Consider the following 57,671-nt stretch of genomic DNA (forward strand, 5'->3'; position numbering starts at 1 on the left):
TCTCGGGCAGCATCAGGCTACTGATGTGGCATTACCCCTTGATTATCCAGACGGGCGCAGCATGCAGCGCCCCTACGTTTTGAGCCGGTGGGGTTGTCGGCAATGCTGCTGAATTTGTAGGATTCGGCCGTAGGGGCTCAGCATGCTGAGCCCGTTTAATAACATGCACGTTTTCTACTGCAAACTGCTCAACCATTCATTCAGCCGCTGTAGGATATAATCCGGCGCCAGCTTCTCCTGCTCCAAACGCGTTCCTGGGTAATTTCCCGCGATCAACGCCTCAAACAGCACTAGTTCATCCGCCGTCAGGTGCGTTGGCACTACGGTCATCGAAGAATCCTCATCAACCATCATCGCTGAATAACGCATCACGGTAGTATGATCCATCATCAGAGCCGTCAGTTGTGGCAATTTGCTGCGCGCATCGCTCAACACATGCAATCCCCACGAGTCGATATCGCCCCAGTAAGCGACCTGTTTATCGGCCAGCCAGGGAGCATCCAGCCAACTGACATTCTTCCCTCCGCCGGCTACCGCTATCGTATCTGCCAATAAGGGTAATCCCAATCCTGACTGCACATTCTCCACCACCAGAATATGTTTGGCCGGTAACGGTTGTTGTCGCAACTCATCCACCGTTAACTGCAACAACCCTAATCCCCCCAGCCTGGCCTGCGCGGCGGCGCATAGCGGGCGTACCGTTAACCAGCCTTTATGATTGCCTTTAACATCCAGCCAGTTAGCCAAACCACCTTGTGCTTCGATCGCTCCATCATGCAGGCAATCGAGCAGATCGCTAATCAAGCGAACATATTGCTCGACAAATTTGGTATCAACGCCTTGCAGCGGTAAAGCACGCAGATACTGGCCATTCCCCATGCCGGGTTTAAGCTGAGGAATTAACTGCTGTAACCGCTGAATATCTATTGGGGATAACGAGGCTAATAACTCCAGGTAATTCACCAATACCGGGTACAATTTGGCCTCTATCGCCAATAATGGCGCCATATTTCGTACCCAGCTATCGCTGCGGGCTTGCGCCTCTTTCCCCAGATAAGCCAACAAGCTGGTGATATCCTTAAGCACCAACGCCATCGGCACCCGCTGGCTCCCTAACGTTCGATAATTACGTTCTTCCCACTCAAGCCATTGCTGCTGCGGAAATTGCCGCCAGGCACCGACGTAGCGCTGAAAATGGGCCAGGTCAGCTAATATTGCCCGATTCGTCGGGGGTTTCAGCGAAACGCGTATGGGAAAAGGGCGTTCCCCTAAAAGACGGGCTTTCAAATTGCCCCGGTGAAGCCACTCACGCTTCGAGATCATGGCATAAGCCTGCTCAGGCAAACGCCCCCAATCATCCGCCATGTTGGCCAACCTCGGTCAATTCGATGCCCAGGTTTTGCGCACGGCGTTGGCGTGCCGTATCCAAGCGCCGATCGATTTCCGCCCAGGTGACTTCACACAGGCGGCTTTCATGGTTCTTGGCATCACGTTCGGCAATCAGTAAAGAGCGCGCAGATTCACGCGCCAGGTTGAGGTTCTTATAGGGCGTAATGATATTGACGTGAATGTGCAACTCACGGAAGACCTGCAATACCCGGCGGCTGACGGCCTCCGCCGTATTGGAAAAGGCCTCATCCAGAAACACCGTACAGTAAACCGGCCGATCCTGGCCTTCGGGCGTCAACACATAGGCCAGGCTGGCGGCGACAATAGTACCAGCGAAGGATTCTTTCTCTCCACCGGATTTACCGCCCGAAGATAGCAGGACGTCACGCACCTCATGATTGGCCATATCTCGCTCTTCGGCAAAGAATGACATTTGATAACGCGCATCCAGCAGACGCAGGCTTTCCTGCGTCCCAGAGGAAACCGGATTGCTGGCTTTCTCGAGGATCCCTACCACCAGCCTTAGCTGCTGATAGCGGGCCAGATGATCGTCACTGGTTGCCTGAGCGAAAACCTTATCCAACTGGCGATTAAAATCCTGCACATGAGGATACAGTTCGGTCTTGGTACCCAACTTCAAGTAGCTCCCGGCCCGGAACTCGGTGCGAGCCAGCACTTTATTGATCGTCGCAATTCGCTCCAGAATATCATCGCGTTCGGCATCAATGCGCTGACGAATACGCACCATTGACTGGGTGGCGTGCTTGTTTAGACGTGCTTTGAACTGCTCCACCAAGGCTGGCAGACCTTCACGCTCCAACTGTTCGAGGTGTTGTAAATACTCTGGCAGACTGTCGACACCGGCTCCCCAACTGCCTGCGATAATTTCCCACTTGGTACGGAAGGATGACATGCTGCCCACCGCTTCCCGCAGGGCAGTGTTCTTGCGATCGCTGGCTTTATCCTGAGCTGTCACCAACCGCTTGCGATGTGATTCAGCCAAAAACGCCAGTTGAGACAGCTCCGCGTCGTCCAAAGCCCCGACTCGTTGTTGCAGCAGAAGACGCACTTCGTCTTCCATCCCAGGCTCAGCCGCCTTGCTGGCTTTATCCTGCTCGCGCTGCGCGTTGGCTTTTTCATTATCCAACCCGCCTTGGCTGGCATTCTTGCGGTCTTTCTCTCCCCGCAAAGTGGCTAAACGCTGCTTGGCTTCCTCCCAACGTGCTTTACACTTCTGGAGATCGCTCCCCGAAGCTACCCACTCATTAAGCTGTTGCTCAATCCGGCCAACCTTGCCTTGCCACAACGGAGCATCGATATCTTCCCAACGATAGCGAGGCAATTTTTGCCACAACGCCTCCCGCTGGTTCACCTCATCCAGATCGATGCGCGCCGATTCCAGCGCCTTTTGCGTTTTGCTCAGCTCACTGCCTGATGACTTGATATCCTGCTCTAACAACGCAATACGCGTCTGGTTAGAAAACCCCAGTTGCCATGCCCGCCGATCGTCAACCTTATGCTGATCCTTTTTCTCAAAACGACCTTGGTCGCGATGAATCAACCCTTGCTGAGTCATGGAAAATGCGGTGGCATCCAGGGTTTCGACCGTATCAACACAGTGCAAATCAAAACGCGCCAGATGGTGTTGCAACCAACTGCGGTAAGGATGCTCGCGCCAGGTTAATTTATGCAGGTAGCCATCATGATGGAACGCTGGCTCGGCTGACGCTACGGCTTCCCGAACCACCTGCACTCGGACATGAAGCCCGGTATGACGCTGATTCAGCCAGCGGGTCACTAAATGAAAGCTCTTTTCCGGCACGGCTAACGTGGTGCGTATGCCGCCCAATGCCCGCTCGATAGCCCCTTGCCAATGTTGCTGATCCGGGTCAACATCCAACAGCTCCCCAATAAACAGACATTGTTCACGTGGCAACGCCAAGGCGGCCACCATTTCGTCACGCAAACGTTGGAAACGCAGATCGATATTCGAATCGGGCCGGGCGCGTATCCCTTCCAATTCCTGTTCAAGTTGGCGCAACTGCCCCTGCAAGTTTGCCAACTCGGCGCTCAGCGCGCCAAATCCATCTTGAGCTGCGCGCTTTTCATCGCTAATGGTTTGCAGCTTTTCTCGCGAAATCGCCTGATTATGCAGAAAGACACCTTCACGCAGGCTAGTCTCCAGCCCCAGCGCTTTAACCTCTTGCTGATACTCCGAGGCTTTAACTCCCACGCTTTCCAGTTGACGCTGAGCCTGCGCCAACTCTTGTTTGATGATTTCGATCCGGTCGCCACCGGCGTTAATATAATCCGTATGCGTTTTTTCAACCTGCTCTTGGGTTTCTTGCTCATCGCGATCCAACTGCCTGATTTCCAGCGCCAGCGCGTCCAGTTGGTTTTGTAACCCTTTGATCCGGCTATCCCACAGGCGAAAACCACATTCCCCCATGTAAACCGGTAAGGCATCAAGCTGGGCCGTCAGCCGTTTGATCTCCGCTTCACTGCTGCGCAAGCTACGATCTAAATCGGGGAATCTGATCAGGTGATCCCGCTGATTGCGAGCATCCAGCAAACGTTCATGGATCGCCACCAGATCGGCAAACTCATCCACCACTCGGCGGGCATCGTCTTTAACACCGCTAGCTTCCAACACCAGTTCACGGATCAATTCGGTTAAATCATCGATTTTCTTTAAACCCAGCGCCCGCGCCAGCAGTGCCGGAGCATTTTTATTCTCCATATGCAGGCAGCGTCGATAGGTTTCCTGATAATCGCTAAAATTATCGCCGCATGGCGTAATGGCGGGATCTTCTTTCAACCATTGGTTCAAGCCACGCACGTTACCCTCGCCAAAGCGATCTAACAGCTCTTTCAAGGCGACATCGCGCCGGGCCACCAGATAGATCCGGCTAATGTCCGCCAGCGCGTGGCTGTGTTTGGTGGTCCAGAATAGCGCTGCCAACACGATGCAAGAGCCATCGTCGGCACGGTATAACGCCCTTAATGCGGTAAGCACTGGCCCTTCACGCTTGCTTTTGACCCGCGTTTTGGCTCCGTCATGCTCCGAGCCGAAACTGCCGCGCATATAGGACACCAGCGAACGATCGGTGCGATCCCCCTGCGCCGCGGCAATATTAAACGAGGCTTTACCCGCGGGCAGCAGCAGCGCCATCAGGCCATCGATCAGCGTCGATTTACCTGACCCGTTATCCCCGGTCACCAGCGTGCCCAACGGATCGATGACGGCCGTATGCAGTTGATGAAATGAGCCCCAGTTATAGACGGATAACTCAGCCAGTCTGATTTGCCCACAATCAGCACCAGCCAGCATCAATTGTTCACTCTTCGCCATCATCTGCTTCCTCCTTGTTAGCCGGAGAGGTTCCCGCGTTCAGAGCCAGCCGCTCATACTCTTCGAGCATAGCCTCCAAAAATGCCGCATTGACCACATAACGAATGACCGGGGTAATTTCATAGCGCTCACTCTCACCACGGATCGCCGACAAAATATAGCGCTCGGCCATTTTATCTAACGCCGAATTCAGCTTTTTTCTATCCGCCTTGCTGTTATTGGTTAACGGCAGAAAGGGCGTCAGGTGGCTTTCGATACGCTCAATGTCAATGATCACACGCTGTTCGCCTGCGCGTTCCCGCTCCTGATAATGCTTGCGTAGTACCAACAGCAGTAAGGTGTCATACAAGGACAAGGTCCGGCGGTTAATCAGGGAAATGGTTTCCGTCTCTTCATCTTTCTCCAGATCTTGCTGCAGGACAAAAGCCACTCCGCCCGGTTCATCCAGCAATAAACGTAGATACATATTGGCCAGGTGATTACCGATGACGGCCTGATGGCGACATAAGGCTTCAAACAGCTTGGGCTTTTGCGCGGCCAGTACGACGCCAACACGCAGCAGGCTAACGAGAGTACGCCGGATCTCCGGGGCTAACACCTCGGTATCAACTTCCGTTATCTCTGGTTCAGCGGTAGCAAGCTCTGTTGCCACCAAATCCAGCTCCAAATCCAGCCGCTCTAGCGGCTGTTTTGCCACTTGTTCAGGTTCGGGAGTTCGTTCCCGTTGCTCCTTGCTAAGCTGGCTTAAACGCCGCATGCGATCCAGTAAATCGCCTGATGACACTTTCTCTTCGCTCACAGCGCCAGCTCCCCCAAGTTCGCGGGAAACATGGCCGCACTCAGCAGATAGCCGGGTATCACCGCATTCAGTTGCACACCTTGTTTATCCGTCACCATTATGGTTTCCTTTTCATCCAGCTCTGTCGCTTTCACCGCTTTGGCAACGCGCAACCAGGCAACCAACTCTTCCAGCCCCATCTCTAACGGCTGCTGCTGTGCCAATGCGGCAAGGGTCATAGGGCCACCACGTTGCAATAGTTCCAGCAGGCACTGCGCCACTTCGAGCATTCTTACCGTGTCCAGATAGTCCAGCATATCGTCGCTGGGAATGCTGCCGTTAGTTTGAACTTCTACGCCAGAGGTATCCAACTGCTCATCGGGAGACTTCAGCAGCAGCGCATCTGGCGAGTAAAAGCGAATATGCCCAGTGGGTAGACGTACCGAGGTGCTGATTTTCAAGCTGTTCTGGTCTTCCTTGAAGCGGATCGCCAACCGCTCCAGCCGCCCCAACAGACGATCCACCGCGCGCTGTTCAGACAATGTCCCGCTTTCGATATAAGCACGCAAGCTCTCTTCGGTCTTACGGCGGATCAGAAATACCCGTTCACTTTCACGGCTCAGTTCACGCATCAGTTGCCCAAGAAACTGCTTCTGCTGGGTCGTTAATGATTCTGCGACCGGGAGATTCAGGATCACCTGTAACTGCTCACGAAATTCCGTCGTACGGTTTTGATCGCACAATAATTGGAAAAACCCCTCGAAGGCACTGCCAGCATCGGTCTCAGTCAACAATTGTTCTTTTTCCAGCACCGCCAATAGCACTTCCCCTCGGCTTGCTCCCTGTTCGATCATCTGGATACGAATATCTTTATCCATGGTGCGGATTTCGTCTTCGACACGGCGAAAATCCCCCGTCAGCACCGAAGCCAACTGATAGATTTCCCGTAAGCGCTCTCGTTGCTGAGAAGGCGACAACTCAACGATCACTCCGGCCTTAACCGCGTCGATTTCACGTTGAATTTCACGCCTTTTCTGCTCAAGCACCGCCAAACGGCGATCGGGATTAGGGGAAATAGAAATGACAAAATCACGTACCGCATCTTGTACGATGCGTAAATGTGAGGCCGTGGTGGTGGCATTGTGCTGGTCTAAGGAGAGGCTAAAGCGTAAGGCTGTCTCACAGGCATCGGTTTTGGTCAGTTGTCCGTCCAACTCACGTAACCACCCTGCCTGGATCCATTGGTTCAGATAGCTGGTCGCTGGGCTTTCGGTGATCCAAATGCCCTGGAGGCGGCACTGTTCAAGGATGCTTTCCAACAGAATGCGGGCTCGCCCATAGGGCACTTCATTTTCTTCACTGAACAGATCGGCGACGAAAGCCAATATCAGCGGGGCGTTATCTGCGCGCAATAACTTCCAGGCAATATTTTCCTGATAGATACGCCGGAATCTGGCTTGGAACTCATAGAAACTAATGATAAACCTCTCTTTCCTTATAAGAAATCCTGAGGGATTACATTAGTTTATTTTACTTATGTTATTTCTTTGTTCAATATTTAATCCCGCACTTAGCGGGAAAAAGGCCGTATCCCGCCACCAAATTCCGGCTGAGCGCTGACGTACAGCAGCACACCGGCAAACAGCAGAATCAAACCTCCGGCTAACGCCAACGTACCCCAAGCAACCGCACTCCAGGCTGCCGGTGCGCGCTGACGGCTGAGGCGTATCGCCAACTTACGGCTGTAATGCACCAACAGCGCCAATCCGGAAATCGTGATCGAGGTACCCAGTGCCATGGCCAGTGCCGACAACACGCCCCAGGTAAAAACGCCGATCACCTTGGAAAACAGCAATACCAGGATCGCCCCGGAGCAAGGCCGTAGCCCCATTGCCAGCACAATAGCCGTTTTGGTGCGCCAATCATTGCCAGCTTGCAGTTCCTCATCGCTCGGCAAATGCCGGTGGCCACAACCACAATTCGCGCTATGCACATGATCGGCTGGCAAAGGCTGCAAGCTGTTGATGCGCAGCACAGGCCGAGGACGCATGGCTTTCACCGCCATAAACAAGCGCTTTAATGCCCGCCAACTGAGCAAGACGCCGAGCAGGATCACCAGAATAAAACTGCCCTTCTCCAGCCAGAAACTACTTTGATGCAACTGGCGGGAAGAGAGCTGCAGCACCACCAGCACTAGCGTGACCAGGGAAATCGCGACCAATCCCTGTACCACGGAGGCAGCAAACGTCAGCTTCAGGCTGCTTTTCAACCGTGCCGGGTGGGTAGCCAGATAGGTGGCGATCACCACTTTACCGTGGCCCGGACCCAGGGCATGCAATACGCCATAGCCTAGACTGAACAGCATCAGCGCCACTCCCGCTTGCTGGGGATCCGCTTTTACCTGTTGCAGCAACGCCGCCATTTCCTGATGTAGCCCTTTCTGCCACACCACGCTTTGCATCAACAACTGCGGCCAGTAATGCCAAACCCACTGAGCCACCGCCGCCAGCAGAATGAAGAACAGCAACAACGGCCACAGGCTGAAGGCCCAATGACGCTGAGGTTTGCTGGCCTGGCTGAGATTCACTGACATGTCAACGTCACCCGCTGGGCAAACTGTTGCCCTAACGCCATATCTTCGCCGGGCGAGTCATTCTTATCGAGAGACAGTGCGTAGGCTTGCAACGACTCATTCGGCTTTGGTGTCATCAGGCTGAATTTGCACTGCTTGGCCATTTCTGGCGGCAAGTGCAGCGCCTTTTGATCCTGATAGGTCATGTCCACAAAATAGGTGGGATCGTAGGTGGCAATCTCAAACGGCTTCCCCACCAGCGGCTGTGGCTCCGCCAGCGGCAACACAAACTCCAGCACGGCTTTATGGCCCTGCCGGGATAGATGGTATTCGGTTGGCAAGTTGAGGTATTTCACCGGTTTGCCTGCGCGGTAAATATCGGTGAAATAGTGCTGCCCGAGGACGTTAGCCATCACTTCCGCCGCCAGTTTTTTCCAGACTTCTGAATCGCTGTTGGCATTTTCTGCGTCATACAGCAGATCCGCCGAGGTGATCTCATCCATTACCCAAACCATTTTTAAACCGGTCAGCTTCTGATCCTTAGCCACAAAGGTGGTGTTCATATCGATAAAACTGTGTGGGTGGGCCAGTGCCCCCATGCTGATCATCATTACCAAGCAGGCCACCAGGGCGCGGAGTTTCATCATCCAAGCATACTTTTTATTGTTATAATATAACATCAACAAAACCTCAACCGGCGTGAACAAGCCGAATAACTGTGACGAAAGTAGTAAGCCGAAGTAAAAGCAGGGGCAACAGCCACGCCCCGCAGAGCCTTTTGCTATGCTTAAACATAATTTAAACACGACCTGCCAGAAGGTGATATGAGCCTGGAGACTTCTTCTGCGCCTGAGTTCTCCGGTCAACAACGGCGCTGTCATTTACTGCTGATGCTGTATGCGCCAGTGCCCTCGGTACAACTGGAGACAATCGGCCAAATCAACGGCGTAGACCTGCTCATTACCCGGCAAGATATAGCCGAGGTTGCTAGCGAGATCCAGCATTTCCATCATCTGGAAATCAGCGGCGACCCCGACGAAGGCTACCAGATCCAGGGCAGCGCGCTGGATCTTCGCTTGTGTCTGCTCCAATGGCTACGGCGAGCCTTGCGTTGCAGCCCTGAGTTTGTCGAACAACACTTTGGCCCTCAGTTTCAGCGGGCGATGCAGCTTCAGCACCAACAGCTTCCGGCGCTGGAATTGTGCATCAACCAATGTGAACAGCGCCTTAACCGCCGTTTTGAGCAGCGTGACCGACTGTTTTTGCAACACTATCTTTGTTATTGCGTCTGGGCTAGCCAGCATCAGCGCCATCCTCAATTTGATCGCCGCCAGCATGAGTGGCTGCAAAGCAAGCCAGAGCACCTGGCGGCAGCGGAACTGCATCAAGCGCTGAATCAGCTATTTGGCCAGCTCGGTGATAGTAGAGAATGCGACTTCCTGGCGTTGATGTTTACCCTGCTGAAAAGTCACAGCTACCAGAGCAGTGATTCGCCAGAGGACCAACGCTTGATGGCGGCCATCGGGCAGGTGGTGGAACGCTTCCAGCAGATCTCCGGCATGCATTTCAGCAGCCAGGAGGGATTAATCAGCCAGCTGTTTGCCCATTTGGCCCCTGCCGTGGAACGCTGCCGGTTTGCTATCGGCATCGACAATACGCTACTGGAAGAGGTGGTCCGTAAATATCCCCGTCTGATGCGCACCACGCAGGAGGCATTAGCACCGTTTGAACAAGAATATGAGATTCAATTTTCGCGGGAAGAAGCAGGGCTAGTGGCGATCAGCTTTGGTGCCTGGTTGATGCAGGGCAACGCGCTGCAGGAAAAGCAGATACTGTTGCTGACGCTGGATAACCCGCAGTTGGAAGAAGAAGTGGAATATCAGATCCGCGAACTGACGCTATTGCCGTTAAATATCAAATATCAGCCGTTGCACGATTATCTGCTCGCAGGCGCGCCGCAAGGGATTACGCTGGTGATCAGCCCCTATGCCACACCGAGCCAGGAGCAACCACCCACACTGATTATTACCGAATTGCCGCTGGAGCGTCAGCAGCGCAAGGCGATCCGTGCGCTGCTGGAAAGCCATTAGCGGCTGCTGCTAACCGCCACCGCCGGTGGGCGAATAAACAGCGCTGGCACCACCACCGCGACCATCACCCAGAACACTCCGCCCTGATAATGCTCGAACAGGAAGCCGGCCACCACGGTCATCACGGCAATGCCGCCGCCCATCGCCAGCGCCGAATAAACTGCCTGCAGACGGATGACTTCTGCCCCCTGACGCGCCGCAATAAAGCGCATTGCCGCCAGATGGCAGACCGTGAAGGTACCACAGTGCAGCACCTGCACCAGCAACAGCCAGCCGATTTCCGTCGTGCTTGCCATCAACCCCCAACGCAAAAGACCGCATACTGCGGAAAGTAACAGCAGATTACGCGCGTTCCAGCGGCGGAACAGGAAATTGCTGCTGGCAAAGATAACCACTTCGGCGACCACGCCCAAAGACCACAGGTAGCCGATAGTCGCCGCAGAATAACCCGCCTCTTCCCAATAGATAGAGGCAAAGCTGTAATAACCGGCATGTGCCCCTTGCAACAGCGTCACGCACAGCAGAAAACGCCAGACTGGCCCTTCGCTGAGCAGTTCACGCCAGGAGCGGCTAGGTTCATTCTGCGCCCGAGCCTCACCTTGTGGCAGCACGCTCGGTTTCAGCAACATGCCCACCAGCATCGCCAGGATGCTGACCAGCAGGCTGATCAAAATCGCATTATGGCCCCAAACGGACACCAGCTTGCCGGTTAACGCCGAGCCGATCACAAAGGCCAGCGATCCCCACAGCCGCACCCGGCCATAGTCCAGAGTGATCTGCCGTTGCCAGGTGGCAGCCAACGCATCGGTCAGGGGAACCAGCGGGGAGAAGAACAGGTTAAAACCGGCGATCACCAATATCAGCCAGGCCCAGCCATTACCGAAGCAGAAGCCGACGGCAAACGCCAGAGAGAGCAATGCCAACAGGCGCAACGCGGTGATTAAATAAGAGGGATCTTTAACACGTGGAGCAATCAGCAGGCTACCCAGGAAGCGCGCTACCAAGCCAGCGCCGAGCAAGATACCGATGGTTTCAGGCGGTATACCTTCACCTTTTAACCAAACGCTCCAAAACGGTAGATAGATGCCATAGGAAAAGAAGTACGTGAAATAACTGAGAGCGAGCCAACGCGTTGATTGCAGAACCATGTTCCCTCCAGGATGAGGGCAATACTTTGACAGAGCTCACACCTTGCAGCAATCTTCATTCATGCCCAAAGGGCTAGAGTGCAAAGTAGTTCACAGTTTAGCTGCAACAAAACCAAAAAAAACCCGCCGAGGCGGGTTTATCTGCAAACCAATCGAAGTACTTAGGCGTAAACCGGGAAGCGAGCGCAGATATCCAGCACTTTCTTCTTGGTACGTTCGATAGTGGCTTCGTCGTTCAGGTTGTCCAGCACGTCACAAATCCAGCCAGCCAGTTCACGCACTTCGGCTTCTTTAAAGCCACGGCGAGTCACCGCTGGGGTACCCAGACGGATGCCAGAAGTCACAAACGGGCTCTTAGGATCGTTTGGCACGCTGTTCTTGTTAACGGTGATGTTAGCGCGGCCCAACGCGGCATCGGCTTCTTTACCGGTCAGGTTCTTATCGACCAGATCCAGCAGGAACAGGTGGTTGTAGGTGCCGCCAGAAACCACTTTGTAACCGCGATCCAGGAACACTTTCACCATCGCTTTGGCGTTATCGGCCACTTGCTGCTGGTAAACCTTGAACTCAGGCTCCATCGCTTCTTTCAACGCTACCGCTTTACCCGCGATCACGTGCATCAGCGGGCCGCCCTGGCCGCCAGGGAAGACGGCAGAGTTCAGCTTCTTGTACAGATCTTCATCACCACCTTTGGCCAGGATCAGGCCGCCACGCGGCCCCGCCAGCGTTTTGTGGGTGGTGGTGGTCACGACGTGGGCATGAGGAACCGGGTTCGGGTAAACGCCAGCGGCAATCAGGCCAGCCACGTGTGCCATATCCACGAACAGGTAAGCACCGATGCTGTCAGCGATTTCACGCATTTTTGCCCAATCAACCACACCGGAGAAGGCCGAGAAGCCGCCGATGATCATTTTTGGTTTGTGGGTCTGCGCCTGTTTGGCCAGATCGTTATAGTCAATCTGCCCCGTTTCGTCGATGCCGTAAGGCACCACGTTATACAGCTTACCGGACAGGTTCACTGGTGAACCGTGCGTCAGGTGGCCGCCGTGTGCCAGATTCATCCCCAGGATGGTGTCGCCCGGCTGCAGCAGTGCGGTATAAACGGCAAAGTTAGCCTGGGAACCTGAGTGTGGCTGCACGTTGGCATAGTCGGCACCGAACAGCTCTTTGGCGCGATCGATCGCCAGTTGCTCAACGATATCAACGTATTCGCAACCGCCGTAGTAACGCTTGCCCGGATAGCCTTCTGCGTATTTGTTGGTCAGTTGGGAACCCTGGGCCTGCATCACACGCGGGCTGGTGTAGTTCTCAGACGCAATCAGCTCAATGTGCTCTTCCTGACGCACCACTTCCTGCTCCATTGCATGCCACAGTTCGGCATCATAATCAGCAATGTTCATTTCACGCTTTAACATCCGGCATCTCCTGACTGAAATCAGCTAGCTTTCCCCTATGGATTTCAAGCTGCAGCTAGGCGACAAGCTATCTCATCCCCAGGAGCTTACTTTTCGTAAGTGACTGGGGTGTGATAGTGCAGGTAACAACGCTGCAGCTTGAAAGACGACGGGGATAATTTTACCCATATGGGTTCTGGGCCACAGTGTAAACCGTTTCGGCCTATCGAAGATAGGTCTTGACAGAGGTTTTTACGCAAACGATTGGCATCAGGTGGCGTAAGGCTTTGAACCCTTAAAGGACGCATTTTGGCAACGGAGTTTTACTCATCAACAAAATGCGCTTTTTTCATGTTCTGTGAAGGCGATCGACGGTTAACACCCCCGCAACCACAACAAGGATATTTACAAGCGCGGGATAAATTTATAAGATGCATTTAAAATGCATCTATTAGATCATCATAAAAGCATCCCCAAGGAGCCTCACCATGCTGGATAGTCAAACCATCGCCACCGTTAAATCTACCATCCCCCTGTTAGCCGAAACCGGCCCCAAACTGACCGCCCACTTCTACGATCGCATGTTTGCTCATAACCCTGAATTGAAAGATATTTTCAATATGAGCAACCAGCGTAACGGCGATCAGCGCCAGGCGTTGTTCGATGCTATCTGCGCTTACGCCAGCAATCTGGAAAACCTGGCCGCCCTGCTGCCTGCGGTAGAACGCATTGCCCAGAAGCACGCCAGCTTCAATATCCAGCCCGATCAGTATCAGATTGTCGGCCACCACCTGTTAGCCACGTTGGACGAAATGTTAAGCCCTGGCCAGGAAGTGCTTGATGCCTGGGGAAAAGCCTACGGGGTGCTGGCCAACGTGTTTATTCAGCGTGAAGGCCAGATTTATCAGGAAACGGAAAAGAGTGACGGCGGCTGGCGTGATTTGCGAGCCTTCCGCATCGTGAAAAAACAGCCGCAGAGCGAGGTCATATCCAGCTTTGTACTGGCACCGGTAGACGGCGGCCGCGTGGCCGATTACCAGCCAGGTCAGTATCTGGCGGTTTATATTAACGATGGTAGCCTGCAACATCAGGAGATCCGCCAGTATTCACTCACCACCGCATCGAACGGGGAATATTACCGTATCGCGGTCAAACGTGAGGAACAGGGGGCCGTTTCCAACTTCCTGCATCAACAGGCCAAAGAAGGCGATATCATTCATCTCGCGGCACCACACGGCGATTTCTTCCTGCAGGTAGAACCTACTACGCCGGTGGCATTAATCTCGGCAGGTGTTGGCCAAACACCAATGCTGGGGATGCTTAACACCCTGCACGACAATCAGCATCCGGCCAACATCCACTGGCTGCATGCAGCAGAAAACGGCTCGGTGCATGCTTTTGCCGACGAAGTGGCGGAGATTGCCGGGCGCATGCCTAATCTGAGCCGTCATGTCTGGTACCGTGAACCTAATGCCGATGATGTGCAGGGCCGCGATTATCACAGCCAGGGCCTGATGGATCTGAGCGTATTGCGTGGCGAGTTGAGCGATCCGCAGATGCATTACTACTTCTGTGGCCCAGTGCCGTTTATGCAGTACGTGGGTAAGCAGTTGCTTGAGATGGGCGTGGAGGCCGAACGTATCCACTACGAATGCTTCGGCCCGCACAAGGTGCTGTAAGGCTTCAGGTAACGGGCGCAGCACGCTGCGCCCCTAGATCCTGTTATTTAGTCCGCTTCCACGCATCCCGTACCTGCTCCGCCGTCACCGGCGCAGCCTGGTTCCCCCAGCTCCCGCGCAGATAGCTCATCAGATCGGCAGCCTTCTGATCGTTGAGCACCCAGCCATAACCCGGCATAACGATCGCCGTGGCATGTTGGGTGACCGGCGTATGCGCGCCCTCCAGCACCACGCGCAAGGCGGTCAGCGGATTATCCGCCGTCACCGACAGATTGCCCGCCAGAGCAGGTATGACGTTGTCGCTCCCCTCCCCCTTATTGCCATGGCAAGTTGAACAGTACATCGCATAGATCTGCCCGCCTGAAGCCATGCTTGCGCTTGATGCCGCCGTAGTTGCTACAGGTTTCGGTGCCTCTATCTCCAGGCTGTGTACATACTGCGCGATAGCCTTTAAGTCGTCATCACTGAGGTATTGCGTGCTGTGCGCCACCACGTCGCTCATCGGCCCGGCCACGGCCGCATGTTGGCTACGGCCGCTTTTCAGCAGCGCAACCACATCATCCGGCTTCAACCCACGCAGGCTCGGTGCATACCAACCATCCAACTCTGCACCGCTCAGGAACTCAGGGGATTGGTTATCCAACCCTTTTTCCTGCATCGCCCAGCCGCGCGGAGTATGGCAACTGCCACAGTGGCCCAACCCCTGAACCAGATAGGCGCCGCGGTTCCACTGGGCGCTTTGCTTACTGTCTGGCTGATAGGTTTGGTCTTCATGGAACAGCGTATTCCATACCGCTAACGGCCAACGCATGGACAACGGCCAGCTGATATCGCTTTCCCGGTTGGCAGTGTCTTGCGCCGGGACTTCGTGCATCAGGTAGTCATACAGAGCGCGCATGTCCTGCTCGCTCATTTTGGCGTAGGAGGTATAAGGCATGGCGGGATACAGACGATGCCCATCTTTGGCCACGCCCTGCCGCATGGCACGGTCGAACTCTTCAAAGCTGTAGCTGCCAATACCTTGCTGCTTATCCGGCGTGATGTTGGTGGCATAGATATCCCCTACCGGCGTGGGGAACTTCATACCACCCGCCAGTTCCTTACCACCCGGAGCCGTATGGCAAGCCGTACAGTCCCCTGCCTTGGCCACGTATTCACCGGCGGACATGGCGTGAGCCGAGCCACCAGCCAGTAACAGCATCAGATACAACGGACGTAATGTCATACCCCCTCCTTGGCAGCCACTTTGCCGTAAGCCAGTTCATTCACTGCTCGCCAAGCCTGATCGATCGCCGAGTTGGCATAGGGGCTCCAGTCGGAATCGGAATTGGCAATGACGATCTTGCCGATCGGCTGCCGCGCGGTTTCGATGATCTTTTTAGCCTCATCTTCATCATCGAACATGCCGTTGAGGAAATAGGAGTAACCGTGCGACCAGCGGTTGACGGTGATCGCCTGAATATCCCGCTGATGATCAAATCCGGCATCACCTAACATGCCCTGCAACTGTTCACGGATCATCTGCTCGTGTACCTCAAACGGTGTTCCTAGCAACAGCGCTCTTCCTTTGCGCGACTGTTCACGCGGGCTAAGGCCGCTGCCGGGCAATGTTGGCACATACACCATATGCAGCCCGATAGGCTGATTTGGATCGCGTGGGTGCTGATATCCCCCCATGCTTACCGGGTAGTCCAGTTTCACCCGGCTATAAGGCGCAGTCGGGGCATAGACTTCGTGCACCCCCAGCTTGATAAACGGCTGCCAGTTGCGTATCACCACCTTACTGTACACCAACGGCGATTTGACGTTCTGCTTCAGGGCCTCTTGCTGCTCGTGAGGCATTTCCGGGATCAGATAAGGGATCATCATGTTGTAACCGGCCATCACCACCTGCCCGGCACGCACTTTGACCATCTTCTCGCCGTTGATATAGGCCAACTCGGCCTTATCACCCACGTTGGCCACGTGCAGCCCGGTGCTGTTCAAGCGTAGTTTTACCGGAGACTCGGGGCGATCCAACTGGCTGTAATCAAACTTTGCCAGGATGACGTCGTTCATATCTTTGCCACCCGGTGCCACCGCCGGGATCAAATGGCGCACCATCAGGCGAGCCAGCGTGGCATTGCCATCCGGGAAGTGGAACACATAGGGATCGTCGAGATCGGCCTGCGATTCCTCATCCAGCGGCGGCAGGTTCATGCCGCTCAGGCCCGGCAGATCACAGATTCGGGCATCGCTGCATGAGGTCGCATCAATGCCGACGGCCTGAAAATCGTTGGTGGTTTGCTGGAAATAGCGGATCGCCATTTCGCTCAGCCCCACTTTCTCGCGCAGGAACTGGCTATAGCTGTGCTTGTCCAACCAGGCCATCTTCTCTTCCTGGCTCAGGCCCGGCAGGTAGTCTTTTTCGACGGTGTGCAACGCAATCAAGGCCTGACGATCGGCCTGCGGCAACGGGAAGTCGTTGATAAAATCTTCATAAGAGCGACCATTGAGGCGGTCACGCGGAATATCATCCGCCACCACTCGGCCCGGATCGCCACTCACCACCTTATCAACGCCAAAGTTCTGGCGATCGAAATAGACGCCACGGCTAAGATTCAGATCCGGGTAGAAAGTAGTGTCGAAGGCCTTTTCCATACCGTCCAGGCTAACGCCCAGGTTTTTCAATAGCCCCATGGCGACCGGGCTGAAGTTGGAACGCGGCGATTGTAACGATTCGCTGCCCCCGTAGCCGAGGAGGGTGCCGTTCTCGCTGCTGAATTCGTTACGCTTGGCATGGCCGCCAAAGTCATCATGGTTATCAATCAGCAAGATACGTTGCTGTTTGCCCTTCATCTGCTGCCAGAAACAGGCCGCCGCCAAGCCACTGATGCCAGCGCCAACGATCACCAGATCGAATTCTTCCTCGATCGGCAGGCTGCCAAAATCAAAGGTTTTGCCATCACGCCCCAGTTGGTGGGCATGCTCGAATGAGCCTGGGTGATTGCCACGCAGGCCAGTTAACGCGGGTGGGTAATACAGGGTTTGATGGGCGGCTTGCGGCGATGCGCGCAGGATCTGCATCGGCGTTAGCCCTGCGGCGATGGTGATCGCCACCCCATTAAGAAAATCGCGACGGGTGATAGCCATAAAAGCGTCCTTTTATTCTTTATTATTATCAGGCCAGCCGAAGCCAGCCTGAGAGCCGCGTTATTGTGCGTATAAATCCTGCCAGATCAAGCAGATTAGTGTTTGAACATGACGTGGCGAATGGTGGTGTAATCCTCCAGTCCGTACATCGACATGTCTTTGCCATAACCAGACAGCTTCTGCCCGCCGTGCGGCATTTCGCTCACCAGCATAAAGTGGGTGTTCACCCAGGTGCAGCCATACTGCAAACGCGCGCTAAAGCGATGGGCACGCCCTACATCACGCGTCCACAAAGAGGAAGCCAAACCGTAATTGGAGGCGTTGGCCCAGGCCAGCACCTGCGCCTCGTCGTCGAATTCCGTCACCGTCACTACCGGGCCAAACACTTCACGCTGGACGATCTCATCTTCCTGGCGCGCACCTGCCAACAGCGTTGGTTGGAAGTAGAAGCCAGGGCCAGAGACTTTTTCGCCCCCGGTGACCACCTGGATATGAGGCAGTGCTTTGGCCCGCTCAACAAAGCCAATCACCCGCTCCAGATGCTGGGAAGTGATCAACGGCCCTAATTCGGTACTGCTGTCTTCCGGTGGCCCGATCTTCAAGCTGGCCACCGCTTCACCCAGCGCTTTCACCAGTTGTGGGTAAATGCCTTTTTGCGCATAGATCCGGCAGGCGGCGGTGCAATCCTGCCCGGCATTGTAAAAACCGAAGGTGCGGATGCCGTCAACAACCTGCTGAATATCGGCATCATCGAAGACGATCACCGGCGCTTTGCCCCCCAGCTCCATATGCGTACGTTTAATGCTTGGCGCGGTATGGGCAATGATATGTTCGCCAGTAGCAATAGAGCCGGTAAGAGACACCATCCGCACCTTGTCGTGGCCGGTCAGCACATCGCCCACGCTGGCACCCCGGCCAAACAGCACGTTGAGCACGCCCGGCGGGAACACGCCAGCGGCCAGTTCGGCCAGCTTGAAGGTGGTTAGCGGCGTCTGTTCAGAAGGTTTGATCACCACGCAGTTCCCCGCCGCCAACGCGGGTGCCAACTTCCAGGCGGCCATCATCAGCGGGTAGTTCCAGGGAGCAATCGAAGCCACCACGCCCAGCGGATCGCGGCGGATCATCGAGGTATGGCCGGCCAGATATTCACCGGCAGCCATGCCACTCAGGCAACGGCTGGCACCGGCGAAGAAGCGGAACACATCGGCTACCGCTGGCAGTTCGTCATTCAGCGCGCAGTGATAAGGCTTGCCACAGTTGAGGGACTCCAGTTTGGCGAAGGCTTCAGCATGCTGGTCAATCACGTCCGCCAGCGCCAGTAAGTGTTCGGCGCGCTCTTTCGGGGTGGTTTGCCCCCACTGTTCAAACGCCGCATCGGCGGCCTGCACGGCCTCTTCAACCTGCTGTGCGCTGGCCTCGGCCACGTGCACAATCACTTCTCCCGTCGCCGGGTTGTAGACCGGCAACTTTTCGCCCTGGCCGGTAACCAGTTGACCATTAATCAGCAGTTGGCTTTGCATAAGGTTATCCTTTGAAAATATTGGCATCAGCTATTTAGGGATTGAGGCATTACTTTCCGCTACCGGCGACGCTCTCTCCGCCTTTGGTCAGGTAGTACGCGCCCAGGATCGGGAACATCGTCAATACCATCACCGACAGCGCGACCACGTTGGTGATCGGCACATCACGTGGGCGGCCCAACTGGTTCAGCAACCACAGCGGCAGCGTACGTTCGTGCCCGGCGGTGAAGGTGGTCACGATGATTTCGTCGAATGACAGGGCAAACGCCAGCATGCCCCCCGCCAACAGTGCCGAGCCCAGATTCGGCAAGATCACGTAACGGAAGGTCTGCCAGCCATCAGCCCCCAAATCCATCGAGGCTTCGATCAGGCTGTGTGAGGTACGGCGAAAGCGAGCGATCACGTTGTTGAACACGATCACCACGCAGAAGGTGGCATGGCCGATGACGATCGTCATGATCCCCGGTTCGATATTCAGCGCCTTGAAGGCCGCCAGCAATGCCAGACCGGTGACAATCCCCGGCAAGGCAATAGGTAACAGCAGCAGCAAAGAAATGCTGTCCTTGCCGAAGAAATCCCGGCGATACAGCGCCGCGGCGGCCAGAGTGCCAAGCACCAGCGCAATCGCCGTGGCCAGGCAGGCGATCTGCACCGAAAGCAGTACCGCATCAATAATGTCCTGCCGCCCCGCCGCCACGCTGAACCAATGCAGGGTAAAACCCCGCGGTGGGAAGCTGAACGCCGCGTCTTCGGTGTTGAAGGCGTACATGGCGATAATCACTATCGGGAAGTGCAGGAAGATCAGGCCACCCCAGGCGGCCAGTTTCAGCCCTAACGGCGCGCGTTCAGAGTGCATCGAAGGCCCCCAGGCGTTTCACAATCGAGAGATAAATGGCGATCAGGACGATCGGCACCAGCGTAAAGGCGGCCGCCATCGGCATATTGCCGATCGCCCCCTGTTGGGCATACACCATGCTGCCGATAAAATAGCCCGGCGGCCCCACCAACTGTGGCACGATAAAGTCGCCCAGCGTCAGTGAAAAGGTGAAGATGGAACCGGCTGCGATACCCGGTACCGCCAGCGGCAGGATCACATAGCGGAACGTTTGGGACGGGCGCGCGCCCAGATCCGCAGAAGCGTGCAGCAAAGAAGGTGGCAAGCGCTCTAACGCCGCCTGGATCGGTAAGATCATGAACGGCAGCCAAATATAGACAAACACCAGGAAGCGCCCAAGACCGGAAGTGGATAGCGTATTCCCCCCAACGCCGGGAATGCTCAGAATGCTCGCCAATACCGGCTCCAGCCCCATATGTTGCAGGAACCACTGCGCCACGCCGTCCTTCGCTAGCAACAGCGTCCAGGCATAGGCTTTAACGATGTAGCTGGCCCACATCGGCATCATCACGGCGATATAAAAGAACGCCTTCACCTTGCCGCTGGTATATCGGGCCATGTAATAGGCGATCGGGAACGCCAATACCGCACTGGCCAGCGAAACTACTACCGCCATGGTCAGTGTACGGACGATGATGTCGTAATTGGCCGGGTTAAACAGCGCGCTAAGGTTGGCGAAGGTCAGATCCGGCGTCACCGTCATGGTGAAATCGTCGAAGGTGTAAAAACCCTGCCACAGCAGGGTCAGCAGCGAGCCAAGATACACAGCCCCAAACCACAGCAGCGGTGGCACCAGCAACAACAGCAGATACAGCGTTGGCTTGCGGTACAGGTAGGTTGAAATCGCGCGAATTTTACCGCCGGGCGCTGCCGGCTGCTCGATGCTCATGTCCATCTCACCTCTCCTCCAGCAGCGGTACCATTGCCTCTCTGGCCCAACAGGCGGTGACCGGCTGACCGATCAGACGCTGCTGTGCCACGGCCTGCCACTGTGGGTTAGCCTGGCTGACCAGCAGTTTCTCACCGCTGCTCAGGGCGATTTCATAGCGTGTCGCCGCTCCTTGGTAATGGATATCCTGCAAGGTACCCTGAACCTGAACTTCCCCCTGCGCTGCCCCGCGTTGATCCAACAGGCGGATATGCTCTGGGCGGATCGAGAAGGTGGCCGATTGCCCCAGCAACCGCTCCGCCAGTGCGCTGCGTACCACGTTGGACGTGCCGACAAACTCGGCAACAAACGGCGTTCTTGGCCGCATATACAGTTCGCGAGGCGCATCTACCTGCTCAATGCGGCCATTGTTAAATACCGCCACCCGATCGGACATCGACAGGGCTTCGCTTTGATCGTGCGTGACGAAGATAAAGGTGATGCCGAGTTGGCGTTGCAGCTTCTTCAACTCCCCCTGCATCTGCTCGCGCAGTTTCAGATCCAACGCCCCGAGCGGCTCGTCCAGCAGTAGGACGCGTGGACGATTAACCAATGCACGGGCCAGAGCTACGCGCTGACGCTGGCCACCGGAAAGGTGCGCCGGTTTACGCTCGGCGGCGAACCCCAACGCCACGCTTTCCAACGCCTGATTCGCCCGCGCCAGCCGCTCACGCTTGGCAACGCCTTTCACCATCAAGCCGTAGGCCACGTTCTCCAGCACCGACATGTGCGGGAACAGCGCATAGTCCTGGAACACGGTATTCACATCGCGCTGATAAGGCGGCAAGTTGCTCGCCTCTTGCCCATGAATGCGGATGGAGCCCGAACTCAGTTGCTCAAAACCGGCGATCAACCGCAGGCAGGTGGTTTTACCCGAGCCAGAAGGCCCAAGCATGGAGAAAAACTCGCCGTCCTGTATTTCAACAGAAACCCGATCTACGGCGCGAACATCGCCGAAAATGCGCGAGACATCGATAAACTGCACAGCAATGGTCATGATGTACGCTCCAAAATGTTGCCCCTCACCCCAACCCTCTCCCAAAGGGAGAGGGAGCTGTTAGTCCCTGCTCTTTTGGAAGTAAAAAGGTCATCTCAGCAAACTCGATCGGTCCCCCACAGGGGAGACGTCTGGCGCTCGCAGGTGAGAACAGTGATAGTTATCTACCGCCCATAATGGCGATGTAATCCTGGGTCCAACGGCTATAAGGGACGAACTTGCCGCCCTCAGCCTGTGGCGTTTTCCAGAAGGCAATCTTGTCGAACTGGTTGAAGCCGTTGGTTTCACACCCTTTGTCACCGAGCAGGGTGCTGGCTTTGCAACCTACTGGAACTGCTGGTAACGAACCAAACCAGGCCGCGACGTCACCCTGTACCTTCGGTTCCAGCGACCAGTTCATCCACTGGTAGGCGCAGCTTGGATGCTTAGCCTCGGCGTGCAACATGGTGGTATCCGCCCAGCCGGTAACCCCTTCTTTCGGGAATACGGTAGCGATAGGCTGACCTTCGCCTTTCAGGGCGTTGGCCTGGTATGGCCAGGCGCTGGAGGCCACCACGCCTTCGTTTTTGAAATCGCTCATCTGTACCGAGGTGTCATGCCAGTAACGGTGGATCAACGCGTGCTGGCTACGCAGCAGTTTCAGTGCCGCCTGATACTGCTCTTCGTTCAGTTGGTAAGGGTCAGTGATGCCAAGCTGGGGTTGAGTGGCTTTCAGGAACAGTGCCGCATCGGCGATGTAGATTGGGCCGTCGTAAGCCTGCACCCGACCCTGATTGGTCTTGCCATCCGGCAGGCTTTGTTGTTGGAACACCACGGCCCAGCTGTCTGGCGGCGTCGGGAAGGTTTTGGTGTTATACATCAGCAGGTTTGGCCCCCACTGATACGGCGTACCGTAGGTTTTGCCCGCCACGTTGTACCAAGGGCCGTTCAACAGGCGTGGGTCGATATTCTTCCAGTTAGGGATCAGCGCGGTATTGATTGGCTGCACGCGTTTGCCGAAGATCAGGCGCAACGAGGCATCGCCGGAAGCGGTCACCAGATCGTAACCGCCTTTCGCCATCAGGCTGACCATTTCATCCGAGGTCGCAGCGGTTTTCACATTCACCGCACAGCCGGTCTGTTTCTCAAACTGGGTCACCCAGTCGTAATTCTTGTCGGACTGACCACGTTCGATGTAACCGGGCCAGGCGATGATGTCCAACCGCCCTTCCCCTTTGCCCAACTGCTGCGGCGCATCGGCGGCCTGAGCCATACCGCAAAGGATCGTCATACAGAGCGCGGTGACTGTGGTGATTGCGTGTGTTTTTCCCATCGTAATTACCTCGGTGTTGCGTATGTTTAAAGTGCGGCAAGGAACGGTTGCCGCCGATTTTTTATCGGCCGAGTGGCTAGAAGGAAGCCTTGAACTTCGCCATCACGTGCCGGACAACGCTGTAATCCTGTAATGAATCGCTGGAGAGATCTTTGCCGTAGCCGGAGCGCTTTAAACCACCGTGGGGCATTTCGCTCGCCAGCGTAAAGTGGGTATTGATCCAGGTGCTGCCATATTGCAGATGCGCCGCGATGTGCAGCGCGCGGTCGATATTCTGTGTCCACACCGAGGAGGCCAGGCCGTATTCGGAGTCATTGGCCCAGGTCACCGCCTGCTCCAGGGTGTCGAAACGCGTCACGCTGACCACCGGGCCAAACACTTCACGCTGGACGATTTCATCGGTTTGCAGGCAACCAGCCAATAGCGTGGGCTGGTAGTAAAAACCGGGGCCGGAGTGCGCCGCCGCGCCAGTGATCAATTCGATATGTGGTTGGCTGAGAGCCCGTTCGACAAAGCTGGCCACCCGGTCACGCTGGCGGCTGCTGATCAGCGGGCCGATTTCATTATCTTCGTCGCGCTTGCGGGCAAAACGCAGGCTGGCGACAGCTTCCCCCAAGGCTTCCACCAGCTTCGGATAGATGCCGGCCTGGGCGTAAATGCGGCAGGCCGCGGTGCAATCCTGCCCGGCATTGTAGTAACCGAAGGTGCGGATACTGCTGACGACCTCATCCAGATCGGCATCGTCACAGACGATCACCGGGGCTTTTCCGCCCAGTTCCAGATGGGTGCGCTTAACGCTTTTGACCGCCGCCTGCAAGATTTTTTGCCCGGTAACGATATCGCCGGTAACCGAAACCAAGCGAACCTGCGGATGACCAACCAGATGGCTGCCTACGCCTTCGCCACCGCCGTAGACAATGTTCAACACGCCTGGCGGCAGGATTTCCTGCAACGCAGGCACCAAGGCCAGAATGGTCAATGGGGTATGTTCGGAGGGTTTGAATACTACGGTGTTGCCCGCAGCCAGCGCCGGAGCAATCTTCCAGGCCGCCATCATCAACGGATAGTTCCATGGCGCGATGGAGGCTACCACGCCGATCGGGTCACGCCGGATCATTGAGGTGTGGCCCTCAACATATTCACCAGCCAACTGGCCTTGCTGGGTGCGCACGGCCCCGGCGAAGAAGCGGAATACGTCAATGGCAGCGGGGAGATCGTCGTTCAGTGCCTGATGGAAAGGTTTACCGCAGTTCAGCGCTTCAAGGCGCGCCAGATGTTCTGCCTGCCGTTCGATGGCATCGGCAATACGCAGCAGGATTGTTGCTCGGAAAGCGGGAGTGGTACGTGACCAGTGGGAAAATGCCTGCTGCGCGGCGGCAACTGCTTGCCCCACCTGGGTTGGCGTTGCCTCGGCAATGGAAACCAGGGTTTCACCGTTGGCAGGATTAACAATGGTCTCCTGATGGCCTTCACCCTCGACCGACTCGCCGTTAATGAATTGCCGACAGGACAAACCTGAAACCAACTGTAGCTCTGCCATTGCGCCGCCTCATGTGACAAAAACGTTAACTAAATGTGATAAGTTAGTTTTAATCAGACTAAGCGAGCGCACTGCGGACAACAAATTCTAAATACTGAAGGCAGCGTTCGATTAAATCGAAGGCTTGAGGCCGGTCATGTTGGTTTTGCTGTTCTCACGTGCAATGGTGAGGAATGGCGTCACCAATTCAGGCCGTGCGCTGCCACGCCGCCAGGCCAGGCCGATATCCAGCGGTTCCAGCAAATCCACCAGTTTGCGCGCTTCAATCATATTGCCCTCCAATGACCAGGCGCGGTAAGCCATATCCGGCAGGATGGCAATGCCCATGCCCGCTGCCACCAGGCTGCGCACCGCTTCGGTGGAGGCGGTTTTCATGGCGATCTCCGGCTTCAGGCCCGCTCGCCCCCAGATGCGCCGGGCATGAACGTCCATTTCATCAACGTTGAGTTGGATCAGCGGCTGTTTGGCCACGTCTGCCAAACCGATGCTTTCGTGCTCCAGCAGCGGGTGCAGCGGCGGCAGCCACAGGCGATACGGGGAGTGCATCAGCACTTCGGTCTGTAAGGCATCGCGGTCTTCAATGTTCGACAGGATCAGCACCCCGATATCAATTTCACCGCTCACCAGCAAATGCTCGATATAGGGCCGTTCGTCCTCAACCACCTGGATGGTTACATTGGGATAGGCAGACTTGAAGCGCTTGAGCAGCTCCACCAGGAAATACCCCGCCACCAGGCTGGTGACGCCGATGGTCAATTTGCCACTCAGGCTTTCGGTGCCCAGTTGCAGGCTGCGCTTGGCATTATCCACCGTTGCCAGGATCAGGTACGACTGGCGCAGGAACTGGTGCCCCTGGTGGGTCAGGTTCATTCCCTTGGCGTGGCGCTCGAACAACCGGACGCCAATGTCGGTTTCCAACTGCTGGATCGCCAGCGTGAGCGAAGACTGTGACACAAACACCGCCTGCGCCGCCGCCGAGATCGACCCGGTTTCGGCCACGGCAATAAAATGGCGGATTTGGCGTAACGTCATCATGGTAGCAACCTCAAACAAAACAGTTGGTTTGAGTGTAGATGCTCACCGGCAAGCCATCAGGAAATGTGTGAAAAACGCGATATCGTTCGCTTTTTTAGAACGCAAAGAGGGAGGGAGTGCACAAAAACCGCCAGACGTAACCAAATGGGCGCAGCATGCAGCGCCCCTACGCTTTGAGCCTGGGCATGACAATGTTGCCGAATGGGGGGAGTCGCAAGATGCACAAAAACCACCAGACGCAACCAAACGGACGTAGCATGGTGAGCCTGGGGATGGGAATGTTGTTGGATAGGAGTCGCAAGTGTTTGACCGTAGGGGCGCCGCATGCTGCGCCCGTTCCACAGTCTGCGATTAAATCGCTTCTTCGTCCTGCTCGCCGGTACGGATACGCACCACACGGGCCACGTCGAAGACAAAGATTTTACCGTCGCCGATTTTACCGGTCTGCGCCGTCTGCATGATGGTTTCCACACAGGTGTCCACGATATCGTCAGCCACTACGATCTCGATTTTAACCTTTGGCAGGAAGTCGACCATATACTCGGCACCACGGTACAGTTCGGTATGGCCCTTCTGGCGACCAAAGCCTTTCACTTCTGTCACCGTCATGCCGGTGATGCCTACTTCGGCCAGTGCTTCACGCACGTCATCCAGTTTGAAGGGCTTGATAATCGCGTCAATTTTTTTCATTTTTATTCCTTAATTACCAATTTTTACGGCCAAAGCCGGAGGTGATCGGGTAGCGGCGGTCTTTGCCAAAGTTACGAGCGGTAATGCGCGGCCCGACGGCGGCCTGACGGCGTTTATACTCGTTGATATCCACCAGGCGGATCACCTTGCGCACCACGGCTTCTTCAAAGCCCTCAGCAACCAGATCGGCAACCGATTTATCGCGCTCGACATAACCTTCCAGAATAGCATCCAGAATGTCATACGGTGGCAGGCTGTCCTGATCGAGCTGATCCGGCGCCAGTTCAGCAGACGGTGGACGATCGATCACCCGCTGAGGGATCACGTAGGAGACAGTATTACGGTATTCGGAAAGCTTGAACACCAGGGTTTTCGGCACATCTTTCAATACGTCGAAGCCACCGGCCATATCACCATACAGCGTGCAATACCCGACAGCCACCTCGCTTTTGTTACCCGTGGTTAACACGATGCTACCGCGTTTGTTAGACAAGGCCATCAGCACCACGCCACGGCAGCGGGCCTGCAGGTTTTCTTCAGTGGTATCCCGTGCGGTATCAGCAAACATCGGGGCGAGCTGGCCCATAAAGGCGTCGAACATCGGTTCAATCGAGACGATGTCAAATTCGATGCCGAGGATTTCGGCCTCTTCCTTGGCATCGGCGATGCTGATATCTGCCGTATAGCGGAACGGCATCATCAAGGCCTGAACCTTGTCTTTGCCCAACGCATCCACGGCGATCGCCAGGGTCAGTGCCGAGTCGATCCCGCCAGACAAGCCCAGCACAGCGCCTTTGAAACCGTTCTTGGTCACATAGTCGCGTACGGCCAGCACCAGCGCTTCATACACCTGCGCCAGCTGTGGCAACTCTGCTGCCGGAGCCGTCATCGGCACCACTTCCAGGCCTTTGAACTCAAGCAGAGTCACCTGCTCGGCGAAAGCCGCCAGACGATGAGTCATTTTGCCAGTGGCATCAAAGACTTTTGAACAGCCGTCGAAAATCAGTTCATCCTGCCCGCCGATCTGATTCAGATAGACCAACGGTAGACCGGTACGCTGGCAGTGGCCCGCCATCAGGGTTTTGCGGATATACGGCTTTTCACGGTTATACGGGGAAGCGTTGATCGACAGCAGGATCTCTGCCCCCGCCGCTTTCGCCGCATCGACCGGTTCCGGGAACCACAGGTCTTCGCAGATCAGCAGCCCCAGGCGGTAGCCCTTCAGCTCCACCACGCAGTTTTTATCGCCCGCATGGAAATAGCGCTTCTCATCGAATACGCCGTAGTTAGGCAGCTGTTGCTTGAAGTAACGAGCCTGCAAAGCCCCCTCAGAGAACAATGACAGCGCGTTATACAGTTTGCCGTCTTCACGCCACGGGTGGCCAACCAGGATTGCCACATCGGCGGAGGCCTGCTGCAAGCGGCTTAGCTGAGTATCGCAACGCTGGTAGAAATCATCACGGTACAGCAGGTCTTCCGGCGGATAGCCGGACAGCGCCAGTTCAGTGAACATGACCAGATCGGCTCCCGCCTTCTGCTGCTCCTGCACGGTTTGCAACATGCGCTCGCTGTTGCCTTCAATATCGCCCACCAGCAAATTCAGCTGGGCCAACGCAATGGAAAGTGATCTGCTCATATCTCTATGGTCTGCCATGCCACAACAAAGAAACCGGAGTGTAAATCATTCCGGCTACTTTGTTGAGAACCTGCGCATGCAGGTTCAGAAAAGAAAACATCATTCTTTGAAATCGTTGGCATCCAGTTCATGGCGCGACAACAATTTATAGAACTCAGTACGGTTACGGCCCGCCATGCGCGCGGCCTGGGTGACGTTACCCTTGGTGATCTGCAACAGTTTACGTAGATAGTGTAATTCAAACTGGTTGCGCGCCTCGACAAAGGTTGGCAGCGCCGTGTTTTCCCCTTCCAGCGCCTGCTCAACCAGCGCTTCACTGATCACCGGCGCCGTGGTCAATGCCACACACTGCTCGATCACGTTCACCAACTGGCGCACGTTGCCGGGCCAGCTGGCGGTCATCAGGCGTTTCATGGCATCGGAGGAGAAGCTGCGTACAAAAGGTTTGTGGCGCAGCGCCGAAGCACGTAGCAGATGGTTGGCCAGCAGCGGGATATCTTCGGCTCGCTCGTTGAGCGCCGGTATTTTCAGGTTAACCACGTTCAGACGGTAATAGAGATCTTCACGGAACTCGTTTTTTACCATCGCTTTCGGCAGATCGCGGTGGGTGGCGGAAATGATGCGTACGTCAATATCCAGATCGCGGTTGCTGCCCAGTGGGCGCACCTTGCGTTCCTGCAACACGCGTAGCAATTTTACCTGCAGCGAGAGCGGCATATCGCCAATCTCATCCAGGAACAGCGTGCCCCCCTCTGCCGCCTGGAACAAGCCTTCACGGCTGCTGACGGCACCGGTGAACGCCCCTTTGGCATGGCCAAACAGCTCCGACTCCAGCAGTTGCTCCGGCAACGCACCGCAGTTGATGGCGATAAAGGCTTTTTTGGCCCGTGGGCTGGCCGCATGGATGGCCTGTGCCAGCACCTCTTTGCCGGTGCCGCTCTGGCCATTGATCAGCACGCTGACGTCCGACTGGGCGACCATCTTGGCCTGTTCAAGCAACCGCAGCATAATCGGGCTACGGGTGACAAAATCCTCACGCCAGCTGTCATCACCGGCAGGGATCGACGACAGCGACAACGCTTCATCGATCGCCTTATACAACGCATCACGATCGACCGGCTTGGTCAGGAAGCTGAACACCCCTTGTTGGGTCGCCGCCACCGCGTCTGGGATAGAACCGTGGGCAGTCAGAATGATCACCGGCATCCCCGGCTGGTATTTCTGGATTTCGGCAAACAGCGCCATACCGTCCATTTCATCCATCCGCAGATCGCTGATCACCAGGTCGATCTTTTCGCGGGCCAGCAGGCGCAAAGCCTCTTGACCGCTTTCCGCCGTGGTAACGTGAAAACCTTCGCTGGTCAGGCGCATTCCCAACAGTTTAAGCAGGCTGGGATCGTCGTCAACCAACAAAAGATTGGCCGGTTTGCGAGCTGTCATTGCGCTGGGGACTCCTTGTTAGCCGCGGGCGGCGTGTAGGTCTCTTCCGGCTCTACCGGCAAGGCGGTTCCGGTTTCAGTCACCGGGGCTGGCTCTGCGGACTCGGCCGCTTTGGCGGGCGCTGCGGGCTTGCCTGCGGCATCTGCTTTAGGCTGCGCCACGCTGCTTTCCGGGATTTCTCCCTGCAGTTGCTTGCGTGACGAGAGCTGGCGTTCGATATCGGTCAGGTTCTCCAGTTTGCGGGATGTCTCCTGCAACTGGCTCTGCAGATGGATCTGGTTCTGGCGCAGCGAATCGATCTGGCTGTCTGAGCTTTCCTGCAGGTGCTGGTAACGCGCCCGCTCGTCAAACAGGCTCACTTGCAACGCCTGCTGCTGACGCCACAGTTGCAGCAATGGGCGCAGCGAGTTAGGGAATTCGAGGCGATAGCTGTTCAGACGATCGATGATCTGGCGGCGCTCGTTCGAGCTCGGCTCAGCGCTGCCCAGCAAAATGCTTTGCTTGAACACGTTCTGCCAATTGTTGCCCGGCAGGGTTTTCGCTAACGCTCTGGCCTGCGTGGAGCCGATACGATCGGCGCAGTCTATCGCCCGCAGCCAAAAGAGTGAGTTTTCCAAGGCTTCTTTTTCGTCAAGCTGCCATAACGTATCGCAAGACGCAATGCGGTAATCCACCACCTTGGTATCCGGGATCGCTTCCTGTTGCTGCTGGGCCGGGCCGCTACTGACGGCACGATCGACACAGCCGATCAGCAGAAACGGGGCAAAAAGGATCGTGCCCAAAAAAGAAAGCGAATGTTTGCCGAGCGGTGCGCGTAGAGAAACACGCGGTGAACCTTCGGTCTGCGATTGATAAGCGCGATTAGACCCTGTGTACATTATTTATTCATTCTCGGCGGTTAATGGCAATTCAATACGGAAGCAGACGTCGGCATCGGCGAGATCCACCAATGTCAATTCGCCACGCATGCGGCGAATACAGTCCTGTGCAATGCTCAGCCCCAGTCCGCTTCCTTTAACGGCCCCTTTTCTCTGGTGACTCCCCTGGAAAAAAGGCTCAAAAATCATGGTTCTTTCCGCTTGCGGGATCGCGCTGCCGGTATTGGCAACGTCAATCTGTACCCGCTGGCCGACCTGGCGGCTGCGGATCCAAATGTTACCGGATTCCTTGCCGTAGTGCACCGCATTGGAGTAGAGATTATCCAGTACGCGCATTAATAGCGTAGGCTCTGCCCAGCAGATTTCCGCCTCAAGTTTGACTTCCGTGCGGATCATCTTGGCACGTGCCGGCAAACTGTGGGCGGCGACCACCATGTCCACCAGTTCTTCCAGCTCGACGTTTTCATGTTCCGACGGGCCATCGGCCAGTTTGCGGTTGTAATCCAGCAGTTGCTCAATCAGCAATTGCAGATGGCGGCTGCTCTGGTCGAGGATCGCCACCACCTCTTTCTGATCGGAGGTGAGCGGGCCTGCCACACCATCGGCCAACAGCTCGGTGCCTTCACGCATGCTGGCCAGCGGCGTTTTCAGCTCATGGGAGATATGGCGCAGGAACTCATGGCGCTGCGATTCCAGCCAGGCCAGGCGCTCGCTCAACCAAACAATGCGCTGAGCCAAAGAACGCAGTTCACGCGGGCCTTTAAAGGATGCCGTCATGCCGATGGGCCGCCCTTCCCCCAGGCGGTTAATCATACGCTCAACGGCCTTGACGGGCCCGATAATCATGCGGGTAAACAGCACCACCAACAGCACGCTGACCAGGAACAGCAACAGCGCCTGCCAGCCAAAGTATTGGCCACGCTCGGCGATCGCCTGCTGCAGTTGCTGCCCACGGGAAAAGATCACGGTACGGGTGGCCTGGACCATTTCGGCGTTGGAATGTGAAAAAGACTCTAACAGCAGTGAAGCGTCCTTGTCCGGCCCGCTGCTCTGGCACTTGATGGTAGAAAGCTGAGTCAGCAGTTTACGTAGTGTCTGGTAGTAACGTTCGTCCGGCAGGATCGGGGCGTGGGCATCCAGCATTTGTGAATACTGTTTACGCTGGTTCTGGTACAGCCGCTCCAGGGTCGGATCGACCAGTACGCAATACTGGCGATAGCTGCGCTCCATTTCCAGCGCCACGCTGGTCATTGCCTCACTACGGCGGGCATCCACCAACGTCGTACGGTTGATATCCGCCGCCTGCGCGCTGAGATGATCCAGGCTTTGGTAGGCCTGATAAGCCAATACCAGCAGCGGTAACAGCACCAGCAGGAACGCCATTACGACCAATTGGCGCAACGAGCGTGGAAATAGACGCCATCTTTTCAAAGAAATCATCTCATTATCTCTAGTCTGCCCAGATGCTAACCGACAATCCGGGGAGAGAAAAGCCCGGCAGCGGATTAATGGCGTTCAGATAAGCAAAAACGCGTTATCCCAAAAGAGGAAACTGATGTGGTTTGAGAACGTATCGAGGGAAATTACGGAGGCAATGCGGTTTGGATGTTGACGCTGGGGCATGATGCCCCATCGCAAGGAATATGTGGATGCCCTTACTCCTCGTCCCCAGGTGATGTAGCACTAGGCTGGCATCTGATCAGGACGAATAGCATCCAAAAAGTATCCGGGATTGATGAACATATCATCACAGTTGGATACTAGGCGGTGCCTCACTCCACGTGTCGTCCGATGCTTGATAAAGTCGCTTGCGCGTCTGTTATCGGTTTGGTTGGACGATAGGCACCATTTCTTAGGCATCATTCGGAGGCTTATGAGGCGCTGTTCCGTACTAGACGGGGCCAATCATAAAAAGTTGAATGAGCAACTGATAGTTATAATGCACCTTCCGTGCCAACTTTATAAAAACATTCACATGACATTGTTTATTAACGACAATTTATTTTAAGGTCACTTCCAGCGCTCTACCTGGGTAGTCGAGCTTGAGTATTAATCCGACATACCGTCGCCAAAACACGACAACTAAATCCAATCGCTTTAACCCTGATTAAAATCAATGAGTTAAATGTCTCTTTTTAGAGACAGGCAATATGGCCTTTGTCTCAAAAAACCGACATACGGGCTAACCACTTAAAAAATAAAGAAATAAAAAAGGCGCCAACGCGGCGCCTCAGTAAACTTTCACGCAAACCTCAGGTTAAATCACCCCAGTTGCTTGCGGGCGTTGCGGAACATACGCATCCAAGGGCTGTCTTCACCCCACTCCTCTGGATGCCAGGAGTTGCTGACAGTGCGGAACACGCGTTCCGGATGCGGCATCATTACGGTGGCGCGGCCATTGCTGCTGGTCACTGCGGTAATGCCATTCGGTGAACCGTTCGGGTTGGCAGGGTAAGCTTCGGTCACTTGACCATGGTTGTCGACAAAGCGTAACGCAACCAGGCCGTGATGTTCCAATGCCGCCAGATGCGCCGCATCGCGCACTTCTACATGGCCTTCACCATGAGAAACGGCAATCGGCATGCGCGAGCCTGTCATACCTTGCATAAACAGCGACGGGCTACTGGCCACTTCCACCAGGCTGAAGCGCGCTTCGAAACGATCCGACAGGTTGCGCACAAAGCGCGGCCAATGTTCAGCCCCCGGGATCAGTTCACGCAGGTTGGACATCATCTGGCAACCGTTACAAACGCCCAGCGCCAAGGTCTGCGGGCGATGGAAGAAATCGGCAAACTCATCGCGTACGCGCTCGTTGAACAGTATCGATTTCGCCCAGCCTTCTCCAGCCCCCAACACGTCACCATAAGAGAAGCCGCCGCAGGCAACCAGCGTGTGGAACTCTTGCAAATCGCGGCGGCCAGCCAGCAGATCGCTCATGTGAACATCAACCGCATCGAAACCGGCACGGTGGAACGCCGCCGCCATCTCAACGTGGGAGTTAACCCCTTGCTCACGCAATACCGCAACCTTAGGGCGAGCGCCCTTGGCGATATAAGGTGCCGCGATGTCGTCATCGGTTGCGAAGGTCAGCTTGACGTTCAGGCCCGGATCGCGTTCGTCCTGCTTGGCCTGATGCTCCTGATCGGCACATTCCGGATTATCACGCAGGCGCTGCATCTGCCAGGTGGTTTCAGCCCACCAGGTACGCAGGGTGCTGCGGCTTTCGCTGTACACCGGTTTGCCAGCGCTGGTGATAACGAAACGATCGCCACTCAGCGCCTGGCCAAGGTGATGCACGTTATCCGTCAGACCGTGTTGGGCAAATACTTGCTGTACGGCTGCCAACTGCGCAGCAGGCACCTGGATCACTGCACCCAGCTCTTCGTTGAACAAGGCAGCCAAGGCGTCGGAACCCAGCGCCTGAATATCGACTTCCACGCCGCAATGCCCGGCAAACGCCATCTCGGCCAAGGTGACCAACAGGCCGCCATCGGAGCGGTCGTGATAGGCCAACAGCGCACGATCCGCCACCAGCTGCTGCATCGCGTTGAAGAAACCGGCCAATTGCTCCACGTTGCGAACATCGGCTGGCTTATCGCCCAGTTGGCGATAAACCTGCGCCAACGCCGTTGCCCCCAGGGCATTGTGGCCATTACCCAGGTCGATCAGTAACAGCGCGCTATCACCCTTGTCGGTACGCAGTTGCGGCGTCACGGTGTGGCGCACATCTTCCACGCGAGCAAATGCGGTGATCACCAGCGACAGCGGTGACGTCATTTCCCGCTGTTCATTGCCTTCCTGCCAGCGGGTTTTCATCGACATCGAGTCTTTACCCACCGGAATGGTGATACCCAGCGCTGGGCAAAGTTCTTCACCCACCGCCTTTACCGCTTCATACAGACCGGCATCTTCGCCAGGGTGGCCCGCTGCGGCCATCCAGTTGGCGGAAAGTTTCACCCGCTTGAGCGAACCGATTTCCACCGCGGCCAGGTTGGTCAGCGCTTCCCCTACCGCCAGGCGGCCAGAGGCGGCAAAATCCAGCAATGCGACGGGAGCACGCTCACCGATCGACATCGCTTCCCCGTAATAGCTGTCCAGGCTGGCCGTGGTTACCGCACAGTCGGCTACCGGGATCTGCCATGGGCCGACCATCTGGTCACGCGCAACCATGCCGGTGACAGTACGGTCACCAATGGTGATCAGGAAGGTTTTCTCCGCGACGGCTGGCAAATGCAGCACGCGCTTGACCGCATCGGCAATGGTGATGCCAGCACGCTGCAACGCTTCTCCGCTCGCCTGTTGACGTTTCACGTCGCGGGTCATTTTTGGCGTTTTGCCCAGCAGTACATCCAACGGCATGTCGATCGGCTGATTGTCAAAGTGGCGATCGTTGAGCGTCAGATGGCGTTCTTCCGTCGCCTCGCCAATCACCGCGAAAGGCGCGCGCTCACGGCGGCAGATCTCCTCAAAGGTCGCCATCTGCTCAGGCGCTACCGCCATCACATAACGCTCTTGGGATTCGTTACACCACACTTCCAGCGGGCTCATGCCCGGTTCGTCGTTGAGAATGTCACGCAATTCGAAACGACCACCGCGGCCACCATCGCTAACCAGTTCCGGCATCGCGTTCGACAGGCCACCAGCACCCACATCGTGAATAAACAGGATCGGGTTGCTATCGCCCATCTGCCAGCAGCGGTCAATCACCTCTTGGCAACGGCGTTCCATTTCCGGGTTATCACGCTGTACCGAAGCAAAATCCAGATCGGCATCAGACTGGCCAGAGGCCATCGACGAAGCCGCTCCACCGCCCAAACCGATATTCATCGCCGGGCCACCCAGCACCACCAGTTTGGCACCAACAGTGATCTCACCTTTTTGCACATGATCGGCGCGGATGTTGCCCAGGCCGCCTGCCAGCATGATCGGTTTATGGTAGCCACGCAGCTCAACGCCGTTGTGGCTATTGACGCGCTCTTCATAAGTACGGAAGTAACCGACCAGCGCCGGGCGTCCAAACTCGTTATTGAATGCCGCGCCGCCCAATGGGCCTTCGGTCATGATATCCAGCGCGGTGACGATGCGATCCGGTTTGCCGAAATCCTGTTCCCAAGGCTGTTCGAACCCCGGAATACGCAGGTTGGAAACCGAGAACCCTACCAGGCCAGCTTTCGGCTTCGCGCCACGGCCGGTTGCGCCTTCGTCGCGGATCTCACCGCCAGAACCGGTCGCAGCGCCTGGCCAAGGCGAGATCGCCGTTGGGTGGTTGTGGGTTTCCACCTTCATCAGGATGTGTGCTTCTTCCTGATGATAGTCATACAGGCCGCTTTGCGGCGCGGCAAAGAAGCGCCCCACCTGGGAGCCTTCCATCACCGCCGCGTTGTCTTTATAGGCAGAAAGCACGTAGTCCGGCGTCTGCTCAAAGGTATTTTTGATCATTTTGAACAGCGACTTCGGTTGCTGTTCGCCGTCGATGATCCAGTCGGCGTTGAAAATCTTATGGCGGCAATGTTCGGAGTTGGCCTGTGCGAACATGTACAGCTCAATATCCGTTGGGTTGCGCCCCAACTCGGTAAAGGCGGCCAGCAGGTAGTCGATCTCGTCCTGCGCCAGTGCCAACCCTAACTTGGTGTTGGCCTGTTCCAGCGCGCTGCGACCTTGCGCCAGGATATCCACCGTCTGATACGGTGCGGGCTGATGATGAGAGAACAGTGTTTCCGCCTGTTGCAGCTCGCTGAATACCGTTTCCATCATGCGATCGTGCAGCAAGGTGGCAAGCTGTTGCCACTGGGCATCGGTCAAGGTCGGTGCTGTGACATAAAATGCCAGGCCGCGCTCAAGACGAACCACCTGCGTCAGGCAACAGTTATGGGCGATATCGGTGGCTTTGGAAGACCACGGCGAAATGGTGCCCGGGCGCGGCGTCACCAACAGCAGGCGACCTTGCGGAGCATGTTCAGCGAGAGAAGGGCCGTACTTGAGCAACCGCTGCAGCTTGGCCTGCTCTTCGGCGCTTAGCGGTGCGCTGACATCGGCAAAGTGAACGTACTCGGCATAGATATCACCGATCGGCAGTTGAGCATCCTGGCAGCGGGACAGTAGTTTGGTAATACGAAAAGCCGACAAAGCGGGCGAACCACGCAGTATTTCCATAATCAAAGTTCTCTCGTCTTCGAAGCAACTGGGTTCAGCACTTCATTGGGCGCAACAGGGGGAAAACGCGCGCCATTATAGATAATCCGCGCCGCCGACGAAACCGTTTGCGTAGCTATTATTGATAAAAGCTATTCTCGCTGCCGAATTCTCATAACCTATCAATAAAGTTGCGCGCTGGCGTAATGTTGCGCAAAATGCCCCGGCACTGGTGATTTAACCATGAAAAAATCCTGATTACGGTCAACATAAAGTGTGCATCTATTTGAGATAACTATTTGAAACGCCTAAAAATAAATTACATTCTAATCGGTGTTGTGGCCCTGCTGCTGGCGCTTGCCCTGTGGCCCAATATCGCCTGGCGTGGTGGACAGGGAGGCCAACTCGAGGCGATCAAAGCGCGGGGGGAACTGCGCGTCAGCACGTTAAACTCACCGTTAACCTATTTCACTACCCCGCAGGGGCCGAGTGGCCTTGACTATGAGCTGGCCAAAAGCTTTGCCAACTACCTGGGAGTCAAGCTGGTGGTGATCCCACACCAAAACATCAATGACCTGTTTGACGATCTTGATGATGACAATGCCGATATTCTCGCCGCCGGGCTGATCTACAACCGGGATCGCCTCAGCCGCTCCAGTACCGGCCCAGCGTATTATTCCGTTTCCCAGCAATTGGTTTACCGGCTGGGAACCACGCGGCCAAAAACCTTTGCCGATATCAAAGGCAAGCTGGCGGTGGCCTCCGGTTCGGCGCACGTCAGCACGCTAAAGCAGCTCAAACAAAGCAAATACCCTGACCTCAGTTGGGAAGCGTCAAGCGATATGACCTCGAAAGAGCTGCTGGAACAGGTGGCCGATGGCAAGCTGGATTACACCATCGGCGACTCCGTGACCATTGCCCTGCTGCAGCGCATCCATCCACAGCTGGCCGTCGCTTTTGACATTACCGATGAAGAACCAGTGACCTGGTATCTGAAGCGCAGCGATGACGATAGCCTGTACGCCGCGCTGCTGGATTTTTATAGCCAAAGGGTAGAAGACGGCACGCTGGCCCGCTTGGAAGAGAAGTATCTGGGGCACGTGGGCAGTTTTGACTACGTCGATACCAAAACCTTCCTGTCGGCCATCGACTCGGTATTGCCCACTTTCCGCTCGCTGTTTGAAAAGTATGCCAGCGAAATTGACTGGAAGCTGTTGGCCGCCATCGCCTACCAGGAATCACACTGGAATCCGCAGGCGACCTCCCCCACCGGTGTCCGTGGGCTGATGATGCTGACCAGAGCCACCGCCGAAGGCCTGGGCGTCACCGACAGGCTCGATCCGGAACAGAGTATCCAAGGCGGGGCACTCTATCTGCAGCGTCTGATGGAGAAAGTGCCCGATACGGTGCCGGAAGATGAACGGATCTGGTTCGCACTGGCCGCCTATAACATGGGATGGGGCCATATGCTGGACGCACGTAAACTCACCAAAAGCCAGCAAGGCAACCCCGACAGTTGGGTCGATGTGAAACAGCGCCTGCCGATGCTGAGCCAGAAGCGCTACTATCCGTCACTCACCTATGGCTATGCCCGTGGCCGCGAAGCCTATAACTACGTGGAAAACATCCGCCGTTATCAGGTCAGCCTGGTGGGATATCTGTTGGAAAAAGAGAAGAAGGCAGTAGAAGCGATGAAACAGGCCGAACTGGCCAAGGGCTATCCGGCCGTGGAAGCCAAACTGGCGCTCGCCCTGTAGTTATTCTCAAGATAAGTAGTTATTGCGGGTCTTTTCCGGCTCGCTGCGCCAGTTTCAGCGCTTTTTTCTGCTCGCGGCGCATGCGGAAAAAGTTGCTGAGGGTGGCGGCGCACTCTTCTGCCAGCACGCCCGATACGATTTCTACCTGATGATTCATGCCCGGATGGCGCAGAATATCCACCAGTGAACCCACTGCTCCGGTTTTTTCATCGGCCGCACCGTATACCAAACGACGGATGCGGCTGTGCACCATAGCCCCGGCGCACATCACGCAAGGCTCCAGCGTGACATACAGCGTGGCATTCAGCAGGCGGTAATTCTGCAAAACCGCTCCCCCCTGCCGCAGCGCCATGATTTCAGCATGAGCGGTGGGATCGTGGCGGCCGATCGGCCGGTTCCAACCTTCGCCAATCACCTGATTGTCCTGCACCAGCAGCGCCCCAACCGGCACCTCACCTTCTTCCAGCGCACGTTGAGCCAGGCTTAACGCCTGACGCATCCAATACTCATCACTATATTCATTCACTACATCAATCCTCGTGCGCATCGCGGCGGGCATTATACACACTAGTCCCTTTTGCCGCAGCCACTCGGCCTTGTTGATGCAAATAAGCTTGAAAAACCCTAAACCCGCCACGTTTGTCGATCGCTTAAAACACCACCAACAAATCAATAACATCATATTTAATGATGATTAAATTTTGTTCATTTCTTAAAATTTCAGATAAAAGTTATAAACTGGTGGAAAATCAATCTGTAAAATTAAGCAAATTTTTTCTAACTAAATTGTGATAGATCATATTCTCTTAAGCATTAGCGCGATAATGTTTACCTCACGCAAAAAGCCTTTATAAGGAGTAGGTTATGGCTGCCTCAACATTCTTTATCCCTTCCGTCAACATGATTGGTTCCGGCTGTCTGGAAGACGCGGCAAAAACCATGAAAGAGCATGGTCTGCATAACGCACTGATCGTGACCGACAAGGTTTTGAACGGCATTGGCGTCGTAGCTCAGGTGCAAGCCCTGTTAGCGGCACAGAACATTGAAAGCTGCGTCTATGACGGCACACATCCCAACCCGACCACGGAAAACGTAAAACAGGGCCTGGCACTGTTGCGCGAACATCACTGTGACTGTGTCGTTTCTCTGGGTGGCGGTTCGCCGCATGACTGTGCGAAAGGGATTGCCCTGGTCGCCGCTAACGGCGGGGAAATCAAAGACTATGAAGGGGTTGATCGCTCAGCTAAGCCGCAGTTGCCGGTCGTTGCGATCAACACCACTGCGGGTACCGCTTCCGAGATGACACGTTTTTGTATCATCACCGACGAAGCGCGCCACATCAAAATGGCGATTGTCGACAAGCACGTCACTCCGATCCTGTCGGTCAACGATCCTCACCTGATGGCTGGCATGCCGAAAGGCCTGACCGCCGCCACCGGTATGGATGCTCTGACCCACGCTATCGAAGCTTACGTCTCCAGCGCCGCCAACCCAATCACCGATGCCTGCGCGCTGAAAGCCGCCACCATGATTGCCGAGTCTTTACGTGATGCGGTCAACGACGGGCAAAACATGCAGGCGCGCGAGAACATGGCCTATGCCCAGTTCCTGGCCGGTATGGCATTTAATAACGCCTCATTGGGTTATGTGCACGCTATGGCGCACCAGTTGGGTGGCTTCTACAACCTGCCACATGGCGTGTGTAACGCCGTGCTGCTGCCGCACGTGCAAGAGTTCAATACTCAGGTTGCCGCAGGGCGTCTTAAAGACATTGCCGCCGCTATGGGCGTAAATGTTGCAGGCCTTAGCGATGAGCAAGGGGCTGCCGCTTGTATCGCCGCCATTCGCCAACTGGCGAAAGATGTGGGAATTCCTGCTGGCTTACGCGATCTGCAGGTCAAAGAAGAAGACTTTGCTACGTTAGCCACTAACGCCCTGAACGATGCCTGTGGATTCACCAATCCAATCCAGGCAAGCCACGAACAGATTATGGCAATCTTTAAAGCAGCCATGTAACCGCTGCCAGGCTCCCTCGTTTTACTGGGGGAGCCTTATTTAATCCAACTGCTGTAACTCGCCTTCTTTACCCACCCGCCAACGGTGTTCGCAAAAATAGAGCAAAGGGTTATCCTGCTTGCTGTCGCTGTAGCCACTGAACAATTTCAATGGCGCTCCCAGACGCTGCTCCAGTTGCACCACCTTTTGTACTCCCAGGCAGCGCATGGGCAACACCCAGCCCCCGTAGCGACGCACAATGCTGCTCCCCACCAGCCGTACCCGTGGCAGGAACGCAGAATCCCGATAAACCTGCTCCACCAGCCGTTCCGGCGAGCCGGTGATCAACCACACTTGAGCATCCTGGGCATCCAGGTACTGACGCAAACGCATCTGTACGACCGGAAAAGCGGTGACCTTACGGCGAAAATAGTCGACGAATTTCGCCTCCAGCGCTTTCAGCCTAGCCTCTGAGCGGCCAAAGGTCATTGCCCACAATAGCAGGCTCATGGGCCAGCGAGTTGCCCGCCCACCGATCAACAAACCCAATCCGATAATGGGCAACAGCGGCACCACCAGCACCAGGTTCAACGGCAGATGCCGTAGCAAAAAGCGCAGGAAACTGCCAAACATGTCTTCCTGATGCAAGGTGCCATCCAGATCGAAAAATACCACGCGCTGGGCCTGTGCAACCGGTTTGTCAGTCAAACGTTACTCCTCAGGATCGTTGACCCCATTATGCAGGTGAAAATACAACCGGCTATTATCGTAATCACTAGACCGACCAGATACAACCGACATTGGTCAACGCCAAAGGCGCGTTAACCCATCAATACCACCCTATAGCCATAGTGTTGCTGCAAGCGCTTTAGCGACCTGCTCACAAAAATGATTGCTGCCCGTTTTACCACCGGCATGGCAGAATGCTGGCTGGCTCAAAGGAAAAAACCATGAGTACCCTTCTTCGCATTCGTCAGATTTACCCAACGCTGGCACAAAACGATCGCAAACTGGCGGACTTTCTGTTGGATAACGCCGAACAGGCCCGCCACCTCAGCTCACAAAAGCTGGCCCAGTTGGCCGGTGTCAGCCAATCAAGCGTGGTCAAGTTCGCCCAGAAACTGGGCTACAAGGGATTTCCGGCGCTGAAACTGGCATTGGGTGAGGTGCTGGCTCAACCGCAGGTCGCACCGGTGGTGACGGTCCATAACCACATCCTCAGCAGCGATCCACTCAAAACCGTCGGTGAGAAATTGCTGCTGGAAAAGCAGGCCGCATTACGAGCTACTCTGGATATCAACAGTGAACAGCGGCTGCTTACCGCCCTGGAGATGGTGCGTGCGGCGCGGCGGGTGATCTTGGTCGGCATCGGGGCTTCCGGGCTGGTGGCCAAAGACCTGTCGTTCAAGCTGCTAAAGATTGGCGTGATGGCGGTAGCAGAAGCGGATATGTACGTTCAACTGGCGACGATAAAGGCGCTGAGCAGGGAGGATCTGCTGCTGGCGATCTCGTTTAGCGGCGAACGGCGTGAAATCAACCTGGCCGCCGAAGAAGCGCGTATTGCCGGAGCCAAAGTGTTGGCACTGACCAGCTTCTCGCCTAATGGCCTACAGCAGCGGGCCGATCACTGCCTTTATACCATTGCGCAAGAGCCCAATATCCGCAGCGCGGCGATATCTTCCAGCACCGCGCAGTTCGCCCTGACCGACCTGCTGTTTATGGCGCTGCTCCAACACGAGCTCGATCATACCCACGATCGCATCCACCACAGCGAACAATTAGTGAAAAAACGGGTGTAAGGCGTATAATCTGCGCTCCGCGAAATACCCCTGTAAATAATGAGAGAGTTGCCATGGCCCTGCTAATCACACGCAAATGTATCAACTGCGATATGTGCGAGCCGGAATGCCCGAACCAGGCGATTTCGATGGGGGATGAGATTTATCAGATCGATGCTAACCGCTGCACCGAATGCGTGGGGCATTACGAGACCCCAACCTGCCAGCAGGTGTGCCCGATCGATAACACCATCATTACCGATCCGCAGCACGTAGAGAACCAGGAACAGCTGTGGGATAAGTTTGTCGTGCTGCACCATGCCGATAGCTTGTGAGTCAATCGCCCCTCACCCTAACCCTCTCCCAAAAGGAGAGGGGACCGATCGAGTTCGCTAATTTTTCTGCGTAATACCCCACCATTCTTCCTTCTCGCACCCATTTCCCGAAGGTGCACAGCCAACCAAGCGCTCCGGCCAGCCCCTTCTCCCTGTGGGAGAAGGTTGGGATGAGGGGACTAGATTGACTCCGGCACCTGGCAACCACTCTGGGCAATTACCCCTCGATGATCACCGTAGCACAGGCATAGCGGCGTTCATCCGCCAGAGAAACGTGGATCGATTTCACCCCCATCTCCTGCGCCAGCTCGGCAGCACGTTCATGCAGCCGGATATTGGGTTTACCCAGGCCATCATTGAACACTTCGAACTGATTGAACGCCAGGCCGTTGCGGATGCCGGTGCCGAACGCCTTGGCGGCGGCCTCTTTGACCGCAAAACGTTTCGCCAGGAAGCGTACCGGCTGCTGATGCTGCTGATACACCTCCCATTCGGCCGGGCTTAGCACCCGGCGAGCCAGGCGATCGCCGCTGCGTTCGACCACCGCTTCGATACGCGCCATCTCCACGATGTCGGTTCCCAAGCCCAGTACCGCCATTAGCGACGCGCTTCCCGCATCAGCAGTTTCATGTCCGCCACCGCGGCAGGTAAACCACTCATCACCGCCTGGCCAATGATGGCATGGCCGATATTCAGCTCATACATCTCTGGCAGCGCGGCGATCGGCTGCACGTTATGATAGGTCAAACCGTGGCCCGCATTCACCTTCAGGCCTTTGCTGGCCGCGTAGGTGGCCGCTTTGGCAATGCGCTTTAGCTCGGCTTGAATGGCCAGATCGCCCTGCGCTTCGGCATAGGCACCGGTATGGATCTCGATATAAGGTGCGCCTACGGCCACCGCCGCGTCGATCTGACGGTGATCGGCATCGATAAACAACGAAACCAAAATGCCAGCCTGTGCCAGGCGTTCAACCGCCACGGCCATTTTGTCCTGCTGACCGGCCACGTCCAGCCCGCCTTCGGTGGTTACTTCCTGACGTTTTTCCGGCACCAGACAACAAAACTGAGGTTTCAGCTCAATGGCGATATCGAGCATTTCATCGGTGACGGCCATTTCCAGATTCATACGGGTCTGGATGGTTTGACGCAGGATACGCACGTCGCGGTCGGTGATATGACGGCGATCTTCACGCAGGTGAACGGTGATGCCATCGGCCCCCGCCTGCTCGGCAATAAATGCCGCCTGCACCGGATCCGGGTAGTTGGTGCCGCGCGCGTTACGTAACGTGGCAATATGATCGATATTGACGCCCAGCAGTAAATCAGCCATGACAACCCTCTACTAAGTCATTTTCAGTAGCAGCAGTTTACACGGGCGAGCAAAACGGCAAAAGCAGAAACCGCTTAGGCTTCGTCGACGGGGGTATCGGGTTGTTTGCGCACGAACTGGCGAAACAGTTCACGGCTCTTCAGCGGCTTACCGCCGAGATAGGGTTTCAGCGCCATGCGGGTAAAGCGCTTGGCTGCACGCAGGGTTTCTGCATCGGGGAACTGGCGTTCATCCAGGGCGCGGAGTTCACGGCCGGTAAAACTGTAATGATCCACCACCAGGCTGGCAATAAAGCCTTTTTCTTCGCGATAGCGATAGGTCATGCCGTCATCCACCGGCTCGCCGCTGCCAGCACAATGGAGGAAATCCAGCCCGTAACCCAGGTGCCCCAACAGCGCCAACTCGAACTGCCGCAGGGCATGCTCCGGGGAGCTATCTTCCGCCGCCAGGGCCTGTAAGCATTGCAGATAATCGAAGAACAATACCGAATAGTTGCCTTCCTGCTCCAGCACCCGTGACAACAGTTCATTCACGTAAAGGCCGCTGTAAAGCATCATGCCGCTGAGGGGTAAACCAAGGGAGACAGCTTCGGCACCGCGCAGCGTTTTGACTTCGCCACGACCGCCCCAGCGTACTAACAGAGGAGTAAAGGGTTGCAAGCAACCCTTTAGATTGGAACGGCGACTGCGTGCGCCTTTTGCCAGCAAGCGCACCCGCCCATGACCTTCCGTGAACAGGTCCAGCATCAGGCTGGTTTCACTAAAGGGTCGCCCATGCAGGACGAAAGCGCGCTCCCAGCCATCCATAGGAGGTATTACTTCAGATCGTCGGTATAACCCAGGCTACGCAGCGCACGTTCGTCGTCCGCCCAGCCCGATTTCACTTTCACCCACAGTTCCAGATGCACTTTGGCTTCAAACATCTGTTCCATGTCCTGACGGGCTTCAATCCCGATAGTCTTGATCTTCGAACCTTTGTTGCCGATAACCATCTTCTTCTGGCCTTCACGCTCAACCAGGATCAGACCGTGCACGTCGTAACCACCGCGCGCATTCGGTACAAACTGTTCGATCTCGACCGTCACCGAGTAAGGCAGCTCTTCACCCAGGAAACGCATCAGCTTTTCACGGATGATTTCCGACGCCATAAAGCGCTGGGAACGGTCAGTGATGTAATCGTCCGGGAAGTGGTGTTCCGCTTCCGGTAACACTTTGCGTGCGATAGCCGCGATAGTGTCCACGTTCATGCCTTTTTCGGCAGAGATCGGCACCACATCGAGGAAGTTCATCTGCTGGCTGAGGAACGCAATGTGCGGCAACAGCTTGGATTTGTCGGTAACGTTGTCGACCTTGTTGATCGCCAGCAGCACCGGGCTTTTCAGTCCGCGCAGCTTGTTGACCACCATTTCATCATCGGCAGTCCAGTTCGTGCCTTCTACGACGAAGATCACCAGCTCGACGTCGCCGATTGAGCTGCTGGCCGCGCGGTTCATCAAACGGTTGATGGCGCGCTTTTCTTCGATATGCAGACCCGGGGTGTCGACGTAAATGGCCTGATAAGGGCCATCGGTATCGATACCCATAATACGGTGACGGGTCGTCTGTGGTTTACGCGAGGTGATGGAGACTTTTTGCCCCAGCAGTTGGTTCAGCAACGTGGATTTTCCCACGTTGGGACGACCTACGATCGCAATAAAACCGCAGTATTGTTTTTCTTCGCTCATTCAAGCTCCAGCTTTTTCAGCGCTTGTTCCGCTGCCGCCTGCTCGGCTTTACGGCGGCTTGAGCCGGTGCCCACGACGGGCTCGCTCAAACCACTCACCTGACAGTGGATAGTAAACTCCTGATCGTGCGCCTCACCGCGAACCTGCACCACCAGATATGTTGGCAACGGCAGATGACGACCTTGTAAAAACTCCTGCAAGCGGGTTTTCGGGTCTTTCTGCTTATCACCGGGGCTGATTTCGTCCAACCGGCTACGATACCAGTCCAAAATCAGTCGCTCAACGTTTTGAATATCGCTATCCAGGAACACACCGCCAATCAGTGCCTCCACCGTATCCGCCAGGATCGACTCGCGGCGGAATCCACCACTTTTCAGCTCACCCGGCCCAAGGCGCAAACACTCGCCCAGATCGAATTCGCGCGCCATCTCCGCCAACGTATTGCCCCGCACCAGCGTGGCACGCATGCGGCTCATGTCTCCTTCGTCTACGCGAGGAAAACGCTGGTAGAGCGCATTGGCGATGACAAAACTAAGGATCGAATCACCCAGAAACTCAAGACGTTCATTGTGTTTACTGCTGGCGCTACGGTGAGTTAACGCTTGCAGTAAGAGCTCCTGCTGTTGAAAAGTGTAGCCCAGCTTCCGCTGTAGCCTGTTTATTACGATGGGGTTCATGAGTTACCAATAGATCAAGAATGCGTCAAAAACTTGCAGCATACGGAACAGGCCTGCTTTGCCAAAAGCCAATCCAAAGCTGTTTCGTTTGCAGTGGCGCCCAAAAGGGGCCAACTTTTATCGCTCGAGGGGCTATTCTACAACGAGTGGAAATATATTGCTGCGATTATATAGACCCATTGCCTGTCAAACTGCAGCCTAATTGGCTGCAGTTTGCAAAACGCTATTAGTGAATACCACCGATACGGCTCAATCTGACGCCCGTTGGCCATTCACCTTCCTGCTTTTCAAAACTCATCCAGATCGCGGTGGCTTTACCTACCAGATTCTTCTCAGGTACGAATCCCCAATAACGGCTGTCTGCACTATTATCGCGGTTATCGCCCATCATGAAGTAATGGCCGGCTGGCACTACCCACTCGCCCAACTGCTGGCCTGTTTGCTGATAGTAAGCACCGACCTGATCCTGTGCACCGGGCACGGTCAGAATGCGGTGAGTCACGTTGCCCAGAGTTTCCTTGCGTTCGCCAAGGCGAATACCGCCCTGTGGCACGTTATCCGTCAGTGGGATCTGGAAGAAACCATTGCTGGTTTCGCCCATGCCGCTGCGGGTAAACATCTGCACAAAATCGCTCGGTTGCATATCGCTGTAGGTGACCGCCAATGCGGTATCACACGCCTGGCCACTATTACAGGACTCTTGCACCGTCACGCGCTTATTCACCGGATCATAGGTCACGCGATCGCCAGGTACGCCAATCACGCGTTTGATATAATCCAGTTTGGTGTCGCGTGGATATTTAAATACCGCAATATCGCCGCGCTTGGGATGACCGGTTTCAATTAGCGTGGTCTGGGTGATCGGATCCTTTACGCCGTAGGCAAATTTTTCCACCAGAATGAAATCACCAATCAACAGCGTCGGCATCATTGAACCTGAAGGGATCTGGAACGGTTCGTAAATAAACGAACGCACCACAAATACCAACAGCAATACCGGGAACACCGAAGCCCCGGTTTCAACCCAACCCGGCTGCCTGGCCACTTTCGCCAAGGCCGCTTCGTCGATCGTTCCAGCCGCCTGTGCATTGACCGCCGCGATTTTCGCCCGGCGTGCCGGCGCCCATTTAAAGCGCTCAAAGCACCAGATGATCCCGGTCACCAAAGTGGCTAACGCCAGGATCAAGGCAAACATATTCGCCATGCAAACTCCCTAGTTACGCGAGCTTTCGCTCTTACTTACCGTCTTTACCCACGTGCAGAATGGCCAGGAACGCTTCCTGCGGCAACTCAACGTTACCCACCTGCTTCATGCGTTTTTTACCGTCTTTCTGCTTCTGCAGCAGCTTCTTCTTACGGCTGACGTCGCCGCCGTAGCACTTGGCCAACACGTTTTTACGCAGCTGTTTCACCGTAGAACGAGCGATGATATGCGTGCCGATCGCCGCCTGGATCGCAATATCAAATTGCTGGCGTGGGATCAGCTCTTTCATTTTCTCAACCAGTTCACGGCCACGATACTGCGCGTTATCACGGTGAGTGATCAGCGCCAGCGCATCTACCCGTTCGTTGTTGATCAACACGTCAACGCGCACCATGTCCGAGGTCTGGAAACGTTTGAAGTTATAGTCCAGTGACGCGTAACCGCGCGAGGTGGATTTCAAGCGGTCAAAGAAGTCTAGCACCACTTCGGCCATTGGGATTTCGTAGGTCAGCGCCACCTGGTTACCGTGGTAAACCATGTTGGTCTGTACGCCACGCTTCTCAATACACAGCGTGATCACGTTGCCCAGATATTCCTGCGGCATCAGCATGTGACACTCAGCAATCGGCTCACGCAGTTCAGCGATGTTATTCAACGGCGGCAGCTTGGAAGGGCTGTCGACGTAGATGGTTTCATTGCCGGTGGTTTCGACCTCATACACTACCGTAGGTGCCGTAGTGATCAGTTCCAGATCGTATTCACGCTCCAGACGCTCCTGAATGATCTCCATGTGCAGCAGACCCAGGAAGCCACAGCGGAAGCCAAAGCCCAACGCGGTAGAGCTCTCTGGTTCATAGAACAGGGAGGCGTCGTTCAGGCTCAGCTTGCCCAGCGCATCACGGAAGGCTTCATAATCGTCGGAACTGATCGGGAACAGGCCGGCATACACCTGTGGCTTCACTTTTTTAAAGCCTGGCAGCATTTTGTCTGCTGGCTGGCGAGCCAGCGTCAAGGTATCGCCCACTGGCGCGCCGAGGATATCTTTAATGGCGCAGACCAACCAGCCCACTTCGCCACAGTTCAGCACGTCGCGATCAACACGTTTCGGGGTGAAAATCCCCAAACGGTCAGCGTTATAAGTTTGGCCAGTACTCATGACCTTAACTTTATCGCCCTTGCGCAGGGTGCCGTTTTTCACGCGGATCAGGGAGACAACGCCAAGGTAGTTATCAAACCAGGAATCGATGATCAGCGCCTGCAGCGGAGCATCCGCATCACCTTCTGGTGGCGGGATATCACGCACCAGACGCTCCAGCACTTCAGGCACGCCAACGCCGGTTTTTGCCGAGCAGCGCACCGCGTCAGTCGCATCAATGCCCACGATATCTTCGATTTCCTGTGCGGCGCGATCCGGATCGGCGGCAGGCAGGTCAATCTTGTTCAACACCGGCACCACTTCCAGATCCATGTCCAGTGCGGTATAGCAGTTAGCCAAGGTCTGGGCTTCTACGCCCTGCCCGGCATCCACCACCAGCAATGCACCTTCACAGGCGGCCAGTGAGCGTGAAACCTCATAGGAGAAGTCAACGTGCCCAGGGGTGTCGATAAAGTTAAGGTGGTAAACCTGCCCATCCTTGGCTTTATAGTCGAGCGTTACGCTCTGCGCTTTGATGGTAATACCACGCTCACGTTCCAGATCCATAGAATCCAGTACCTGTGCGGCCATTTCACGTTCGGTCAGGCCGCCGCAGATTTGGATAATACGGTCAGACAGCGTCGACTTACCGTGGTCAATATGGGCAATGATAGAAAAATTTCTTATGTGTTTCATTTAATTAGTTTTTCTGCCTTGGTATTTCTGAATTACTCGCCTATGGAACCCGCATGGACATAAAGCGACGGTGAATGGGTCGGCTATTTTTCGCCTGAATCGCAGCATTCTACATGCCACAACACTGAAAACCTAGCAATCGGTGTTGGGAAGCTATTCGATTATACGTAGTTTAGTGTTACAACGCGCCGCAGTTGATGAAAGCAGATATTAACGCGGCGAAGGCCTGATAAAAATTGTGGGTTAATTGCGCCAATCCTCTTTGCCAGACACTATTTACCCGGTGGTAATACATATTACGCGATTACGCAATAAACCCAATCTTAATTGTTTAATAAATAATATTTTTATCAATAACTTACAGTTAAACCACAACGCAACCGCTTTAGGATAAACCTGATATACGCTCCTTTGCCCCTCGGTTACAAGTGGCAAGAACTTTGGATAAAAACAGACTTCAGGGCACTACGACATCGGCAAGCCCACCAGAGTTCACCAGCATCTCCTCTGAACATTGATTGGAAGGTTTATCATGATCGATAAAGGGCAAATGCTGAGCCGGCACGATTTTTCCAAGGTCAACTGGGGCATTTTGGCAGCGGTAACTCTGCTGTTCACTCTCGGTGCGGCGCTGTTGTTAATGCCGTTATTGAGCAACATGGAAGATCCTCACGTTCTGGCCTTACTGCAAGCCGGCACGGCAACCATTCTGTTAGGCACTACGTTGTTGGCATTGCGTCATTATCTGCGACCAATGCTGACCTATCGCCTGTATGAGCACGGCGTACGCGTGCTGGATCACCACAGTCATAAAGAACGGTTTATTGCGTTTGAAAAGATTGCCGATATCTACCATTCTCACGGTAGCAGGCTGTTTGGCGGGCTAAACGACAGTATGGCGTTTCGTACCTCGGAGGCGGCGTTCTGGTACAGCATCAAGAGCAATATCTCTCACTCCCGGCAGCTGATTGAAACCCTGATCCAGCAACAGATCCAGCAGCGTGGACCACTGGCATTAAATTCGCTTTATCAGGGGGAAATATTGACCTTCGGCTATCTCATTAGCGGTAGGGGCTGGCTTGGTTCGTGGCAAGAGCAACCGACTCAAACATTACGGCTTAGCGCTACGACGGTGAGTTCCGCCCAGGCTCAGATTCAGATCGAAAAGATCCACCGGCTGGAAAACAATAAGCAGCGTGGCACCCTTCGTTTGCTGGATCTACAAGGCAATGAGCTGTTTTCGCTGGGTTATGACTCGCTGTTCAGCGCCGATCTGTTTATTGCGCTGATGGAGCATATGATCAACAACCGCATCCCCGCCTATAACAACCCGGCGATGACGCGGCCGCCGTATTAGATCGGGGATTCGGTTTCGGTATTCAACCGCAAGGCACCGGGCGGCAAACCGATTTGCAGCACCACGGGTTGATAATTGGCCTGTTCGCCGAGGCGTTTTGCCAAGGCGCGTGCGATCAGGAAAGCGAGGCCGCCCCCTAAAATCCCACCGAGTGCCGCCGCGGCGTCACTGCCCAACCACCATTGCAGCAGGCCACCACCTAGCATCATGCCTAATAACGGGGTTAGATAGACCAGCATCGCCGAGCGCAACAGGCTGCCTTCGGCGATACCGACTTCAACGCGCTGCCCGGGTTCCAGAGGCTGGGCAATTGCCACCTGCAGGTGATGTTCACTTTCAGGCACCAGTTCGTCGAATGCGCGAGCACCACAGCCAGAGCGCGCGGTGCAGCTGCCGCAGCCAGCTTTAGGCTCACAACGCAGCTGTGCCACGCCCTGTTGCCACGAGATGACCGTAGCCCACTCTTTCATCATTTCGGCGCTACCTTGAAAGTAATGCTGTCGGCAATGCGTTTCGCCGTTGAAGGAGGTAATTCCCCAACCACGGTAATTTCATTGCCATTACGAATTTCGGTTTGGATGGTGCGGCGGCCCTGACGATAAAACTGTTGGCTGGTATTGCTGCCCGAAGGGCTGATGTTAACCGAGAAGCTGAACAAGCCATCGCTATAAAGCCGCGATTCAACCGGCACCGCCACATTCGGTAACTTGCGGCGATTACGCGCCACCTCGTTAACGCCAGCGGGCAACCAACCAGCATTCCAGGTCAGCTTAACGTCTTCAGCCGCGGGTAAGGTCAATAGCGGTGGCAGATTGGCCTTGAGCAAAGGTTGCATGACGTTTTTCACCTGATCGCCCACCACGACCGAGATGACCCGATACTGTTCCAGCGTTTCGCCATCGCGATCGAGCAAATCGACCCGTAGCGGCAACTTGGTCTCCATATCCATCCAGACCACATAGCTGTAACGGGAGCCGTCACGAGCCACGACGCGGTAAACGTCACAAGGCCGATCGGAAATGCGGGTGCGACCAACGGAGATAAAGTCGTAGTATTTCGCCAGATAATCGAAATCGGCAAATACGATGGCGGGCAAAGCGTCGACGATGTGATCGCCAGACAGCGTGAACGGTTCCAGACCAGGCTCAAAGTAGCTGATCCCACCGCCACGTTGCAGCACTTCCCGACGAGGGCCGTCCATATGCAGCAACTGCCCAAGGGGCTGCTTATCGATCACCGCGTGGCGATAGCGTAACGACTCTATCCCCTGCTTGCTGATGCTGATATAGGCGAGTTCATAATTGAGTGAACGGCTGGCACTGCTCATTTGTTGCAATAACGCCCCGGACGCAGGTTCCTGCGCCGAGGCTATATTTGAATTGAGCAGGCCGCCCGTTAAAAGACAAACGGAGAACCAGATTTGCTTCATTACTGCTGTTGCATTCCTAAAGACTGAGTTCCAGGAACCTGAACTGCGGCCTGCTGTGGCCTGCTTTGTTCAAGTTGCAGCTGATCGGAGTGCAAACGGCGTTGCAGCTCATAATCCTGCAGCATGGCATTGATACGCTTACGCTGTTCCTGCACCTGCTGCTGTTGACCGCTGCCGGTTGAGAAACTGTCTGCCGGGACGCCCAGGCTGACCGGGGAAGCTTGCCCCATGATGGGTAACGTATTGAACGCTGGTGCTTCAGCCGCGCCTGATTGGGCAGTTGGCTGATTGTACTGTTGCACACCCACGATCACTGCCAGAGAGACACAAGCAGCAACGCCGACTTGAGTTAGCTGACTAGCCCAAGGACGAACCTTGTGCCAGAACGGCAGTTTACCCCAGGTGTGAGGTTGCGGTTGAGATTCGGGGATTGCCGAAGGAACCAGACGAGCGGGCTCTTTTTCCAATGCGGCAGCAACACGGTCTGCGATATCGAAATGCATGACTTGCCCGACATCACCCCGTAACGTGTCACGGATTAGGTGATAGCTCTGCCAGCTTTGTTGAAGCGCCCGATCTTTACTCAATGAACTCAGCAGCTCATTGTCGAGCATTTCACCATCCATCAGAGCGGAAAGCTTTTCTTTCTGCATGCCTAAGTACCCTTCCAGTGTCCGCTATCGCTAACGTTGGATCAGCGGTTGAACTTTATTATCGATAGCCTCCCGAGCACGGAAAATACGTGACCGTACGGTTCCGACCGGGCAATCCATGATGGCGGCTATCTCTTCGTAGCTTAGACCATCCAACTCCCGCAGGGTAATCGCCATGCGAAGATCCTCTGGGAGTGACTCAATGGTACGGAAAACTATCTGTCTCAGTTCTTCTGACAACATTAAGTTCTCAGGGTTCGAAATTTCTTTCAGTGCACCCGCACTTTCGTAATTTTCGGCATCATTGGCATCCACATCGCTTGACGGTGGGCGCCGGCCCTGAGCAACCAGATAATTTTTTGCTGTATTGACAGCAATTCGATACAACCAGGTGTAAAAGGCGCTATCGCCACGGAACGACTCCAGTGCGCGATAAGCTTTAATAAACGACTCCTGCACCACATCCGGCACGTCGCCCTGTGGTACGTAGCGCGAAACGAGACTCGCCACTTTATGCTGGTAACGAATTACCAGTAAGTTAAACGATTTCTGATCGCCCTTCTGGACCCGCTCAACCAGAACCTGATCCGTTAACTGCTCGCTCATCCGAGGTAAATTCTCCCCAAATCTATCTCCACGCGTGAAATTGTACCGCCAGCCATACATTATTTTCCTGAGCAAGCACTCGCTTGGAGTTCATACGGAACGCTAAGTTCCATACCGCCATTGTTTTTTTGTTGATGTCACCTTGTCCGTGGCTTTTGCCCGGACAAGTAGGCTAACATGAATTTCACTCTTCTTCTGCACACATCATACGTTATGCAACCATCATCTGAACATGTTAGCGATGTATTGATCGTCGGTAGCGGTGCTGCTGGCCTCTCCCTGGCGTTGCGCTTGGCGCAACATTGCAAGGTTACTGTACTCAGCAAAGGTCCGCTCAATGAAGGCGCCACCTTTTATGCCCAAGGCGGGATCGCCGCGGTGTTTGATGAAACGGACAGCATCGCCTCACACGTTGATGACACGCTGATCGCCGGAGCCGGCCTGTGTGACAAAGACGCCGTCGAGTTTATTGCCGGCAATGCACGCCACTGCGTACAGTGGCTGATCGATCAGGGCGTGCTGTTCGACACCGAAACCAATTCCCAAGGTGAAGAACGCTATCACCTGACGCGGGAAGGCGGACACAGCCATCGGCGCATCCTGCACGCCGCCGACGCCACTGGCAAAGAAGTAGAGACTACCCTGGTAGCGAAAGCAAGTGCTCACCCCAACATTTGCGTGATGGAACGCCGCAATGCGGTCGACCTGATCACCTCCAACAAGATCGGCTTGCCAGGCACCAAGCGCGTAGTGGGCGCTTACGTCTGGAACCGTGAGCGGGAGCAGGTGGAAACCTATCGTGCCAAAACGGTGGTGTTAGCCACCGGCGGAGCGGCCAAGGTTTATCAATATACCACCAACCCGGATATCTCTTCGGGCGACGGCATCGCCATGGCCTGGCGCGCTGGCTGCCGGGTGGCCAACCTGGAGTTCAACCAGTTCCACCCAACCTGCCTGTTCCACCCGCAGGCACGTAACTTCCTGTTGACCGAAGCGCTGCGCGGCGAAGGTGCCCACCTGAAACGCCCGGACGGCAGCCGCTTTATGCCAGACTTTGATCCCCGTGGTGAGCTGGCTCCACGCGATATCGTCGCCCGCGCGATTGACCATGAGATGAAACGCCTGGGTGCCGACTGCATGTATCTGGATATCAGCCACAAACCGGCGGAATTCATCACTCAACACTTCCCGATGATCCACGAAAAGCTGATGACGCTGGGCTTTGACCTGACACAACAGCCGATCCCGATCGTCCCTGCGGCGCATTACACCTGTGGCGGCGTGATGGTCGATCAGCATGGCAGCACCGATCTGGATGGCCTGTATGCGATTGGCGAAGTAAGCTACACCGGCCTGCACGGGGCCAATCGCATGGCGTCCAACTCACTGCTGGAATGCCTGGTTTATGGCTGGTCCGCCGCCGAAGATATTCTGACGCGCCTGCCTGCCATCAAGCTGGCCAAACAGTTGCCGCAGTGGGATGAAAGCCGGGTGGATGATTCGGATGAACGCGTGGTGATCCAGCATAACTGGCACGAACTGCGGCTGTTTATGTGGGACTACGTCGGGATCGTGCGCACCACCAAACGTCTGGAGCGGGCGCTACGCCGCATCAATACGTTGCAGCAGGAGATCGACGAGTATTACGCCAACTTCCGCATCTCCAACAATCTGCTGGAGCTACGTAATCTGGTGCAGGTGGCGGAACTGATTGTCCGCAGTGCGATGGAGCGCAAGGAAAGCCGTGGACTGCATTACACGCTGGATTACCCGGATATGTTGCCGGAGCCAAAACCCACCATTCTGCAACCCTGAGGTTTCAGTAGTTCAGATAGAAATCGGTAATCAACTGGCGGAAGTCGGTGGTGTAGCTGCCATCCGCCAGTTTTATTGCCAACTCCGCCTCTTCTTTCGCCACCGGTTTACGCGCTAATGCCAGCATCAAGCGGTGCTTTGGCGTCTCGGCCCGGTCGCTGATGTTCAGCCGCCGTGCGGTGTGCCAGCCACGTTGGTGGGCATTCACTTCAAAAGCTTCGCCAATCTCGTAAGGCAGCACTACGCAGAACTGCCCCTCCGCCGTTATCAATCGTTCGGCGCTATCCAGCAAGGCGTCATGAGTCAGGGTTTCGGTATAACGGGCGTTGGTGCGGGCCAGATCGCGACAGGCGACGGAAGGCTCAAAATACGGTGGATTGCTGACGATCAGATCGTAACAATGGGCATGCTGCTGGGCAAAATGATGAATATCCTGGCTGTGCACCTGGATCTTCTGCGGCCAAGGTGACTCCAACACGTTATCACGTGCCTGCAAGGCGGCGGCGTTATCCAGCTCAACCGCATCGATGGTGACCTCGCTAGCCGTGCGCTGCGCCAACATCAGGGCGATCAGCCCACTGCCGCAGCCAATATCCAGCACCCGCTGCACGTTATCCACGGCAGTCCAGGCGCCGAGCATAACCGCATCGGTACCCACCTTCATCGCACAACGATCGTGGCCGACAAAGAACTGTTTAAAGGTAAAACCGCCGCGCCGCGGGGTCGATTTAGTTTTAATTTGATTACTCACAATGGCCACCAGCAGACAAAACTGGCGTAGCATAAGGCAAACTGATCTAGGGTAAAAGTTAAAAAGGGTGAACCCTGCGGCCATCCCGTCTATAATCGGCGCCCCAAGTAGAGGTAGATAATGACAGCAACCAATTTTTCCGAACTCGAACTCGATGAGCGCCTGATCCTCGCTTTGCGTGATAAAGGCTACGATCGCCCCACCGCTATCCAGGCCGAGGCGATCCCGCCAGCCATGGACGGGCGCGACGTATTAGGTTCGGCGCCGACCGGCACGGGCAAAACCGCCGCATTCTTGCTGCCGGTTCTGCAACATCTGCTGGATTTCCCACGCAAGAAGTCTGGCCCACCGCGCGTACTGATCCTCACCCCGACGCGTGAGCTGGCAATGCAGGTGGCCGATCAGGCTCGTGAATTGGCTGCGCATACCTCGCTGGATATCGCCACCATCACCGGCGGCGTGGCGTATATGAACCACGCCGAAGTCTTTAGTGAAAACCAGGACGTGGTGGTTGCTACCACCGGCCGCCTGCTGCAATACATCAAAGAAGAAAACTTTGACTGCCGCGCGGTAGAAACGCTGATCCTGGACGAAGCCGACCGCATGCTCGATATGGGCTTTGCGCAAGACATCGAAACCATCTCGGCCGAAACCCGCTGGCGTACCCAGACGTTGCTGTTCTCCGCAACGCTGGAAGGTGAAGCCATCCGCGAGTTTGCCGAGCGCATCCTGAAGGAGCCGGTTGAGGTTGAAGCCGATCCATCACGTCGCGAACGTAAAAAAATCCTGCAATGGTATTACCGCGCCGATGACGTGAAGCATAAAACCGCCCTGCTGGTGCATCTGTTGCAACAGCCAGACGTGCAGAAGTCAGTGATCTTTGTGCGTAAGCGTGAGCGCGTGCATGAGCTGGCCGCCTGGCTGCGTGAAGCGGGCATCAATACCTGCTATCTCGAAGGGGAAATGGTGCAGGCCAAGCGTAACGAAGCGGTAAAACGCATGATGGATGGCCGCGTCAACGTGCTGGTCGCCACCGACGTTGCAGCGCGCGGGCTGGATATCCTGGATATCACCCACGTGTTCAACTTCGATATGCCGCGCACTGCCGATACCTATCTGCACCGCATTGGCCGTACTGGCCGTGCCGGGCGCAAAGGCACCGCCATTTCACTGGTAGAAGCGCACGACCATCTGCTGCTGGGTAAAGTGGGGCGTTACCTCAATGAGCCACTGAAAGCCCGTGTGATCGACGAACTGCGTCCGTCCACCAAGGTACCTAGCGAGAAGAGCAACGGTAAACCTTCGAAGAAGGTGCTGGCCAAACGCATCGAAGACAAGCTGAAGAACAAAGAGAAGGCCAAGGTGAAGGTACGCCACCGCGACGCGAAAAACGTCGGTAAGCGCCGCCAGCCAAAAGCCAAACCAGACGCACAATAATCTCTTTGCCATCAAAAAACCGCCATCACTTTGAAGGCGGTTTTTTTTTTTCAAGGCTGAGTATAGTGCCCGGCCAATTGCTGACTTTTGAGCCAGCTCTCCAATTGACGGTACTGCTCACGCAACTCGCTATTCTGCAAATGCACTGGCGTCTGGGCAAAGTAATACTGGAACGTTCTCCCTTGCTGATTTTGTGCCTTGGCATCAGCCCCCGTTTGTAACAGGAGCAGCGCCAACTGTGGTGCGTTGATTTTTGCGGCCAGGTGCAAGGGCGTATCCCCTACTCTGTCACTCAATGTACTATCAGCCCCAGCATTCAACAGCATACGCACCTGCTCCTCCCGCCCCGCCAGCACGGCAGCGGCTAATGGCGTAGCACCAGTGACCAGATTACGCATATTAACCTGGGGAGCCTGTTGCAATAACAAGCGTAAATATTGCGCATCCTTAACCATCG

At 55.5% G+C, this 57,671-nt stretch carries 47 protein-coding genes (1 of these 47 cut by a window edge); 9 read left to right on the top strand and 38 right to left on the bottom strand.

Annotation, left to right across the window (positions count from 1 at the left end; translation table 11 throughout):
- Positions 1-174: 174 nt before the first annotated feature.
- The 6 genes from ACMV5I_RS10350 to ACMV5I_RS10375 all read right to left on the bottom strand — a co-directional run bounded on the left by ACMV5I_RS10350 (position 175) and on the right by ACMV5I_RS10375 (position 8,771).
- Positions 175-1,365, bottom strand: coding sequence for a DUF3322 domain-containing protein (locus ACMV5I_RS10350; protein ID WP_414824265.1), 1,191 nt, complete (start codon positions 1,363-1,365; stop codon positions 175-177).
- Entirely contained in the window at positions 1,355-4,744 is a 3,390-nt protein-coding gene (locus tag ACMV5I_RS10355) for an ATP-binding protein (RefSeq protein WP_414824266.1), read from the bottom strand. The genes ACMV5I_RS10350 and ACMV5I_RS10355 overlap by 11 nt, the downstream gene beginning before the upstream one ends.
- Entirely contained in the window at positions 4,728-5,540 is an 813-nt protein-coding gene (locus ACMV5I_RS10360) for a DUF4194 domain-containing protein (RefSeq protein ID WP_414824267.1), read from the bottom strand. Before ACMV5I_RS10360 ends, ACMV5I_RS10355 begins: the two co-directional genes overlap by 17 nt.
- A complete protein-coding gene (locus tag ACMV5I_RS10365; protein ID WP_367651498.1) occupies positions 5,537-7,018 on the bottom strand; it encodes a DUF3375 domain-containing protein in 1,482 nt (493 codons plus the stop codon). The genes ACMV5I_RS10360 and ACMV5I_RS10365 overlap by 4 nt, the downstream gene beginning before the upstream one ends.
- Positions 7,019-7,089: 71 nt before the next feature.
- Entirely contained in the window at positions 7,090-8,112 is a 1,023-nt protein-coding gene (locus ACMV5I_RS10370) for a nickel/cobalt transporter (RefSeq protein ID WP_414824268.1), read from the bottom strand.
- On the bottom strand, positions 8,103-8,771 hold the full coding sequence (locus ACMV5I_RS10375; RefSeq protein WP_024484252.1) for a DUF1007 family protein: 669 nt from the start codon (positions 8,769-8,771) through the stop codon (positions 8,103-8,105). The genes ACMV5I_RS10370 and ACMV5I_RS10375 overlap by 10 nt, the downstream gene beginning before the upstream one ends.
- A gap of 144 nt (positions 8,772-8,915) precedes the next feature.
- On the opposite strand from ACMV5I_RS10375, the gene csiE reads away from it, so the two are divergent.
- Entirely contained in the window at positions 8,916-10,181 is a 1,266-nt protein-coding gene (gene csiE / locus ACMV5I_RS10380) for a stationary phase inducible protein CsiE (protein ID WP_024484253.1), read from the top strand.
- On the opposite strand, the gene ACMV5I_RS10385 is transcribed toward csiE, so the two are convergent.
- A complete protein-coding gene (locus ACMV5I_RS10385; protein ID WP_414824269.1) occupies positions 10,178-11,329 on the bottom strand; it encodes a 3-phenylpropionate MFS transporter in 1,152 nt (383 codons plus the stop codon). The two genes, csiE and ACMV5I_RS10385, sit on opposite strands and share 4 nt — an antisense overlap.
- 161 nt (positions 11,330-11,490) lie before the next feature.
- Positions 11,491-12,744, bottom strand: coding sequence for a serine hydroxymethyltransferase (glyA, locus tag ACMV5I_RS10390; protein WP_202671256.1), 1,254 nt, complete (start codon positions 12,742-12,744; stop codon positions 11,491-11,493).
- 467 nt (positions 12,745-13,211) lie between these two features.
- Between glyA and hmpA the strand changes: the two genes are divergently transcribed.
- Complete coding sequence (gene hmpA / locus ACMV5I_RS10395) at positions 13,212-14,402, top strand: NO-inducible flavohemoprotein (RefSeq protein WP_414824270.1); 1,191 nt, start codon at positions 13,212-13,214, stop codon at positions 14,400-14,402.
- A gap of 43 nt (positions 14,403-14,445) precedes the next feature.
- On the opposite strand, the gene ACMV5I_RS10400 is transcribed toward hmpA, so the two are convergent.
- The 15 genes from ACMV5I_RS10400 to purL all read right to left on the bottom strand — a co-directional run bounded on the left by ACMV5I_RS10400 (position 14,446) and on the right by purL (position 36,561).
- Positions 14,446-15,627, bottom strand: coding sequence for a c-type cytochrome (locus ACMV5I_RS10400; RefSeq protein WP_414824271.1), 1,182 nt, complete (start codon positions 15,625-15,627; stop codon positions 14,446-14,448).
- Positions 15,624-17,534, bottom strand: a complete 1,911-nt coding sequence (locus ACMV5I_RS10405) for an NAD(P)-binding protein (RefSeq protein WP_414824272.1) — start codon at positions 17,532-17,534, stop codon at positions 15,624-15,626. The genes ACMV5I_RS10400 and ACMV5I_RS10405 overlap by 4 nt, the downstream gene beginning before the upstream one ends.
- Positions 17,535-17,629: 95 nt before the next feature.
- A complete protein-coding gene (gene patD / locus ACMV5I_RS10410; RefSeq protein ID WP_414824273.1) occupies positions 17,630-19,054 on the bottom strand; it encodes an aminobutyraldehyde dehydrogenase in 1,425 nt (474 codons plus the stop codon).
- Between the two features lie 49 nt (positions 19,055-19,103).
- Entirely contained in the window at positions 19,104-19,910 is an 807-nt protein-coding gene (locus tag ACMV5I_RS10415; RefSeq protein ID WP_021178881.1) for an ABC transporter permease, read from the bottom strand.
- On the bottom strand, positions 19,900-20,844 hold the full coding sequence (locus tag ACMV5I_RS10420) for an ABC transporter permease (RefSeq protein ID WP_021807702.1): 945 nt from the start codon (positions 20,842-20,844) through the stop codon (positions 19,900-19,902). Before ACMV5I_RS10420 ends, ACMV5I_RS10415 begins: the two co-directional genes overlap by 11 nt.
- A 1-nt stretch (position 20,845) precedes the next feature.
- The gene (locus ACMV5I_RS10425; RefSeq protein ID WP_414824274.1) at positions 20,846-21,874 is read right to left on the bottom strand and encodes an ABC transporter ATP-binding protein; all 1,029 of its coding nucleotides are present in this window, start codon (positions 21,872-21,874) and stop codon (positions 20,846-20,848) included.
- A 160-nt stretch (positions 21,875-22,034) separates the two neighbouring features.
- Positions 22,035-23,186: a putative ABC transporter substrate-binding protein YdcS gene (gene ydcS, locus ACMV5I_RS10430; protein WP_414824275.1), complete on the bottom strand. Its 1,152-nt coding sequence runs from the start codon at positions 23,184-23,186 to the stop codon at positions 22,035-22,037.
- Positions 23,187-23,262: 76 nt separating this feature from the next.
- On the bottom strand, positions 23,263-24,726 hold the full coding sequence (locus tag ACMV5I_RS10435; protein WP_414824276.1) for a gamma-aminobutyraldehyde dehydrogenase: 1,464 nt from the start codon (positions 24,724-24,726) through the stop codon (positions 23,263-23,265).
- A 111-nt stretch (positions 24,727-24,837) separates the two neighbouring features.
- Positions 24,838-25,761 (bottom strand): LysR substrate-binding domain-containing protein, encoded by a 924-nt coding sequence (locus tag ACMV5I_RS10440; RefSeq protein ID WP_121607579.1) that lies wholly within the window; start codon positions 25,759-25,761, stop codon positions 24,838-24,840.
- A 351-nt stretch (positions 25,762-26,112) separates the two neighbouring features.
- Positions 26,113-26,451, bottom strand: a complete 339-nt coding sequence (gene glnB, locus ACMV5I_RS10445) for a nitrogen regulatory protein P-II (RefSeq protein WP_004847623.1) — start codon at positions 26,449-26,451, stop codon at positions 26,113-26,115.
- A 13-nt stretch (positions 26,452-26,464) separates the two neighbouring features.
- On the bottom strand, positions 26,465-28,087 hold the full coding sequence (locus ACMV5I_RS10450; RefSeq protein WP_411568856.1) for an NAD+ synthase: 1,623 nt from the start codon (positions 28,085-28,087) through the stop codon (positions 26,465-26,467).
- A 99-nt stretch (positions 28,088-28,186) separates the two neighbouring features.
- A complete protein-coding gene (gene glrR / locus ACMV5I_RS10455) occupies positions 28,187-29,527 on the bottom strand; it encodes a two-component system response regulator GlrR (protein ID WP_021178888.1) in 1,341 nt (446 codons plus the stop codon).
- Entirely contained in the window at positions 29,524-30,405 is an 882-nt protein-coding gene (gene qseG, locus ACMV5I_RS10460; protein ID WP_414824277.1) for a two-component system QseEF-associated lipoprotein QseG, read from the bottom strand. The genes glrR and qseG overlap by 4 nt, the downstream gene beginning before the upstream one ends.
- Before the next feature lie 3 nt (positions 30,406-30,408).
- Positions 30,409-31,845 carry a sensor histidine kinase gene (locus ACMV5I_RS10465; protein ID WP_024484266.1) on the bottom strand — a complete coding sequence of 479 codons (1,437 nt, stop codon included), beginning with the start codon at positions 31,843-31,845 and terminating at the stop codon, positions 30,409-30,411.
- A gap of 822 nt (positions 31,846-32,667) precedes the next feature.
- Positions 32,668-36,561, bottom strand: a complete 3,894-nt coding sequence (gene purL / locus ACMV5I_RS10470; RefSeq protein WP_414824288.1) for a phosphoribosylformylglycinamidine synthase — start codon at positions 36,559-36,561, stop codon at positions 32,668-32,670.
- Between the two features lie 275 nt (positions 36,562-36,836).
- On the opposite strand from purL, the gene mltF reads away from it, so the two are divergent.
- On the top strand, positions 36,837-38,294 hold the full coding sequence (gene mltF, locus ACMV5I_RS10475) for a membrane-bound lytic murein transglycosylase MltF (RefSeq protein WP_024484268.1): 1,458 nt from the start codon (positions 36,837-36,839) through the stop codon (positions 38,292-38,294).
- Positions 38,295-38,313: 19 nt separating this feature from the next.
- Here mltF and tadA read toward each other — a convergent pair whose 3' ends face one another.
- Positions 38,314-38,820, bottom strand: a complete 507-nt coding sequence (gene tadA / locus ACMV5I_RS10480) for a tRNA adenosine(34) deaminase TadA (protein WP_414824278.1) — start codon at positions 38,818-38,820, stop codon at positions 38,314-38,316.
- Positions 38,821-39,158: 338 nt separating this feature from the next.
- Between tadA and yiaY the strand changes: the two genes are divergently transcribed.
- Positions 39,159-40,310: an L-threonine dehydrogenase gene (gene yiaY / locus ACMV5I_RS10485; RefSeq protein ID WP_024484270.1), complete on the top strand. Its 1,152-nt coding sequence runs from the start codon at positions 39,159-39,161 to the stop codon at positions 40,308-40,310.
- Positions 40,311-40,349: 39 nt separating this feature from the next.
- Here the strand turns inward: yiaY and yfhb are convergent, their stop codons facing one another.
- Complete coding sequence (gene yfhb / locus ACMV5I_RS10490) at positions 40,350-40,997, bottom strand: phosphatidylglycerophosphatase C (protein WP_021178894.1); 648 nt, start codon at positions 40,995-40,997, stop codon at positions 40,350-40,352.
- A gap of 242 nt (positions 40,998-41,239) precedes the next feature.
- On the opposite strand from yfhb, the gene ACMV5I_RS10495 reads away from it, so the two are divergent.
- Positions 41,240-42,088 (top strand): MurR/RpiR family transcriptional regulator, encoded by an 849-nt coding sequence (locus ACMV5I_RS10495; protein ID WP_121607583.1) that lies wholly within the window; start codon positions 41,240-41,242, stop codon positions 42,086-42,088.
- A 53-nt stretch (positions 42,089-42,141) separates the two neighbouring features.
- Positions 42,142-42,402: a YfhL family 4Fe-4S dicluster ferredoxin gene (locus tag ACMV5I_RS10500; protein WP_021807691.1), complete on the top strand. Its 261-nt coding sequence runs from the start codon at positions 42,142-42,144 to the stop codon at positions 42,400-42,402.
- A gap of 217 nt (positions 42,403-42,619) precedes the next feature.
- Here ACMV5I_RS10500 and acpS read toward each other — a convergent pair whose 3' ends face one another.
- From acpS to lepA, 7 genes are all read right to left on the bottom strand, one after another.
- Positions 42,620-43,000 (bottom strand): holo-ACP synthase, encoded by a 381-nt coding sequence (gene acpS / locus ACMV5I_RS10505; protein ID WP_024486233.1) that lies wholly within the window; start codon positions 42,998-43,000, stop codon positions 42,620-42,622.
- Positions 43,000-43,731, bottom strand: a complete 732-nt coding sequence (gene pdxJ / locus ACMV5I_RS10510; RefSeq protein WP_065686630.1) for a pyridoxine 5'-phosphate synthase — start codon at positions 43,729-43,731, stop codon at positions 43,000-43,002. The genes acpS and pdxJ overlap by 1 nt, the downstream gene beginning before the upstream one ends.
- A 74-nt stretch (positions 43,732-43,805) precedes the next feature.
- Complete coding sequence (recO, locus tag ACMV5I_RS10515) at positions 43,806-44,537, bottom strand: DNA repair protein RecO (protein WP_021178899.1); 732 nt, start codon at positions 44,535-44,537, stop codon at positions 43,806-43,808.
- A gap of 8 nt (positions 44,538-44,545) precedes the next feature.
- Positions 44,546-45,454, bottom strand: coding sequence for a GTPase Era (era, locus tag ACMV5I_RS10520; RefSeq protein ID WP_202671242.1), 909 nt, complete (start codon positions 45,452-45,454; stop codon positions 44,546-44,548).
- The gene (gene rnc, locus ACMV5I_RS10525; protein WP_021178901.1) at positions 45,451-46,131 is read right to left on the bottom strand and encodes a ribonuclease III; all 681 of its coding nucleotides are present in this window, start codon (positions 46,129-46,131) and stop codon (positions 45,451-45,453) included. Before rnc ends, era begins: the two co-directional genes overlap by 4 nt.
- A 226-nt stretch (positions 46,132-46,357) precedes the next feature.
- The gene (gene lepB, locus ACMV5I_RS10530; protein WP_414824279.1) at positions 46,358-47,335 is read right to left on the bottom strand and encodes a signal peptidase I; all 978 of its coding nucleotides are present in this window, start codon (positions 47,333-47,335) and stop codon (positions 46,358-46,360) included.
- A 31-nt stretch (positions 47,336-47,366) separates the two neighbouring features.
- Entirely contained in the window at positions 47,367-49,166 is a 1,800-nt protein-coding gene (gene lepA / locus ACMV5I_RS10535) for a translation elongation factor 4 (protein ID WP_121607585.1), read from the bottom strand.
- 532 nt (positions 49,167-49,698) lie between these two features.
- Between lepA and ACMV5I_RS10540 the strand changes: the two genes are divergently transcribed.
- Positions 49,699-50,523, top strand: coding sequence for a hypothetical protein (locus tag ACMV5I_RS10540; protein WP_284122252.1), 825 nt, complete (start codon positions 49,699-49,701; stop codon positions 50,521-50,523).
- On the opposite strand, the gene rseC is transcribed toward ACMV5I_RS10540, so the two are convergent.
- From rseC to rpoE, 4 genes are read right to left on the bottom strand one after another with little or no spacing between them, the layout of a single operon-like run.
- Complete coding sequence (gene rseC / locus ACMV5I_RS10545; RefSeq protein ID WP_021807684.1) at positions 50,520-50,996, bottom strand: SoxR-reducing system protein RseC; 477 nt, start codon at positions 50,994-50,996, stop codon at positions 50,520-50,522. The genes ACMV5I_RS10540 and rseC overlap by 4 nt on opposite strands.
- Positions 50,993-51,952 carry a sigma-E factor regulatory protein RseB gene (gene rseB, locus ACMV5I_RS10550; RefSeq protein ID WP_141132793.1) on the bottom strand — a complete coding sequence of 320 codons (960 nt, stop codon included), beginning with the start codon at positions 51,950-51,952 and terminating at the stop codon, positions 50,993-50,995. The genes rseC and rseB overlap by 4 nt, the downstream gene beginning before the upstream one ends.
- Positions 51,952-52,605: an anti-sigma-E factor RseA gene (gene rseA / locus ACMV5I_RS10555; protein ID WP_024485799.1), complete on the bottom strand. Its 654-nt coding sequence runs from the start codon at positions 52,603-52,605 to the stop codon at positions 51,952-51,954. The genes rseB and rseA overlap by 1 nt, the downstream gene beginning before the upstream one ends.
- 30 nt (positions 52,606-52,635) lie before the next feature.
- Positions 52,636-53,211, bottom strand: a complete 576-nt coding sequence (rpoE, locus tag ACMV5I_RS10560; protein WP_012146382.1) for an RNA polymerase sigma factor RpoE — start codon at positions 53,209-53,211, stop codon at positions 52,636-52,638.
- A 213-nt stretch (positions 53,212-53,424) separates the two neighbouring features.
- Here rpoE and nadB point away from each other — a divergent pair, with 213 nt between their 5' ends.
- Positions 53,425-55,026 (top strand): L-aspartate oxidase, encoded by a 1,602-nt coding sequence (nadB, locus tag ACMV5I_RS10565; protein ID WP_414824281.1) that lies wholly within the window; start codon positions 53,425-53,427, stop codon positions 55,024-55,026.
- A gap of 4 nt (positions 55,027-55,030) precedes the next feature.
- Here the strand turns inward: nadB and trmN are convergent, their stop codons facing one another.
- Positions 55,031-55,810 carry a tRNA(1)(Val) (adenine(37)-N(6))-methyltransferase TrmN gene (gene trmN / locus ACMV5I_RS10570; RefSeq protein ID WP_414824282.1) on the bottom strand — a complete coding sequence of 260 codons (780 nt, stop codon included), beginning with the start codon at positions 55,808-55,810 and terminating at the stop codon, positions 55,031-55,033.
- Between the two features lie 87 nt (positions 55,811-55,897).
- On the opposite strand from trmN, the gene srmB reads away from it, so the two are divergent.
- Positions 55,898-57,214, top strand: a complete 1,317-nt coding sequence (srmB, locus tag ACMV5I_RS10575) for an ATP-dependent RNA helicase SrmB (RefSeq protein ID WP_024485802.1) — start codon at positions 55,898-55,900, stop codon at positions 57,212-57,214.
- A gap of 50 nt (positions 57,215-57,264) precedes the next feature.
- Here the strand turns inward: srmB and ACMV5I_RS10580 are convergent, their stop codons facing one another.
- Positions 57,265-57,671, bottom strand: partial view of an ankyrin repeat domain-containing protein gene (locus tag ACMV5I_RS10580; RefSeq protein WP_414824283.1) — the 3' portion only. 349 nt of this gene lie beyond the right edge of the window; only the last 407 of its 756 coding nucleotides appear in the window; its start codon lies beyond the right edge, outside the window — the gene reads right to left on this strand; its stop codon occupies positions 57,265-57,267.

The sequence above is a fragment of the Serratia sp. T13T92 genome (assembly GCF_047530105.1).
GTDB lineage: Bacteria > Pseudomonadota > Gammaproteobacteria > Enterobacterales > Enterobacteriaceae > Chania > Chania fonticola.

Excerpts from the sequence above, each read along its gene's own strand:
- ACMV5I_RS10350 (WP_414824265.1), bottom strand. The coding sequence starts at position 1,365 with ATGGCGGATGATTGGGGGCGTTTGCCTGAGCAGGCTTATGCCATGATC.
- ACMV5I_RS10355 (WP_414824266.1), bottom strand. The coding sequence starts at position 4,744 with ATGATGGCGAAGAGTGAACAATTGATGCTGGCTGGTGCTGATTGTGGG.
- ACMV5I_RS10370 (WP_414824268.1), bottom strand. The coding sequence starts at position 8,112 with ATGTCAGTGAATCTCAGCCAGGCCAGCAAACCTCAGCGTCATTGGGCC.
- ACMV5I_RS10375 (WP_024484252.1), bottom strand. The coding sequence starts at position 8,771 with ATGTTATATTATAACAATAAAAAGTATGCTTGGATGATGAAACTCCGC.
- csiE (WP_024484253.1), top strand. The coding sequence starts at position 8,916 with ATGAGCCTGGAGACTTCTTCTGCGCCTGAGTTCTCCGGTCAACAACGG.
- ACMV5I_RS10385 (WP_414824269.1), bottom strand. The coding sequence starts at position 11,329 with ATGGTTCTGCAATCAACGCGTTGGCTCGCTCTCAGTTATTTCACGTAC.
- glyA (WP_202671256.1), bottom strand. The coding sequence starts at position 12,744 with ATGTTAAAGCGTGAAATGAACATTGCTGATTATGATGCCGAACTGTGG.
- hmpA (WP_414824270.1), top strand. The coding sequence starts at position 13,212 with ATGCTGGATAGTCAAACCATCGCCACCGTTAAATCTACCATCCCCCTG.
- ACMV5I_RS10400 (WP_414824271.1), bottom strand. The coding sequence starts at position 15,627 with ATGACATTACGTCCGTTGTATCTGATGCTGTTACTGGCTGGTGGCTCG.
- ACMV5I_RS10405 (WP_414824272.1), bottom strand. The coding sequence starts at position 17,534 with ATGGCTATCACCCGTCGCGATTTTCTTAATGGGGTGGCGATCACCATC.
- patD (WP_414824273.1), bottom strand. The coding sequence starts at position 19,054 with ATGCAAAGCCAACTGCTGATTAATGGTCAACTGGTTACCGGCCAGGGC.
- ACMV5I_RS10415 (WP_021178881.1), bottom strand. The coding sequence starts at position 19,910 with ATGCACTCTGAACGCGCGCCGTTAGGGCTGAAACTGGCCGCCTGGGGT.
- ACMV5I_RS10420 (WP_021807702.1), bottom strand. The coding sequence starts at position 20,844 with ATGGACATGAGCATCGAGCAGCCGGCAGCGCCCGGCGGTAAAATTCGC.
- ACMV5I_RS10425 (WP_414824274.1), bottom strand. The coding sequence starts at position 21,874 with ATGACCATTGCTGTGCAGTTTATCGATGTCTCGCGCATTTTCGGCGAT.
- ydcS (WP_414824275.1), bottom strand. The coding sequence starts at position 23,186 with ATGGGAAAAACACACGCAATCACCACAGTCACCGCGCTCTGTATGACG.
- ACMV5I_RS10435 (WP_414824276.1), bottom strand. The coding sequence starts at position 24,726 with ATGGCAGAGCTACAGTTGGTTTCAGGTTTGTCCTGTCGGCAATTCATT.
- ACMV5I_RS10440 (WP_121607579.1), bottom strand. The coding sequence starts at position 25,761 with ATGATGACGTTACGCCAAATCCGCCATTTTATTGCCGTGGCCGAAACC.
- glnB (WP_004847623.1), bottom strand. The coding sequence starts at position 26,451 with ATGAAAAAAATTGACGCGATTATCAAGCCCTTCAAACTGGATGACGTG.
- ACMV5I_RS10450 (WP_411568856.1), bottom strand. The coding sequence starts at position 28,087 with ATGAGCAGATCACTTTCCATTGCGTTGGCCCAGCTGAATTTGCTGGTG.
- glrR (WP_021178888.1), bottom strand. The coding sequence starts at position 29,527 with ATGACAGCTCGCAAACCGGCCAATCTTTTGTTGGTTGACGACGATCCC.
- qseG (WP_414824277.1), bottom strand. The coding sequence starts at position 30,405 with ATGTACACAGGGTCTAATCGCGCTTATCAATCGCAGACCGAAGGTTCA.
- ACMV5I_RS10465 (WP_024484266.1), bottom strand. The coding sequence starts at position 31,845 with ATGATTTCTTTGAAAAGATGGCGTCTATTTCCACGCTCGTTGCGCCAA.
- yiaY (WP_024484270.1), top strand. The coding sequence starts at position 39,159 with ATGGCTGCCTCAACATTCTTTATCCCTTCCGTCAACATGATTGGTTCC.
- ACMV5I_RS10495 (WP_121607583.1), top strand. The coding sequence starts at position 41,240 with ATGAGTACCCTTCTTCGCATTCGTCAGATTTACCCAACGCTGGCACAA.
- ACMV5I_RS10500 (WP_021807691.1), top strand. The coding sequence starts at position 42,142 with ATGGCCCTGCTAATCACACGCAAATGTATCAACTGCGATATGTGCGAG.
- acpS (WP_024486233.1), bottom strand. The coding sequence starts at position 43,000 with ATGGCGGTACTGGGCTTGGGAACCGACATCGTGGAGATGGCGCGTATC.
- pdxJ (WP_065686630.1), bottom strand. The coding sequence starts at position 43,731 with ATGGCTGATTTACTGCTGGGCGTCAATATCGATCATATTGCCACGTTA.
- recO (WP_021178899.1), bottom strand. The coding sequence starts at position 44,537 with ATGGATGGCTGGGAGCGCGCTTTCGTCCTGCATGGGCGACCCTTTAGT.
- era (WP_202671242.1), bottom strand. The coding sequence starts at position 45,454 with ATGAGCGAAGAAAAACAATACTGCGGTTTTATTGCGATCGTAGGTCGT.
- rnc (WP_021178901.1), bottom strand. The coding sequence starts at position 46,131 with ATGAACCCCATCGTAATAAACAGGCTACAGCGGAAGCTGGGCTACACT.
- lepB (WP_414824279.1), bottom strand. The coding sequence starts at position 47,335 with ATGGCGAATATGTTTGCCTTGATCCTGGCGTTAGCCACTTTGGTGACC.
- lepA (WP_121607585.1), bottom strand. The coding sequence starts at position 49,166 with ATGAAACACATAAGAAATTTTTCTATCATTGCCCATATTGACCACGGT.
- ACMV5I_RS10540 (WP_284122252.1), top strand. The coding sequence starts at position 49,699 with ATGATCGATAAAGGGCAAATGCTGAGCCGGCACGATTTTTCCAAGGTC.
- rseC (WP_021807684.1), bottom strand. The coding sequence starts at position 50,996 with ATGATGAAAGAGTGGGCTACGGTCATCTCGTGGCAACAGGGCGTGGCA.
- rseB (WP_141132793.1), bottom strand. The coding sequence starts at position 51,952 with ATGAAGCAAATCTGGTTCTCCGTTTGTCTTTTAACGGGCGGCCTGCTC.
- rseA (WP_024485799.1), bottom strand. The coding sequence starts at position 52,605 with ATGCAGAAAGAAAAGCTTTCCGCTCTGATGGATGGTGAAATGCTCGAC.
- rpoE (WP_012146382.1), bottom strand. The coding sequence starts at position 53,211 with ATGAGCGAGCAGTTAACGGATCAGGTTCTGGTTGAGCGGGTCCAGAAG.
- nadB (WP_414824281.1), top strand. The coding sequence starts at position 53,425 with ATGCAACCATCATCTGAACATGTTAGCGATGTATTGATCGTCGGTAGC.
- trmN (WP_414824282.1), bottom strand. The coding sequence starts at position 55,810 with ATGCTACGCCAGTTTTGTCTGCTGGTGGCCATTGTGAGTAATCAAATT.
- srmB (WP_024485802.1), top strand. The coding sequence starts at position 55,898 with ATGACAGCAACCAATTTTTCCGAACTCGAACTCGATGAGCGCCTGATC.